Origin of the sequence: Pediococcus acidilactici DSM 20284 (genome assembly GCF_000146325.1) — a bacterium.
GTDB lineage: Bacteria > Bacillota > Bacilli > Lactobacillales > Lactobacillaceae > Pediococcus > Pediococcus acidilactici.
Genome location: NZ_GL397067.1, coordinates 981660 through 1039330 on the forward strand (window position 1 = coordinate 981660; position 57671 = coordinate 1039330).

Annotated in this window: 55 protein-coding genes and 1 riboswitch (1 of these 56 only partly in view); of the genes, 12 read left to right on the forward strand and 43 right to left on the reverse strand. The window is 43.5% G+C overall.

Annotated features, from left to right (window positions below):
• Nucleotides 1–398 precede the first annotated feature (398 nt).
• From lysS to pth, 12 genes are all read right to left on the reverse strand, one after another.
• A complete protein-coding gene (lysS, locus tag HMPREF0623_RS04935; RefSeq protein WP_002829757.1) occupies nt 399–1895 on the reverse strand; it encodes a lysine--tRNA ligase in 1497 nt (498 codons plus the stop codon).
• A 65-nt stretch (nt 1896–1960) separates the two neighbouring features.
• Nucleotides 1961–2959, reverse strand: a complete 999-nt coding sequence (dusB, locus tag HMPREF0623_RS04940; protein WP_002829756.1) for a tRNA dihydrouridine synthase DusB — start codon at nt 2957–2959, stop codon at nt 1961–1963.
• 101 nt (nt 2960–3060) lie between these two features.
• On the reverse strand, nt 3061–3939 hold the full coding sequence (hslO, locus tag HMPREF0623_RS04945) for an Hsp33 family molecular chaperone HslO (RefSeq protein ID WP_004166155.1): 879 nt from the start codon (nt 3937–3939) through the stop codon (nt 3061–3063).
• A gap of 62 nt (nt 3940–4001) precedes the next feature.
• A complete protein-coding gene (ftsH, locus tag HMPREF0623_RS04950; RefSeq protein ID WP_002829754.1) occupies nt 4002–6086 on the reverse strand; it encodes an ATP-dependent zinc metalloprotease FtsH in 2085 nt (694 codons plus the stop codon).
• A 93-nt stretch (nt 6087–6179) separates the two neighbouring features.
• The gene (gene hpt, locus HMPREF0623_RS04955; RefSeq protein ID WP_002832405.1) at nt 6180–6716 is read right to left on the reverse strand and encodes a hypoxanthine phosphoribosyltransferase; all 537 of its coding nucleotides are present in this window, start codon (nt 6714–6716) and stop codon (nt 6180–6182) included.
• Nucleotides 6706–8079, reverse strand: coding sequence for a tRNA lysidine(34) synthetase TilS (gene tilS / locus HMPREF0623_RS04960; protein ID WP_004166157.1), 1374 nt, complete (start codon nt 8077–8079; stop codon nt 6706–6708). The genes hpt and tilS overlap by 11 nt, the downstream gene beginning before the upstream one ends.
• Complete coding sequence (locus HMPREF0623_RS04965; RefSeq protein ID WP_004166158.1) at nt 8079–8528, reverse strand: S1 domain-containing RNA-binding protein; 450 nt, start codon at nt 8526–8528, stop codon at nt 8079–8081. Before HMPREF0623_RS04965 ends, tilS begins: the two co-directional genes overlap by 1 nt.
• A 266-nt stretch (nt 8529–8794) precedes the next feature.
• Complete coding sequence (locus tag HMPREF0623_RS04970) at nt 8795–9163, reverse strand: FtsB family cell division protein (protein ID WP_002832407.1); 369 nt, start codon at nt 9161–9163, stop codon at nt 8795–8797.
• Nucleotides 9164–9239: 76 nt separating this feature from the next.
• Nucleotides 9240–9509, reverse strand: coding sequence for an RNA-binding S4 domain-containing protein (locus HMPREF0623_RS04975; protein WP_002829750.1), 270 nt, complete (start codon nt 9507–9509; stop codon nt 9240–9242).
• Nucleotides 9506–11089: a putative polysaccharide biosynthesis protein gene (locus HMPREF0623_RS04980; RefSeq protein WP_004166159.1), complete on the reverse strand. Its 1584-nt coding sequence runs from the start codon at nt 11087–11089 to the stop codon at nt 9506–9508. The genes HMPREF0623_RS04975 and HMPREF0623_RS04980 overlap by 4 nt, the downstream gene beginning before the upstream one ends.
• A 9-nt stretch (nt 11090–11098) precedes the next feature.
• Nucleotides 11099–14596, reverse strand: a complete 3498-nt coding sequence (gene mfd / locus HMPREF0623_RS04985; RefSeq protein ID WP_004166160.1) for a transcription-repair coupling factor — start codon at nt 14594–14596, stop codon at nt 11099–11101.
• A 10-nt stretch (nt 14597–14606) separates the two neighbouring features.
• Complete coding sequence (pth, locus tag HMPREF0623_RS04990; protein ID WP_004166161.1) at nt 14607–15164, reverse strand: aminoacyl-tRNA hydrolase; 558 nt, start codon at nt 15162–15164, stop codon at nt 14607–14609.
• A 242-nt stretch (nt 15165–15406) separates the two neighbouring features.
• Between pth and HMPREF0623_RS04995 the strand changes: the two genes are divergently transcribed.
• The 3 genes from HMPREF0623_RS04995 to cbpA all read left to right on the forward strand — a co-directional run bounded on the left by HMPREF0623_RS04995 (nt 15407) and on the right by cbpA (nt 18687).
• On the forward strand, nt 15407–16378 hold the full coding sequence (locus HMPREF0623_RS04995; protein WP_002829746.1) for an L-lactate dehydrogenase: 972 nt from the start codon (nt 15407–15409) through the stop codon (nt 16376–16378).
• Nucleotides 16379–16610: 232 nt separating this feature from the next.
• On the forward strand, nt 16611–17984 hold the full coding sequence (locus tag HMPREF0623_RS05000) for a L,D-transpeptidase family protein (RefSeq protein ID WP_004166163.1): 1374 nt from the start codon (nt 16611–16613) through the stop codon (nt 17982–17984).
• Nucleotides 17985–18039: 55 nt separating this feature from the next.
• On the forward strand, nt 18040–18687 hold the full coding sequence (gene cbpA / locus HMPREF0623_RS05005) for a cyclic di-AMP binding protein CbpA (RefSeq protein ID WP_002829744.1): 648 nt from the start codon (nt 18040–18042) through the stop codon (nt 18685–18687).
• A gap of 145 nt (nt 18688–18832) precedes the next feature.
• Here the strand turns inward: cbpA and HMPREF0623_RS05010 are convergent, their stop codons facing one another.
• From HMPREF0623_RS05010 to HMPREF0623_RS05055, 10 genes are all read right to left on the reverse strand, one after another.
• A complete protein-coding gene (locus HMPREF0623_RS05010) occupies nt 18833–19195 on the reverse strand; it encodes a type II toxin-antitoxin system PemK/MazF family toxin (protein WP_002832413.1) in 363 nt (120 codons plus the stop codon).
• Between the two features lie 28 nt (nt 19196–19223).
• Nucleotides 19224–19472 carry a hypothetical protein gene (locus HMPREF0623_RS05015; RefSeq protein ID WP_002829742.1) on the reverse strand — a complete coding sequence of 83 codons (249 nt, stop codon included), beginning with the start codon at nt 19470–19472 and terminating at the stop codon, nt 19224–19226.
• 54 nt (nt 19473–19526) lie between these two features.
• Nucleotides 19527–20654, reverse strand: coding sequence for an alanine racemase (gene alr / locus HMPREF0623_RS05020; RefSeq protein ID WP_004166164.1), 1128 nt, complete (start codon nt 20652–20654; stop codon nt 19527–19529).
• 2 nt (nt 20655–20656) lie between these two features.
• Nucleotides 20657–21010 carry a holo-ACP synthase gene (gene acpS / locus HMPREF0623_RS05025; RefSeq protein WP_002829739.1) on the reverse strand — a complete coding sequence of 118 codons (354 nt, stop codon included), beginning with the start codon at nt 21008–21010 and terminating at the stop codon, nt 20657–20659.
• 214 nt (nt 21011–21224) lie between these two features.
• Complete coding sequence (locus HMPREF0623_RS05030) at nt 21225–22760, reverse strand: DEAD/DEAH box helicase (protein ID WP_002832415.1); 1536 nt, start codon at nt 22758–22760, stop codon at nt 21225–21227.
• Nucleotides 22761–23079: 319 nt separating this feature from the next.
• On the reverse strand, nt 23080–24459 hold the full coding sequence (locus HMPREF0623_RS05035; protein WP_004166166.1) for a UDP-N-acetylmuramoyl-tripeptide--D-alanyl-D-alanine ligase: 1380 nt from the start codon (nt 24457–24459) through the stop codon (nt 23080–23082).
• Nucleotides 24460–24679: 220 nt separating this feature from the next.
• Nucleotides 24680–25465 (reverse strand): hypothetical protein, encoded by a 786-nt coding sequence (locus HMPREF0623_RS05040; RefSeq protein ID WP_002829736.1) that lies wholly within the window; start codon nt 25463–25465, stop codon nt 24680–24682.
• Nucleotides 25466–25512: 47 nt separating this feature from the next.
• On the reverse strand, nt 25513–26409 hold the full coding sequence (htpX, locus tag HMPREF0623_RS05045; RefSeq protein ID WP_002829735.1) for a zinc metalloprotease HtpX: 897 nt from the start codon (nt 26407–26409) through the stop codon (nt 25513–25515).
• 22 nt (nt 26410–26431) lie between these two features.
• Nucleotides 26432–27013: a LemA family protein gene (locus HMPREF0623_RS05050; protein WP_004166168.1), complete on the reverse strand. Its 582-nt coding sequence runs from the start codon at nt 27011–27013 to the stop codon at nt 26432–26434.
• A gap of 71 nt (nt 27014–27084) precedes the next feature.
• Nucleotides 27085–27774, reverse strand: a complete 690-nt coding sequence (locus HMPREF0623_RS05055) for a class A sortase (protein ID WP_004166169.1) — start codon at nt 27772–27774, stop codon at nt 27085–27087.
• Between the two features lie 81 nt (nt 27775–27855).
• Between HMPREF0623_RS05055 and HMPREF0623_RS05060 the strand changes: the two genes are divergently transcribed.
• Nucleotides 27856–29082 (forward strand): multidrug efflux MFS transporter, encoded by a 1227-nt coding sequence (locus tag HMPREF0623_RS05060; RefSeq protein WP_004166170.1) that lies wholly within the window; start codon nt 27856–27858, stop codon nt 29080–29082.
• Between the two features lie 93 nt (nt 29083–29175).
• On the opposite strand, the gene HMPREF0623_RS05065 is transcribed toward HMPREF0623_RS05060, so the two are convergent.
• The 6 genes from HMPREF0623_RS05065 to HMPREF0623_RS05090 form a co-directional block, all read right to left on the reverse strand.
• Nucleotides 29176–29421, reverse strand: coding sequence for a type B 50S ribosomal protein L31 (locus HMPREF0623_RS05065; RefSeq protein WP_002829728.1), 246 nt, complete (start codon nt 29419–29421; stop codon nt 29176–29178).
• Between the two features lie 100 nt (nt 29422–29521).
• Nucleotides 29522–30796, reverse strand: a complete 1275-nt coding sequence (rho, locus tag HMPREF0623_RS05070; protein ID WP_002829726.1) for a transcription termination factor Rho — start codon at nt 30794–30796, stop codon at nt 29522–29524.
• 27 nt (nt 30797–30823) lie between these two features.
• Nucleotides 30824–32095 carry a UDP-N-acetylglucosamine 1-carboxyvinyltransferase gene (locus HMPREF0623_RS05075; RefSeq protein WP_002829724.1) on the reverse strand — a complete coding sequence of 424 codons (1272 nt, stop codon included), beginning with the start codon at nt 32093–32095 and terminating at the stop codon, nt 30824–30826.
• Between the two features lie 194 nt (nt 32096–32289).
• Nucleotides 32290–33894, reverse strand: coding sequence for a CTP synthase (locus HMPREF0623_RS05080; protein WP_004166172.1), 1605 nt, complete (start codon nt 33892–33894; stop codon nt 32290–32292).
• A 212-nt stretch (nt 33895–34106) separates the two neighbouring features.
• Nucleotides 34107–34646, reverse strand: a complete 540-nt coding sequence (gene rpoE, locus HMPREF0623_RS05085; protein WP_002832419.1) for a DNA-directed RNA polymerase subunit delta — start codon at nt 34644–34646, stop codon at nt 34107–34109.
• A 44-nt stretch (nt 34647–34690) separates the two neighbouring features.
• A complete protein-coding gene (locus tag HMPREF0623_RS05090) occupies nt 34691–35128 on the reverse strand; it encodes a YwiB family protein (RefSeq protein ID WP_002829721.1) in 438 nt (145 codons plus the stop codon).
• Between the two features lie 158 nt (nt 35129–35286).
• Here HMPREF0623_RS05090 and HMPREF0623_RS05095 point away from each other — a divergent pair, with 158 nt between their 5' ends.
• From HMPREF0623_RS05095 to HMPREF0623_RS05110, 4 genes are all read left to right on the forward strand, one after another.
• Nucleotides 35287–36627 carry an HD domain-containing protein gene (locus HMPREF0623_RS05095; RefSeq protein ID WP_002829719.1) on the forward strand — a complete coding sequence of 447 codons (1341 nt, stop codon included), beginning with the start codon at nt 35287–35289 and terminating at the stop codon, nt 36625–36627.
• Between the two features lie 10 nt (nt 36628–36637).
• Nucleotides 36638–37450, forward strand: a complete 813-nt coding sequence (gene yidA, locus HMPREF0623_RS05100; protein WP_002829718.1) for a sugar-phosphatase — start codon at nt 36638–36640, stop codon at nt 37448–37450.
• A gap of 399 nt (nt 37451–37849) precedes the next feature.
• Nucleotides 37850–38041, forward strand: coding sequence for a hypothetical protein (locus tag HMPREF0623_RS05105; RefSeq protein WP_005918970.1), 192 nt, complete (start codon nt 37850–37852; stop codon nt 38039–38041).
• A 108-nt stretch (nt 38042–38149) separates the two neighbouring features.
• Nucleotides 38150–39118: an ROK family protein gene (locus HMPREF0623_RS05110; RefSeq protein WP_182888602.1), complete on the forward strand. Its 969-nt coding sequence runs from the start codon at nt 38150–38152 to the stop codon at nt 39116–39118.
• Between the two features lie 188 nt (nt 39119–39306).
• Here the strand turns inward: HMPREF0623_RS05110 and HMPREF0623_RS05115 are convergent, their stop codons facing one another.
• The 4 genes from HMPREF0623_RS05115 to HMPREF0623_RS05130 all read right to left on the reverse strand — a co-directional run bounded on the left by HMPREF0623_RS05115 (nt 39307) and on the right by HMPREF0623_RS05130 (nt 42561).
• Entirely contained in the window at nt 39307–39834 is a 528-nt protein-coding gene (locus HMPREF0623_RS05115; RefSeq protein ID WP_002829714.1) for a hypothetical protein, read from the reverse strand.
• A gap of 144 nt (nt 39835–39978) precedes the next feature.
• Nucleotides 39979–40521 carry a hypothetical protein gene (locus tag HMPREF0623_RS05120; RefSeq protein WP_002829713.1) on the reverse strand — a complete coding sequence of 181 codons (543 nt, stop codon included), beginning with the start codon at nt 40519–40521 and terminating at the stop codon, nt 39979–39981.
• A 72-nt stretch (nt 40522–40593) separates the two neighbouring features.
• A complete protein-coding gene (locus HMPREF0623_RS05125) occupies nt 40594–41934 on the reverse strand; it encodes an MATE family efflux transporter (protein ID WP_002832423.1) in 1341 nt (446 codons plus the stop codon).
• Between the two features lie 18 nt (nt 41935–41952).
• The gene (locus HMPREF0623_RS05130; protein ID WP_004166178.1) at nt 41953–42561 is read right to left on the reverse strand and encodes a CPBP family intramembrane glutamic endopeptidase; all 609 of its coding nucleotides are present in this window, start codon (nt 42559–42561) and stop codon (nt 41953–41955) included.
• 259 nt (nt 42562–42820) lie between these two features.
• On the opposite strand from HMPREF0623_RS05130, the gene HMPREF0623_RS05135 reads away from it, so the two are divergent.
• Nucleotides 42821–43066: a hypothetical protein gene (locus HMPREF0623_RS05135; RefSeq protein WP_002832425.1), complete on the forward strand. Its 246-nt coding sequence runs from the start codon at nt 42821–42823 to the stop codon at nt 43064–43066.
• A 112-nt stretch (nt 43067–43178) separates the two neighbouring features.
• Here the strand turns inward: HMPREF0623_RS05135 and HMPREF0623_RS05140 are convergent, their stop codons facing one another.
• The gene (locus HMPREF0623_RS05140) at nt 43179–43817 is read right to left on the reverse strand and encodes an HAD family hydrolase (RefSeq protein WP_002832426.1); all 639 of its coding nucleotides are present in this window, start codon (nt 43815–43817) and stop codon (nt 43179–43181) included.
• Between the two features lie 258 nt (nt 43818–44075).
• On the opposite strand from HMPREF0623_RS05140, the gene HMPREF0623_RS05145 reads away from it, so the two are divergent.
• On the forward strand, nt 44076–45935 hold the full coding sequence (locus tag HMPREF0623_RS05145; RefSeq protein ID WP_002832427.1) for an FAD/NAD(P)-binding protein: 1860 nt from the start codon (nt 44076–44078) through the stop codon (nt 45933–45935).
• Between the two features lie 235 nt (nt 45936–46170).
• Here HMPREF0623_RS05145 and HMPREF0623_RS05150 read toward each other — a convergent pair whose 3' ends face one another.
• From HMPREF0623_RS05150 to HMPREF0623_RS05185, 9 genes are all read right to left on the reverse strand, one after another.
• Nucleotides 46171–47001 (reverse strand): YitT family protein, encoded by an 831-nt coding sequence (locus tag HMPREF0623_RS05150; RefSeq protein WP_002832429.1) that lies wholly within the window; start codon nt 46999–47001, stop codon nt 46171–46173.
• Between the two features lie 186 nt (nt 47002–47187).
• Nucleotides 47188–48474: a D-alanyl-lipoteichoic acid biosynthesis protein DltD gene (gene dltD, locus HMPREF0623_RS05155; RefSeq protein ID WP_002829701.1), complete on the reverse strand. Its 1287-nt coding sequence runs from the start codon at nt 48472–48474 to the stop codon at nt 47188–47190.
• A complete protein-coding gene (gene dltC, locus HMPREF0623_RS05160) occupies nt 48467–48709 on the reverse strand; it encodes a D-alanine--poly(phosphoribitol) ligase subunit DltC (protein ID WP_004166181.1) in 243 nt (80 codons plus the stop codon). The genes dltD and dltC overlap by 8 nt, the downstream gene beginning before the upstream one ends.
• 16 nt (nt 48710–48725) lie before the next feature.
• A complete protein-coding gene (gene dltB, locus HMPREF0623_RS05165; RefSeq protein WP_087115922.1) occupies nt 48726–49928 on the reverse strand; it encodes a D-alanyl-lipoteichoic acid biosynthesis protein DltB in 1203 nt (400 codons plus the stop codon).
• Nucleotides 49928–51454 (reverse strand): D-alanine--poly(phosphoribitol) ligase subunit DltA, encoded by a 1527-nt coding sequence (dltA, locus tag HMPREF0623_RS05170; protein WP_004166182.1) that lies wholly within the window; start codon nt 51452–51454, stop codon nt 49928–49930. The genes dltB and dltA overlap by 1 nt, the downstream gene beginning before the upstream one ends.
• Nucleotides 51455–51468: 14 nt before the next feature.
• Nucleotides 51469–51621 (reverse strand): teichoic acid D-Ala incorporation-associated protein DltX, encoded by a 153-nt coding sequence (locus HMPREF0623_RS09420; RefSeq protein WP_004166183.1) that lies wholly within the window; start codon nt 51619–51621, stop codon nt 51469–51471.
• 282 nt (nt 51622–51903) lie between these two features.
• Nucleotides 51904–52398: a biotin transporter BioY gene (locus tag HMPREF0623_RS05175; RefSeq protein WP_229785775.1), complete on the reverse strand. Its 495-nt coding sequence runs from the start codon at nt 52396–52398 to the stop codon at nt 51904–51906.
• Nucleotides 52399–52855: 457 nt separating this feature from the next.
• Complete coding sequence (locus HMPREF0623_RS05180) at nt 52856–53437, reverse strand: ECF transporter S component (RefSeq protein WP_002832436.1); 582 nt, start codon at nt 53435–53437, stop codon at nt 52856–52858.
• A gap of 125 nt (nt 53438–53562) precedes the next feature.
• Nucleotides 53563–53687, reverse strand: a riboswitch (FMN riboswitch).
• 52 nt (nt 53688–53739) lie between these two features.
• A complete protein-coding gene (locus HMPREF0623_RS05185; protein ID WP_002832437.1) occupies nt 53740–54192 on the reverse strand; it encodes a MerR family transcriptional regulator in 453 nt (150 codons plus the stop codon).
• 151 nt (nt 54193–54343) lie between these two features.
• Between HMPREF0623_RS05185 and HMPREF0623_RS05190 the strand changes: the two genes are divergently transcribed.
• On the forward strand, nt 54344–55822 hold the full coding sequence (locus HMPREF0623_RS05190) for an MDR family MFS transporter (RefSeq protein ID WP_004166185.1): 1479 nt from the start codon (nt 54344–54346) through the stop codon (nt 55820–55822).
• Nucleotides 55822–56586: a DUF4811 domain-containing protein gene (locus HMPREF0623_RS05195; protein WP_002829687.1), complete on the forward strand. Its 765-nt coding sequence runs from the start codon at nt 55822–55824 to the stop codon at nt 56584–56586. The genes HMPREF0623_RS05190 and HMPREF0623_RS05195 overlap by 1 nt, the downstream gene beginning before the upstream one ends.
• 189 nt (nt 56587–56775) lie before the next feature.
• On the opposite strand, the gene HMPREF0623_RS05200 is transcribed toward HMPREF0623_RS05195, so the two are convergent.
• Nucleotides 56776–57671 carry the 3' portion of a CDP-glycerol glycerophosphotransferase family protein gene (locus HMPREF0623_RS05200; RefSeq protein WP_004166186.1) on the reverse strand. Its footprint extends 310 nt past the window's final position, so 896 of the gene's 1206 nt are visible here — the last part of the coding sequence; the start codon falls outside the window, past its right edge; its stop codon occupies nt 56776–56778.

A 57671-nucleotide genomic window follows, 5' to 3' on the forward strand; every position in this document is an offset into this window, starting at 1 on the left:
CGTTGTCGTATCAACGTTTATAACGCTTTTGACAACTATTTAACTATATCATTGAGAAAAATGATTGTCAACACTTTTTTAATGAATATCTCATTATTTCTCGTTTCGAAATAGCGTATCATTGGCACTCAAATATAGTACCAAGTTTTACCATCCTTCGTCAATAGCATTTTTAAGAAAACCATTATAAAAAATGGCACTTTCACACCAAAAGGCCACACTGTGCGATTCGGTAACGCTTGCAACCGATCAACTTTTATAAAATCTTTTTACTCAGCCACCTTCGTTATCAAATTTTGCCCAGACTTTTTGTTTAGGGTGACTCATGAAAATAGTTTTACTTTAATAAGCAAACAAAAAAGACCACGCTAAATAGCGTGATCTTTGCTTATTATCTGTTAATCAATTGGACGCATCGTTGGGAATAGAAGCACGTCACGAATTGAAGGAGCATCGGTTAGCAACATTACTAAGCGGTCAATTCCGATTCCTAAACCGCCAGTTGGTGGCATACCGTATTCCAAAGCTTCAATGTAGTCTTCGTCAATTCCTTCTGCTTCTTCGTTACCAGCTTCCCGTTCTGCAACTTGAGCCTCAAAACGTTGCCGCTGGTCAATTGGGTCGTTTAATTCGGTAAAGGCGTTTCCGTATTCGTTACCTAAGATATATAATTCAAAACGATCCGTAAAGCGTGGGTCGTCAGCATTCTTCTTTGCTAACGGCGAGATTTCAACTGGATGACCATAGATGAAAACTGGTTGCTTCAATTGATCTTGCACCTTATCTTCGAAGAATTCGTTAATAATGTGACCAACTGTCCACCATGATTCGTATTTTACGCCATGTTCGTCAGCCAATTTGCGGGCTTCTTCAACAGACATTTCTGGCCAGAAATCAACTCCAGCATACTTCTTAATCGCATCAACCATGTGTAAACGTTCAAAGTCTTGGTTCAAGTCGAGCTCCGTACCTTGGTACGTAATCTTGCCGTCATCTGAAACGGCGTTAACCGCCGCCTTTAAAATGCCTTCCGTTTCGTCCATTACGTCGTGGAAGTCGTAGTAAGCTACGTAAGTTTCTAGCATGGTGAATTCTGGGTTATGACGAGTGTCGATTCCTTCATTACGGAAAACTCGACCAATTTCATAAACGCGTTCCATTCCACCAACAATTAATCGCTTCAAGTGGAGTTCCAAAGCAATTCGTAAGTATAAATCAATGTCTAACGCATTGTGATGGGTAATAAATGGCCGTGCGCTTGCTCCACCTGCTTGAGTGTGGAGAACTGGCGTTTCAACTTCAGCGAATCCATGGTCGTCTAGGTAACGCCGAATTGCCGATACGATCTTGGTCCGTTTACGGAAGCGTTCCATGCTTTCATCGTTTGCAATCAAATCTAAATAACGTTGCCGGTAAATTTGCTCAACGTTTTGTAAACCATGAAACTTATCTGGTAACGGACGCAGTGCCTTACTTAAGAAGGTCAATGACGTAACCTTGATAGTTAATTCACCCATATCCGTCTTCATTACGTCCCCAGTTACTCCTAGGAAATCACCTAAATCAGCACGTTTAAAGATTTTGTAGACGTCTTCGCCTAATTCATCCTTACGTACGTAAAGTTGAATCTTTCCAGAACGGTCCTTTAAGTCAGCAAAACCGACCTTTCCCTTACCGCGCTTTGAAACCATCCGACCAGCAACGGTTGCGACAACGCCCTGTTCTTCAATTTCTTCTTTTGACATGTCACCGTACTTTTCGTGTAATTGTGCGGCTAAATGTGTTCTTTCAAAACGATGGCCAAACGGGTCAATTCCCTTGTCGCGTAATTCTTGCATCTTTTCACGACGTACCCGTAGTTGGTCATTCATACTTGGTTGTTGCTTCTCGCCCACTATGTGATCCCCCTCTTTAATTTTTCAAATATAATTATTACTTATTAAAACGGTAAAATGCAACCTTATTTCGCAACTCGACTCATTCGAGAGTCTAGCTTTTCAATAAACCGGTCAAAAATATCGATCATTTCTTGCTCAGTTTCGGCAGCATTTAAGGCTACCTTGGTTCGCGCAGAGTGTGGCACCCCTTTAAGGTAATATGCCGCTTGACCCCGGAATTCACGCGGTCCGATATTTTCACCCTTCAACTCAACTAAGCCATGCAAATGTTCCTTAGCAATCTTAATTTTTTCTGCTGGGGTAGGTTCGTCAATGAGCGTTCCATCATTAAGGTAGGCTGCCACCTTTTGAAGCTCCCATGGATTACCTAAAACAGCCCGGCCAATCATTACCGCGTCGGCGCCCACTTCATCTAACATCCGTTTAGCGTCTTGGGGCGTCCTTACGTCTCCATTACCCATAAATGGAATGTGCAACTGACTGGCAACTTCTTTTAAGATGTCCCAATCGGCATGACCAGTGTACATTTGTTTCCGGGTCCGACCGTGCATTGCTAAGGCAGCTGCTCCAGCTCGTTGTGCAGCCAGGGCATTTTCCACCGCGTAAATGTGTTTATCATCCCAGCCAGTCCGCATTTTTACGGTTACAGGCTTTTTAACTGCGTCGGTAACGTAGGAAACCATTTCGTAAACCTTATTAGGATCTAACAACCAACGCGCCCCTGCATCCGTATTAACCACTTTGTTAACTGGGCAACCCATGTTGATGTCGATAATGTCTGCTTCAGTGTTTTGATCCACAAATTTAGCGGCTTCCACCAAAGTTTCCTTAGTACCGCCAAAAATCTGGATACTCATTGGATGTTCGTTGGGGTCAACTTGCATCATACTTAACGTTTTTTTGTTACCGTAAATGATGCCCCGGTCCGAAATCATTTCACAAACTACCAGCCCGGCACCAAACTGCTTGCAGATCACCCGAAAGGCCGTGTTAGTCACCCCAGCCATCGGTGCAACAACTAATTGATTTGGGATCGTTATATCCCCAATTTTCCATTCCATTTTTTCACCTCATCAAACTTTTTATGCATGCAGAATATGATAGCACACAAAATTGCGATTGTGGAGGAACCGCGGATCCTCATTACACAAATTTTGGCAAATTACTTTTCATCAATGATTTTTTGCAACTCAGCTTCGGAGAATTGATACTGGTTACCGCAGAACCGGCAAACTGCTTGTGCACCCTGATCTTTATCGATCATTTCTTGAAGCTCTTCCGTAGGGAGGGAAGCTAATGATTGTGCAAAGCGTTCTTTAGAACAATCGCATTCAAATTTAACGTCCATTTTATCTAAAATTTTAACCTGATCGTCCTTAAAAATGTCGTTTAAAATTTCTTCCGGGGTCTTGCCGTTACGAAGCATTTCTGAAATCAACGGAATTTCCTTTAACCGCGTTTGCAAGCGATCAATTGCATCATCCGTAGCGTCTGGCATTACTTGAATCAAGAAGCCCCCTGCTACGCCAACCGTTTCGTCCGGGTTCACAAAGACTGACACTCCTACCGCCGAAGGAATCTGTTCAGATTGCGCCAGGTAATAGGTAAAGTCGTCGCCAATTTCACCAGAAACTAACCCAACTTGTCCGGTAAACGGATCGCCAAGTCCCATATCCTTAGTAACTGCCATAACCCCTTGGTTACCAACTGCTTGGCCCACGTCAATATGGTGGTCTTCCTTCAGCGGCAAAGATACGTGCGGATGCTGAAGGTAACCCTTAACCGTTCCCTTGGCGTTACCATCCACCACGATGGTGCCCACCGGACCGCCACCATTAATTTTTACCGTAAGCTTTTCTTCACCCTTTAAAACGGATGAAGACAGTAACAAGGTCGCTGTTAATGAACGCCCTAATGCTGCCGTAGCCGCGCTCCACGAATCGTGGCGTTGTTGGGCTTCTTGAACCAAGTTAGTGGTATTAACTGCGTAAGCCCGAAACATCCCGTCATTAACAATACTTTTTATTAAATAATCACTCATTGAGTATGCTCCTTTCGCAAAAAAATCGTGAGTGCATTGGGCAACCCACGATTCTTTGGCTATTAATTTGTTGAACCGTCGTCATGATCCTCGTCATTAGGATAGTAAACGGTCGTGTCTTCATTATCTTTAGCGTTGGATTCCTTAACGGAGTTAGCCGCTTGTTCGTGGCGTTCAGCTTCCTTGCGTTCTAATTCACGCTTAGCTTCTTCGAACGTTGCAGCTTTTTCGCTTGGAAATTCAGTGTCCGATTTCTTTTCCGGCATCTTACCAGTCTTGAACAAACTGAGAATTTGCTTTTCATCCAAGGTTTCGTACTTAAGCAAAGCTTCCGCAATAATCTTGTGTTGTTCACGATGCTCTTGGATAATCTTGCGAGCTTGTTCGTAACCTTCGGTAGTAAAGCGCCGAATTTCTTCGTCAATGGTTGCGGCAGTCTTTTCAGAGTATGCCGGTCCGCTTTCGCCGTAGTAGGATTGTCCAGGTGCAGCCAATTCTACTTGACCGATTTTATCACTCATCCCGTACTGCATAACCATTGAGCGGGCAATTTGCGTAGCTTGTTCGAAGTCATTTGAAGCTCCCGAAGATTGTTGATTGAAAATAATTTCTTCAGCAGCACGACCACCCATCAAACCAGCAATCTGTTCCATCGCGTCTTTCTTAGACATCAGCATTTGGTCTTCACGCGGTAGCATAATCGCGTAACCACCAGCACGTCCCCGCGGAACGATGGTAACTTTATGCACGACCCGGGCATCGTTGAGAACTAACCCAACAATGGTATGTCCAGCTTCGTGGTAAGCCACCGTTTGCCGTTCCTTCTTGCTGACCACCGCGTTCTTCTTCGCTGGTCCAGCAATTACCCGGTCTTCAGCTTCGTCTAAGTCGGCTGCGTCGATAACCTTCTTATTACGCCGGGCAGCTAACAGCGCCGCCTCGTTAAGCAAGTTTTCCAAATCTGCCCCTACAAAACCAGGAGTTTGTTTAGCAATCTCAGCTAGGTCAACGTCGCTAGCAATTGGTTTGTTTTTTGCATGGACGTGTAAGATGGCTTCCCGACCATTAACGTCTGGCCGACCAACCAAGATCTTCCGGTCAAAACGACCTGGACGAAGCAACGCAGGATCCAATACGTCCGAACGGTTAGTAGCCGCCATGACGATTACCCCTTCGTTACCGGTAAATCCGTCCATTTCAACCAGCAATTGGTTCAAGGTTTGTTCACGTTCATCATGACCGCCGCCAGTGCCATTGCCCCGACGCCGTCCAACCGCATCAATTTCATCAATAAAGATGATCGATGGGGCGTTCTTCTTTGCTTGGTCAAACAAGTCCCGAACCCGGCTAGCACCGACCCCGACAAACATTTCTACGAAGTCTGAACCAGAAATTGAGTAGAACGGAACCCCGGCTTCACCAGCTACCGCTTTAGCCAGTAAGGTTTTACCTGTCCCGGGAGGTCCCTCAAGCAGAACCCCGGCTGGAATTCGAGCACCTAATTGCACGAACTTCCGTGGATCTTTTAAGAATTCAACTACTTCCACTAATTCTTGCTTTTCTTCTTCTTCTCCAGCTACGTCAGAGAAACGAACTTTATTGGCACTTTTATCTGCGGGTTTAACCTTCGATTTACCAAAGTTCATTACCCCCTTGCCAGCACCGCCTTGTCCGGCCTGACCCATCATCATGTAGAAAATGAAAATAAAGAAGATTAATGGCAATCCCGTTACGAGGAGTTGAACCCAGAAGCTACTCGATTCTTCTTCCTTAGTACTTACCTTTACCCCATCAGATGATGCAGTTTTGGTGATTTGGGAGACGGTCGAGTCATTCTGTAGTACCGAAGTTTGGAACCCGGTTACCTTACTAGATGAAACTGTTCCGGGGAATAACCCTGTGGCAGTATCATCCTCTTGCGCAGAACGATATTTACCAGTGATCTTATACACACCATTTGATGGCTGAATATCAAAACTTTTCACGTTGTCTTTTTTAAGCTGTGAAATAAACTCGCTTGACGAAATGGTGGAGGTTTGGTTGTTGCCACCCTTGCCCACTACCGCAGCGATAATTCCCATAATACTCAAAAAAACTACGATATAGAAAAGACTATTTTTAAACAGCCCATTTCTGTTATTTTTCATGTAGTTCCTCCTTGTAAGGCATCAAGACGCATTAATTTTAATCTTGACTGTTGTCGATATAATATCACATTTGACTAACTTTGACCAATGTTTTTACTTATAAATTTCCGGCTTTAAAACACCCACGTACGGTAAATTGCGGTAATAACCTTGGTAATCTAGCCCGTATCCGACCACAAATTCGTTTGGAACCGTAAAGCCCACGTAGTCTGCCGTAGCTTCCACATCGCGACCGGCAGGCTTATCCAAGAAGCTACAAATTTTAACACTCTTCGCGTTACGGGAATATAGTAAATCCATTACGTAGCGTAAAGTACGTCCAGTATCCACAATGTCTTCAATGATCAGCACGTCACGGCCACTAACATCTTCGGAGATATCGGTAATTAATTCAACTTTTCCGCTTGATTGAGTGCCGCCGTTATAACTAGACACGTCAATAAAATCGATCTGTGCATAACCATCAAATTCGCGGACCACGTCCGTTGTGAAAAACATGGCCCCCGTCAATACGCTTAAAATCAACGGGCGTTTGCCAGCATAATCCTTCGTCAATTGCTTACCTAAACGTTGGCAAGCTTCTTTTATATCTGCCTCACTGTATAAAACTTTGGCGATATCATTGTCCATGGGGACGTCCTCCAGTTCTATATTCCAAAATATATTGTGTTTGCGTTGCTAAGTAGGGTTCGGCTAACCATGCTTGTCTTAAACCGAGTACCCACAAAACCCTTTGGTCGCCGTCCACAACTGCCCAAAAATTCGCTCGCTGTTCACGAGGAACCTTTTGATCGATTAATTCCCGTCGAACGGTCTTATACTTGCCGTTTTTTAACCGTAACCGATCCTGGGGGGTTGCTTGACGAACAAAAAGCGGTTGCTTAAGCTGATTGTCACTCAACACCATTGCTCCGGCAACCGGTCCAGCAACGGAACGGTCGCTGATTCGAAATTGAGTACCCTCATCTAAAGTTAACCACTTGTTCAATGTTACCATATGCTTTTTAGCTTGTTCACTTTTTACGGTCTTTTTTTTGATTATTTGTAATAAATCGTACGTGATTTCCAGTACATAATCGTTACCTAAATCAATCGAGCCCTGCGCTAAATTAGTTTGATTAATAAATTCTAAAACTTCATCCAGCTTATTTTGTCCAATTGCCACTGCGGGACAAGACTCGCTGACCAACTGTTTTAACAGTTGTTTTTGCCATAATCGCGACTCCGCTTTGAACTTCGGTAACTGATATTGACTCCCCTGCCGGAGCTGCGCTAGTTTTTGTCGACTAATTTCTTTGATCAATTGGTCTTGTTCGGTAATCTCGGTTTGGTATTGTCCAATATGCTCCACCACGCGCGGATTTTCCGCTTGCAGGGCGGGCAGCAACTGATTACGCACCCGGTTACGCAAATAATCATCCTGTTGGTTAGTTTCATCTTCAAACCAAGTTAGGTGATTTTCCTGCGCAAGCGCTACTAAAGTCGGCTTGCTAATTTTTAAAAATGGCCGCACTAAACGCCCGGTCGCAAAAGACCGCTCCTCGGGAGTGCCGCGTAACTGGCTTAACCAACCTCCGCGCACCACTTGCATAAGAAAACTTTCAGCCTGTTCGGTAGCGTTATGAGCCGTCAAGAGGGTGTTTGCGTGATACCGTTGCATCACCTTGGCAAAAAAATCATACCTAAACCGTCGAGCAGCAGCTTCCACTCCCGTATCGGGATGCAGTTCTCTAGACCACTTAGTACTTACAAACGTCAGTCGTCGTTTTGCACACCATTGCCGCAAAAATTCCTCTTCTTGCACGCTTTGGGAACGCAACTGGTGGTTTACGTGGGCAATAATTAGCCGATTTTCAGCAAGATTAGTCGCTGCTAAAAGCGCGTTGATTAATACCGTGGAGTCCACTCCTGTCGAGACCGCTACGACCACCGGCGCTTGATTCAATTGATAATGGTCAACAATTTTTTCACCCAGCGCCCTTAAACTAATCATTAGTTGCGCCGTCCACCGCGTCCGCCGCGTTTACCATCCGTATTTTTCTTAAGCATGGAAAGACGGGATTCGCTGTCCTTTAAAAAGCCCGATAGCATTTGGTCAAACGATTCGTTTGCGTTTGAATGATGCTGTTTTGCTTGGTGATTAGATTGCCGGTTGTCTCGTGAATGGTGGAATTCATGAGACTTCTTCGGTGCTGCTTGCGCCGGCCGCTCTACCGCCTTGCGGATGGACAAAGCAATCTTACCGTCGTCAGCAATCGAAAGTACCTTCACCGTAACCGAATCGCCTACCTTAAGTACGCTGTGAATATCCTTAACAAAACTATCAGAAACTTCACTGATATGAACTAAGCCAGACCGATGCTCCCCTAAATCTACAAAAGCTCCAAAATTAGTGATTCCAGAAACTTTCCCATCTACCTTAGTTCCAACTTCAATTGACATAAATCCGTATGTTCCTCCTAAAAAATTTAATGTCTAATTATACCATTTCTTACTAGTGGCTTGCGAGCTGTCGACCCGGAAAAATTTATTTTCAACGGCCGTGAAAAAAATTGGACATTGTTGAAAAATTTCAAGAAATTATACATTCGAAAACGGGTCATTTAACAAAAAAGTGAAAAACAGGATTGGTTTTCAAAACCCTGCTTTTCACTTTTTAAAATGACTATTCAATTTCCAATATTCTTTAGTTTAATCGTGTTTTACCCTTACTTGGCATCGTTAGGTAAGTTATATACCGTTTCACCTTTTTTAGTGTAGAAGTACTTTGCCCGGATTAACTTTTCCAAATAATTTTCATCATTCATTTGCTTAACCTTGTCTTTTAACTGGGCATTTTCATCCTTCATTTTTGTGTAGCGTGCCGATTCCACCGCAAGTTTGGCATTCACACTATTCTGAGACACCTTTGCGTGGACTATTTGGAACAAAAAGACCGCTGCAACCGCCGCAAAAACTCCTAAAATAACTAGGGCCCGTTTTTTCCGTGCCCGTGCATAAGGATTCGGTGCTCCGGTTGCCGTCCGGTAACTCATTTTGCTGTGATTTTTTTTCTGATGATGTTGATTATTTGTCATTGTTATATCCCCTTAATCACTTCCGATTATAACAACGCTTACCTAGCCTGTCCACGCATATTTACCAAGTTTTAAATTATTTTCTAAAATCTTGTTGATAGTTTTCAGAAATAATCGTATACATTCGTTCCGCATCGTCTTTTTTGGTTGTATCCAACAGCTGTTCTACCCGGATCACCAACGTTTTATTTCCAAAACGGATTTCAACTTGATCGTTAGGAACCACGTTTGATGAAGACTTTGCTACCTTATCATTGATTAAAATTCGGCCCTGGTCAGCAACTTCCTTTGCCAACGCCCGCCGTTTAATAATTCGCGAAACTTTTAAAAATTTATCTAGTCTCATTTAACCATCCTCTGTATTGTTCTTATTATTTTTTTGCCAAAGGGGATCGTCAACCACTCTCGGAGGGTGAAGACCCGATTAATTAGCACGAAACTTAGCCAAGTTAACGCACCAATTAGCGCTGCCACTGCCGTAATTAGCAAAGCAGCTCCCCGACTATCACTTGAAACCAACACTCGTAAAAATCCGGTGATTAGTTGCACAACGCCAAACATCACCGCGTTTCCAATCAACAATTTTAGTAAAAAGTGGTTTTCTAGGTAAACCCTCTTTAACAGCCGCACTGGTAACGCCCAACTCATCGCGCCAGCAATGATTACCAAACTAAGGACGGTTATCCAGCTTGCGCCAATAATTGACCAGTGGCGGACCGCCCAACCGTTGCAAATCACCTTGACGCAAAGACCGGCCGCAATCGCCCAAAACGTCATCTTTAAGCGCCCCATGCTTTGTAAAACACTATTATTAACAAAAATCAACGCCGCCAAAATTACGCTGAGGTTATAAATTGCCAAAGCGCCCGAACCAGCGAAACTACCGAAGAGCAGCCGGTTGATAAACGGCATTAAAGCAATCATTCCCACGCTAGCTGCCGATGAAATTGCCACCGCCACTCGGATTAGCGAAGTTGCCGAGCGATAAAAGGCCTCGGAATCACGTTTTTGCAAAGCTTCGGTCAACGAAGGCAATAACGTGGTCGCAAACGCGGTCGCGATTACCGTTCCGACTTGTACTAATGGCTGGGCGCGGTCGTAAACCCCTTTTAGAGCTTTTGCGGCGTCAGGTAACATTCCCGCCGCCACTAAATTATTTTTAACGGTAAACGAATCCACTAACTGAAGCAGGATAATCATCGCCGAAAGCAGGCAAATTAGCCCGCCTTCCACCACGAACCGTTTTCCTAAATCTTTAAATACGGACCATTGAAAGTGAGCGGTACCTTCATGCATGATCTTACGGATTACTGGTATAAAAAACCAGCTTGCAGCTACCGCGGCTACGGTAGAACTAGCCATCGCGTAAGCGCCCATTTTGTAAACCGACCAGTCTTGCTGCACCGTGATTATCGCCACCAAAATGATGATGCTTACCCGGACCACTTGTTCAACAACTTGGGATTTTGCCGTTGGAATAACGTTATAAATTCCTTGGTAGTATCCCCGTCCCGTTGCTAAAAACGGCATCAGCAAAAACATGGTTGCTACGACCCGGAGCATCGGCGCAAGCTGACGGTCCCCCATTGCCTGAGCAATCGGCTGGGCGCCGCCAACCAGTATCAAAAACACCGTCGCGGAAAGCACCGTTAGGATCATTATGGAGTACTGGCCAAGTACTAATTTTCTTTTTTCATCAGGTTCTTCGGCAATGATTTTAGAAATAAAGTTGGGATACCCATTAAGCGCGAAGGTCATCCCAATTCCGTAAATCGGATAAATTTGTTGGTATACGTAAAAACCGGTGTTACCAACCAAATTTTGGAGAGGAATCCGGTAAACGGCGCTCAAAACCTTAGCGATAATCGCGGCAACCGATAGAATGAAGGCTCCCCGCATTGCTTTTTGCTCGGTTATTTTTTTCAAGTCGCTTCCTCACAGATATTCAGCTAATTTTTTAACGTAGCTCATTAGTTGCTCAAACCAATCTTGCTGCGTCATTTGCGGTTGAATAACTAACTTTATATGCATTTTATCATTTGATTCCGCCACTGTCGCTCGTAGTTTAGTAACCGATAGCGCGGCAAAGACGTTTTCACCGCTGATCTTCTGGCTTGCCGCCGGAGTTAAGGTGATGAACAAGTTGCCATTTTTCCGCTCGATTTTTTCTACCTGCGCAGCATCCGCGTGTAATTTAAGCTCGGTAATTTGAATCAAGTTGGCAACTTCGGTTGGGTATTCGCCAAACCGGTCAATCAAATCATCCACCACGTCCATCAAGCCATCAGTGGAATCAACTTGCCGAAGTCGTTTGTAAAATTCAATTTTTTGCTGTGAGTCTTCAATGTACGTACTTGGAAGAAAGGCTTCGATTTCCAAATCAATTTCACTATCAGAACGTTTGGGAACCTTCTTGCCCTGCTTTTGCTTAACTGCATCAGCCAGCATTTGCGAATACAAGTCGTATCCAACCGAATCAATGAACCCGTGTTGCTGTTTACCAAGTAAGTTACCCGCACCCCGAATCGAAAGGTCTCGCATGGCAATTTTAAAGCCGGATCCCAATTCGGTGAAGTCTTTAATGGCTTCCAAGCGTTTTTCACCCAACTCAGTCAAAACTCGGTCCTTTTGGTAAAGGAAGTACGCGTACGCAACTCGAGAGGAGCGCCCAATTCGTCCCCGCAGTTGATAGAGTTGGGAAAGGCCCATGTGATCGGCGTTTTCTACAAATAGGGTATTGGCATTGGGAATGTCGATGCCCGTTTCAATAATCGTGGTCGTTACCAGCACGTCGTATTCGCCCTCAATGAAATCAAACAAAATATCTTCTAATTGTTTTTCGGTCATTTGTCCGTGAATGTAGGCAACCCGTGCTTCGGGAACCAGTGCCTCAATTTGGGCAACCACCTTTTCAATGTCTTGCACCCGATTGTGCAAAAAGAATACCTGACCGTCCCGCCGGATTTCACGCATAATTCCTTCGCGGATAATCCCGGCATTTTCTTCAACCACGTAGGTTTGAATCGGGTAACGGTTGGTTGGCGGAGTTTCAATTACTGAAAGATCACGCACCCCAATCATTGACATGTTTAACGTGCGGGGAATTGGGGTAGCAGTGAGGGTGAGGACGTCCACTTGGGAACGCAAAGCTTTAATCCGTTCTTTATGTTTCACCCCGAAGCGTTGTTCCTCATCAATCACTAACAGGCCTAAGTCCTTAAAGTGAACGTCCTTTGATAGCAGTCGGTGAGTGCCCACTACGATGTCAATGGTGCCGTCTTCCAGACCTGCTAAGGCTTCCTTAATTTGCGCGTTAGTTTGAAAACGAGACAGCATCGCGGTCGTAATTGGATAATCTCCAAAACGGTCGTTCATCGTGTCGAAATGTTGTTGCGCTAAAATTGTCGTCGGCACGAGAATCGCCACCTGCTTGCCACCCTCAATTGCCTTAAAAGCAGCTCGCAAGGCAACTTCGGTCTTCCCATAACCTACGTCGCCAACTAGCAGTCGATCCATTGGCCGGGGCTTTTCCATGTCTTCCTTAACTTCCTTTATGGACCGCAATTGGTCAGGAGTTTCGGTGTAAGGAAAGTCATTTTCAAATTGTAATTGCAAATCGTCATCCGGCGGAAAGGCAAAACCCTTTTCGGCCTCCCGTTTGGCATATAGTTCAATTAAATCGTCCGCAATGTCTTCAATTTTAGAAGCAACGTGTTGCTTAGTCTTAGCCCAGTCGGATCCGCCCAGTCGGTTGATCTTCGGGCGCTTGCCTTCCGCCGCCACGTATTTTTGAACTAAATTAAGCTGGGTAACCGGAATGAAAAGCTGTCCGCTGCCCTGGTATTGGATGGTGAGATAATCTTGGTGAACTCCATCAACTTCCATGGTGGTCATTCCCAAGTATTTACCAATCCCGTGATTGACGTGCACCACAAAATCTCCGGGCTTTAACTCGGTATAACTTTTTAACCGTTCCGCATTTTCAATGTGCTGTTGGCGCGGCCGCTTTTTGCGAACTTTGGCAAACAGTTCCTTTTCAGTAAGCACCACCATTTTGGCGTCGGGCATTTCAAACCCTTGTGAAAAGGATTGCCCAATAATGTTGACTGCCCCGGTAACTATCCGATCTGCCTGCACGGTTCGTGATTCGATTTCAAAATCACGCAACGTGCTGGCAATTTTACTTTGCCGCTCTTTAGAATTGGCAAAAATCAAGACGGTGGCGTGCCGGCTCATCCACCGTTCCACTTCGCCCTTTAAAACGGGCATTTGGCCAAAGAATTCCTGAACCGCTCTGGTAGTAATTTCCGTTAGTTGGTCAAACTTAAGCCGGCCCATCCCCTTTTGAAACATCGATAAAAAGATTTGGGGCTGCTTTTTTTGCCGGATTAATTGGCGGATTTCTAAGCCTAACGGATCATTGTCTAACAAAACGTTGTTCTTTAACTGGTCGACAATCCAACTAGCCTCATTTTTTTGAATATCCAACTCCGCATCCAAAATCCGCGGGTAGTCGTCAACCACGAGCACCCCGTCAGCTAAATAATCGAGCAGCGAATTAGGCTTTGCGTAGAGTTGCTTAGTGTAGATAACGTCTTCTGGGATAATCTGGTGCTTTTGCCAGCGTTCCGTAACTTCCGCAATGTTTTGCTGTAAAAGTTCTTGGTTATCTTCATCCAGCCGTTTACGCGCTTGCTGAACTTGTTTTTGTAACTTAGCGATTCCTTGATGGAATTGTTCTTCAGTCACAATCAGATCCGTCGCCGGTAAAATTTTAGTCTGGGTAATATTTTCGATACTGCGTTGGTTATTTTGGTCGAAAGTTCGAAGTGAATCTACCTCAACGTCAAAAAAGTCTACGCGCACCGGGACGTCCTGGTTAAGCGGAAAAATATCCACGATTGAACCGCGAACGGCAAATTCCGATTTCTTTTCTACCTGTTCGACCCGTTGGTATCCCAGTTGGACTAGCTGTTGAATTAGCTGTTGCGGGTCGTATTCTTCCCCCACGCTAATTTCTAGCTGGGCCTGCTTAACGTCTGCGGCCGCCGGGACCATTCGTCGAAAACCAGAAGCAGAGGTAACGTAAATTCCCCGTTGCTGATTGGCGAGGGCGTTTAAAAATCGCACCCGTGCCGTCCGGTAGTTGGGCGAACTGGTCGCCACCTCTGCCGCGATAATCTCTTCTGCCGGAAACCAGTAGGCCTGTAAGTCCAGTTGCCCTTCTGCTAACTCGTTATACAGTCGTTCCGCGTGTGCCAAGCTATCCGTTACCACTAAAATTGGTTGATTTTGTTTCTGTAATAACGCATTCAAAAACAATTGTTTGGCCGGTTCTAATAAACCGGTCACTAATTGACGGGTTTGCGCTCCTAAATTGCTAGTAACCTCAACAACTGCCTTGGTGTCTGCAAAAATTTTTTCAATATTCATACTTGCCCCACTAATTATATTGATTCATCAACTGACTAAATTCCGCGCCCGCTAGCCAGTCGTCGAGCGCCGCAATTGCGTTTTGTACGCCAATTTCAAAATCCGCTTTTTGTTCTTTAGTAAATCTTCCAAGCACATAATCCACCACTTTTTGGTGTGCTGGGTGTTCGATTCCCACCCGGAGCCGGCGAAACTTTTCGGTACCTAAGTGGGCAATCAAACTCTTAATCCCGTTATGCCCGCCTGCCGAGCCCTTTTGCCGCAAACGAATTTTCCCCACCGGCATGTCCATGTCATCATAAACCACGATCAAATCCGTTAATGCTAAGTCATAGTAGTCCATTAACGGACGCACCGCTCGCCCAGAATCGTTCATGTAGGTAGTTGGTTTCACTAATAAAACCTTTTCACCGTTTGAGAAAAATTCGCCAACCATGGCCTCGTGATGAATCTTAAAATGATCCACCCCATACTTTTTAGCTAGTGCGTCTACCACCATAAAGCCGGTGTTGTGCCGCGTTTGATCATATTCTTTTCCAATGTTTCCTAAACCAACAATCATTTTCATTATTTATCATCCTCATACGCAAAAATAGCTGAAAGGAATCCGCCCCTTCAGCTTGAGCTCGTTTTAAATAATCTTATCATATATCGCCACAAAAGCTTAGATATTACTTCTGTTCGCTCGGTAATTATTTTTGGCAAACTTATTTGTTTTCTGAAAATTAGGTCTCAACTTTCCCCTGTTAAAATGCTATAATACTTTGGTGGACCAAATATATAATCTAATAAATGAAGGGAATGGATATTATGTCTAATATTCAAAATCATCAAAAAGTTGTCCTCGTCGGTGACGGTGCCGTAGGTTCTAGTTACGCATTCGCGATGGCACAACAAGGAATCGCTGAAGAATTCGTCATTGTCGACGTTGTTAAGGATCGTACAGTTGGGGACGCATTGGACCTTGAAGATGCTACTCCATTCACAGCTCCAAAGAACATCTACTCTGGTGAATACTCAGACTGCAAGGATGCTGACTTAGTTGTTATCACAGCTGGCGCACCACAAAAGCCAGGTGAAACACGTCTTGACCTTGTTAACAAGAACTTAAACATCCTTTCAACAATTGTTAAACCAGTTGTTGATTCTGGTTTTGATGGTATCTTCCTTGTTGCTGCTAACCCAGTTGATATCCTTACTTACGCAACATGGAAATTCTCTGGCTTCCCTAAGGAAAAAGTTATCGGTTCAGGTATCTCACTTGACACAGCTCGTTTGCGCGTAGCTCTTGGTAAGAAATTCAACGTTAGCCCAGAATCTGTAGATGCTTACATCTTAGGTGAACATGGTGACAGTGAATTTGCTGCTTTCTCATCAGCTACAATCGGTACAAAGCCATTGCTTGAAATCGCTAAAGAAGAAGGCGTTTCAACTGACGAATTGGCTGAAATCGAAGACAGCGTACGTAACAAAGCTTATGAAATCATCAACAAGAAGGGTGCTACATTCTACGGTGTTGGTACTGCATTGATGCGCATTTCTAAAGCAATTCTTCGCGACGAAAACGCCGTATTGCCTGTGGGCGCATACATGGACGGCGAATATGGTTTGAACGACATTTACATTGGTACTCCTGCAGTTATCAATGGTCAAGGTCTAAACCGCGTTATCGAAGCACCACTTAGCGATGACGAAAAGAAGAAGATGACTGACTCAGCAACTACTTTGAAGAAGGTTCTTACTGACGGTCTAAACGCTCTTGCTGAAAAACAAGACAAATAATCATTAAATTTATCAACGAAAGCACCGGTTGCAACCGGTGCTTTTTTGTACCCTCTTTTTACGTCCCTTCCCCAAACAGCTTGTACTAAAATCAGTTAATTGTGCAAATATTGGTGTCAAACCCAGATTTTTTTGTTAAGATTCGCATAGTAGACTTGATATATTCGAAATATTACAGTAATGTTACAGAAGAAAGCAAAAGTAAAGAATTAAATCATCTGGGGGAAGTACTATGCAACAACGCAAACATCAGCACCAGCAGCCACACCATTCTAAGATCGCCATCACAATCGGCGCGGTGGTTATCTTAGGGTTGGGCTACGCTGGAATGGCCTACCATTATAAATCTAGTAGCACCTTCATGCCAAATACAACGGTAGCAGGTATTAACGTGGGCGGAAAAAACGCCACCCAAGCACAGCAACTAATTGAAAAGCACTTAAGCAACCAAAAATTAAATTTAACTGCTAACGGCAAAGTTGTTAAAAAAGTTAGCCTAGCTGACGCCGGACTTAACTCAACCAGTCGGCAATCCATCACCAGCGCAATTAAGTCACAGAACCCTTGGACGTGGCCTCTTCAGTTAATGGACGTGGCTAACGCGGCTGACACTCCTAGTGTTAACCTTGATCAAGCGGGGACTAAAAAACTAAATGCTTACGCGCAGACTGCTGCCGACCAGCTGAACCAAAAGTTAAACTCCAGCACCAATTCAACTGGTCACGTAGTTAGCCCTGAAATTTTGGCACAACAAATCCAGGCTAGCACGGCTAAAGGTGCTCACGAGCTAGATTTAAAGAACACCTATTACTCTAAGAAAAACAACGCGGCCCAAGTCAAGTTGCAACGCATCCAGGCGGAAAACGAAAAAATCACTTACGATGTGAACGGCAACACCGTCGTAATTCCTCAAGCGACTCTGAAGAGTTGGCTTAAAGTTAAGACTGATGCTCAAGGTCAGCAAAAATTAAGCGTTGATCAATCTAAGGTGAAGGCTTATTTAGCAGATTTAAACCAAAAATACGCTACTTATGGTGCGGACGTGACCTTCAACAGTACTAAGCGCGGTACCCAAACCGTTAAAGATGGCATTTTTGGCTGGTCAATCAATACCACGGCCGATGCGGCCAACTTGAGTACCAACATTCTCAAGGGTGCAAGTTTCACCCAGAAAGCCACCATCGTTGGCTCCGGACAGTCTTTGAAAAAGGGCGAACTCGGAACCACGTACGTGGAAGTTGATAAAACTAACCAACACATGTGGTACTACAAAGATGGTAAACTACAAATTTCTACCGACGTGGTAACTGGAAAACCATCGGGTGGCAACACTACGCCTACGGGAGTCTTTTACGTTTGGAATAAACAGCGTAACGCAACGTTGCGTGGTAAAAATGACGATGGCTCCAACTATGCTTCACCCGTGAACTACTGGATGCCAATTGATTACACCGGAGTCGGTCTTCACGATGCTTCTTGGCAACCTAAATTTGGTGGCGATTGGTACAAGACCCATGGATCACATGGTTGTGTCAACACCCCACCCGCAACGATGAAAAAATTATTCGAAGCTGTCCCAGTTGGAACTCCGGTAGTGGTATTCTAACGTCTTAATCTATGCTATTATTAAAAACAGATTAAGATATGGAGGGTAATCCATAATGTTATTAAAATCAATGGTTAAACCCAAGCAACGCCTAACTACCGTTCAAGAAGATGCCACGCTCGAAGAGGCACTTAAAATTTTAGAAGACTCAGGTTTTCGTTGCGTCCCCATTTTAGATAAAACGGGACGCCTCTTCCGCGGGAACATTTACAAAATGCACATTTATCGGCACAAGTCGCGGGGCGGCTCAATGCAAGACCCGGTGACTAGTTTACTGAAAAACGCGACCAAGTACATTAACTTGAGTGCCGCGTTTTTCACCGTATTTTTTACCATCAAGGACTTGCCATACATTACCGTTTTAGACGATAATAACTATTTTTACGGAATCTTGACCCATGCCCGGCTATTAGACGCTCTTTCCCAATCTTGGAACACTAACGTAGGAAGTTACGTAATCACAGTGGTTTCTAGTGACGAACGTGGCGATTTAGCCACTAGTGCAAAGATCATTACGAAGTACACCTCCATTGCGAGCGTCATTACTTTGGATTCCAACGAAGACGAATTAATTCACCGGACGCTATTTACTTTACCAGCGGGAGTTCCACCTAAAAAGTTGCAGCGTATTATTAGTAATCTAGAACGGAAAGGCTTTAAAGTTCCGGAAGTCGAAGATTTGCAGTCGCACCGCCTTGCTTAAGTTTATAGGCATCAACTAAAAAAAGAGTGTGCCAAAATAAAAACGATTCATGAGGAAGTTTTACCTCATGAACCGTTTTTTGTTTAAAGACTTTTGTCACAGCCTCTTTTTAATTTACAACGACCATTGAATTTCCAATAGTCTTTTATGTATTCGCCACCAAGCCCAAACTAACTTTAAGGGCTTCGTTGACGAGTTTCATTTTTTGGCCGTCCAGACGGCCAATTCGATCATGTAGACGTTGTTTATCAATTGTTCGAATCTGTTCCATTAAGATTACCGAAGCCCGTGGATTACCGGCTTCGCCTGCACGAATGGCAACGTGGGTGGGCATCTTCGGTTTAGTAATTCTAGTCGTAATGGCTGCAATGATTACCGTCGGACTGTAGTGATTCCCAACGTTATTTTGAATCACTAAAACCGGACGCATTCCCCCTTGTTCAGAACCAACAACTGGTGACAAGTCTGCATAGAACAAATCGCCGCGTTTTACCTTGGATTCGTCCACAGTGCCACCCCATATTCAATCTATTAATTTAATCACTACTTAACACGTTAAATACGTGTTCTTCACAAGCCGCCTCGCAGGACGTAAAATCCTGGGTAATCTTGGCGTTAATGTCCGCCATTTGTTGGTAGCCCGCCTTTAAGAGCTCCAAATGTTCTGCAGCATGACGCTCAAAAAAAGCATGAATCAACTGGTCACTTACCCCAGTGGGTTCAACTTCAAACATTTCACAATAAATCTCTTTTTCAACAGATATATCCCTTAGTTGATTACTCATTAGGCTCGCTCTCCTGTATTCCTGATTATTACTTTCATTCTACCATCAATGAAATTATTTTACTATATCATTATTCTTATAGACCCGCGGGAGCCGCTCCGTAAAGCCACATGTGATTTCATAATTAATTGTTCCAACATAATCAGCAATGTCCGTCATGCTAATACTTTTCCCTTGCGATTGCCCCGCTAAAATTACCGGGGTCCCCGCCGGATATTCATGCGGAAGGCGAATCATTAACTGGTCCATGCAAACACGGCCCACGATTTCACAAAAATGCCCGTCAACTAACACATGGAACCCTTGTAAACAGCGTGGATACCCATCGGCATAGCCAATTGGAATCGTCCCAATCCATTCGTCTTGTTCAGCAGTGTAAGTTGCTCCATAGCTTACCGAACGCCCCTTTTTCAACAGCTTAGAAAATGAAAGCCGGGACTCTAACGTCATGGCTGGCTGCAAATCATAAGGAGGTTCCAAAACGGTTCCGGACGGATTCATTCCATAAATCCCGACCCCAAACCGAATCAAGTTACCGTTGCAAGCTGCGTGCCACAGACTAGTAGCCGTATTAGAAACGTGAACGTAGCGAGGCTTTTCTGGCAAAGTGTCCACTAATTTATGAAAACGGTCCACTTGGAGATTGAAATAAGTGGGATCCTTTTCATCCGCGGTTGCAAAGTGTGTAAATACACCTTCAAAAACAAAACGCGGATCTTTGATGAGCAATTTCGCCGCCTGGTTAAGACCGTCTGACTCTTGAAAACCAATCCGTCCCATTCCAGTGTCTAATGCTAAATGAACCTTTAACGGATGTTCTGCCGTTAACTGGGGAGCCGCCTTAGTCAACCACTCCACGTCTCCCACGGTCAAAGAAACGTTCTTTTCAGCAGCCAAGGCCGCCCACTTTACGTTAGTGATTCCTAAAACTAAGATTGGTTCGGCAAAGCCCGCCTCTCGTAGAGTCAGTGCCTCGTCTAAAATTGCCACGCAAAAACCAGTGGCGCCCGCTTGTTCAGTATACCGGGCCACCGGAATCAAACCATGACCGTACGCATCCGCCTTGATCACGGCAAATAACTCGCTTTGATGATCTAAACGTTCAATTTCCTTTTTTACATTTTGCCGAATTGCCGCCGCATCGACTACTAGTCGACTTGCGCGATGCCATCCTTCAACCATTGTTAATCCCCCTCTAAGATTACCTGTGTTACGACATGGTGTTTTGAATGCGAAATCGACACGTGCGCAACTCCTGCAAACGGGTGGTTGCTAATTACTGGTCGACCGTTGTCGTCATACTCAACTTCAATATCTTGAAAATTAAGCTTTTTCCCTAATCCCGTACCGTATGCTTTACTATAGGATTCTTTAACTGAAAAATGGCCAGCTAAAAATTCGTACGCTCGCTGACCGCTCTTACCTGCCAATTCGGCTTGTTCTTTATCTGTTAACACTTTCTTGATAAAAGACGTTGGATTGTGTAACGCTTTAAATCGATCAATGTTGGTAATGTCGATGCCAATTCCGTAAATCATGTGTATCCTCCCATTGTCGTCATTTATTGTATCAAACTTACCTTTGAAAAAACATCCCATCTTAAGCCCATCATGGCAAGCTTTACATACTAACCGGCTTTTTCAACTACCCCCACTAGCCCTAAGCTAAATTGGTAAAGTTTTTCTAAAACTGTGAAAACAAAAAATGAGGCCTGAAATCAAAGCTCCAGTAACCTCACTAAATGTTTAAACTTTATTTTTCTTTAATTACAAAGTGGCGCTTATTGCCGCCCTTGTTGTTATCTTGCCGGTGATTTGAACCTGCGTGGCGATCATCCCGGTCCCGACGATGACCGTTCTTACGGTCGTTCCATTTACCACCGTTACCGTTGCGTCGGTAGCCGTTGCCACCACCATGGCGCCGACCGCCGCGGTAGCCGCCACTCTTATGATTACCGCTCTTCTTGCGTGGTAATGGGCGTTCAGGGGTAATTTTAACCTTAATCTCACTCGCGTCTGCCTTAGTTTCATCGTTCAATAAGGCAGCTACTAATGTACGCGCGTCATATTGTTCTAATAAACGGTCTGCTTGTTCGCCAAACTTATCAACATCGGTCTTTTTAACCAATTCTTGCACGTTTTGTTCAGCCATTGCTGCCCGACCAATGAAGGCTTCTTCTTCTGTTGGTGGCTTTAATGGAAGCAAGCGTTTCTTAGTTAAACGTTCTACGTCTCGGAGGTAATCCATTTCCCAGTTAGTTACAAAGGTCACGGAAGTCCCGTGAGCACCGGCCCGACCAGTCCGACCAATCCGGTGAACGTAGCTTTCAGGATCTTGCGGAATGTCGTAATTATAAACGTGAGTCACCCCAGAAATATCTAATCCCCGAGCCGCAACGTCAGTAGCAACCAAGATGTCTAACTGTCCATCGCGGAATTGGTGTAAGATGTTCATCCGACGTTGTTGGGTTAGGTCACCATGGATTCCCGCTGCGTTATAACCGCGAGCAACCAAGCCCTTAGCCACTTCGTCAACTCGGCGCTTTGTCCGACCGAAGACTACTGCCAACTTAGGTGACTGTACGTCAATAATCCGGGTTAACATATCAAATTTTTCAAATTCTTTAGAACGAATGTAGTACTGATCAACTAAATCAGCGGTTAGTTCTTTTGACTTAACCGTCACCTGTTTAGGATCAGTCATAAACTTAACCCCAATCTTTTTGATTGGTGCGGGCATCGTTGCTGAGAATAGTAACGTTTGTCGTTCGCTTGGGGTTTGTTCAATAATTTTTTCAATATCTGGTAAGAATCCCATGTCCAACATGTCATCTGCTTCGTCAAGGACCAGGGTTTTAACGTGGTCTAAGCGAATAGTGTGTCGGCCAATGTGATCTAAAAGTCGGCCGGGAGTTCCCACAACAATTTGTGGGTGGCTCTTCAACGCATTGATTTGCCGGCGAATGTCTGCTCCACCATACACAACTTGAACTTTAGCTCGCTTGTACTTACCCAATTTAAAGATTTCTGCTTGGGTTTGGGCAGCTAATTCACGCGTTGGTGAAACGATAATTGCTTGAATATTAGGATTATCTAGGTCAACATTTTGTAAGATTGGCAATCCAAACGCAGCCGTTTTTCCGGTTCCGGTTTGTGCCTGTCCAATAATATCTTTCCCCGCTAAGACATCGGGAATTGTTTCAGCTTGGATTGGAGTGGGTTCATCGTATCCATTGTCTAAAACAGCTTTCAAAATGTCTTCTTCCAACCCTAGTTCGGTAAATTTCAAATATAATTCCTCCTAAATTTCTGCTACTGCATCAAAGAAAATCCGTCTTTTAGGGCAAAGCCCACAGTAACAATCATGTAAACATAACTTTATAATCATACACCCGCGAAGTGGGATTAGCAAATAAAATAGAGAGCGGAAGCCCTTGGTCAGGGTTTGAGGACTAACTTAATTTAGGGCTTAATCGCGGGTTAGGCGATTGAAGCCTAAATTAGATTAGCCGCAGAAAGCTGGGGCCTGGAGCTCATTTTCTTTCTCTACCATCGCGTGCTTTTTACCCCACAAAAAAAGACCGGGTTTCTCCCCGGCCTATGCTTCGTTATTTAAGCTGTTCAACCACTTTTTCCAAATGAATCCCGTGGCTGGCCTTTAATAGTACACAGTCATCAGCTTTAATCATTTGTTGTAAATCAGTAGTTAATTGCGGAAGTTCGTTTGCGTCGTATAAATGAACGGCTTCTGCTGGATAAATTTCTTCGTCAACCAGCCGTTTTCCTAACGCACGCATATGCTGGCCCACGAGAAATACTTCTTCGAATTGAGCCGGATTTAAACTGTCCGCTAATTGGGCATGCATTTGGTCGGCATTTTCTCCCAGTTCTAACATATCTCCCAGAACCACAAACCGGCGCCCAGTCTTCTTAGTATGTGCAAAGGAGTTTAACACTGCTTTAGCTGCCGTAGGATTAGAATTATATACGTCACTTAAAATTCGTTCTCCCTGCCGGCCTTTTAGCCATTCGGTCCGGTTCTTGGTTAAGTTAAAATCTGCCAATGCACGGGCACTATCCGCAACTCCGACGTGGTATCGATCACCTACCGTAATGGCTGCCAACGCATTTTTTACGTTATATTCGCCAATAATCGGTAATTTAACCTCCACTTCAGGGTCCAAATTAATCTTAAATGATGTTTCAGTATCGGTACCTGCTACATCGGATGCGAATACGTCGTTTTCATTTTTCATCCCAAACGTACGTTGCTCAACATCCACCGCCTTGGCCCGCTCCGCTAGTAACGGTTCGTCACCATCGTAAATAAAGCAACCGTCTTCCTTTAAACCGTCCGTAATTTCCATTTTGGCATCCGCAATCCGGTCTCGCGTCTTAAAGAATTCAATGTGGGCTTCGCCAATCATGGTAATTACCGCGATGTCCGGTTGGACTAATTCACTTAAGAAATGTAATTGTCCGGGGCGGTCCATCCCTAATTCAACCACTAGAACCTCAGTATTCGCGTTCATTCCCAAAATGGTGATTGGAACCCCAATTTCGTTATTGAAGTTGGCTTCCGTCTTTACCACATTAAATTCGGTCGCTAAAACGGCGGCAGTCATGTCCTTCGTCGTAGTTTTTCCGTTACTTCCCGTAATTGCCACAACTTTGGGATTGATTTTATCTAAGTAGTATTTCGCTAATTTTTGCAACGCAGCCAGCGGATCTTCCACTTCAATACTTGGCAAATCTGCCGGGCGGGTATCTTCATGATCCTTCGCCCATAACGTTGCAACCGCGCCAGCCTGAATAGCCTGCTCAATAAATTGGTGACCGTCGCGTTGTCCCTTGATTGGAACAAACAAAGAACCCGGCGTTAATTGACGACTATCAAACTGGACACTGGTGACACTAACCTCATTCCATTGGTCCGGATACTCGTCTACTCCTAGAGCACGGGCAATTTCACTTAGTTGCATTTTCATATTTTTAAAGCTCCCCCTATTCAAACCTACCCTCAATTATACCATAGCCACCTTTTTGGTTACTAAGGCAACGGGTTCAAAAAAGCCCAGTAAATTTTACCAACCAATTCAATCTAGAAACATGCCGTCAAAATTAGCTTTGGTTAACAAAAACTGGACTTTCATCTCATTAGCTACTATATAAGTCGTTAACATTTCATTTACAGATAAATAACCTGCATTAGTACAAGGCTTCGGCATCAAATGCCTTGGGATTGGTGATAATAAAATGCCAATCCTGATTCCTTAAATTATATTTTAACACCGCGATTTGTTGCGCTTGGTTGTATAGTGATTCTTTACTACGCAACGTGGGGGCTAAATTACTTTCACTAGCAATTAAAATTGGCACCCGCAGTTCGTGGTCTTGTTCAATGGCTTGATCAAAAGCAAAAATGACGCCTTCGCCAAGCACTGGAATTAGTTGCCTCACCATGCTGGCTGGTAATTCCGAGAAATGATTGACGCGCCGAAAAACCAAGCGGTGTTCGTTATACGTCTGTTCGGCATGGCGAATTACCGACCGGTTTAAAACTGCGTAAAAATTCTTTAGCCGCCGGTAGTAAGTTTTGACTTGGTTAGTCCCCACCTCTAAGTAAACGTAATCGTTTTGCAGTTTGTACGAAAAAGGGGTGTCCAAATGACTCTTCATATGTCCCATGTACAGTAAATTAGCGATGTCATTGGGCGTTAATTCACTAAGCGCCTCTGCTTGGGAAAAATCGATCCAATTTTTACTGCTGTGCGGATCAAGCAAATACTGACTAATCGTCTTGGCATCGTTAATCTCGTTTAAAAAAGTATGGTTATCAATTGGAACGTCGTCACTAACTTCCCGGTTTAAAAGTAAAATATTGGTCGGCACCTGCAAAATTCCACTTAGGAAATCCTTGGCAGTAATTCCGCGCGAATAAATTAAGTTAACAATTGATTCTAAATGTACAAAAATATAGTCGTCACGCAACATGGACCCTTATCTCACTTTCAATTAAATGATTTCTTTGATTGATCAACTCACATTTTCTCCAGTCGAGCAATGCGATCTTCAATTGGCGGATGGGTATCAAACAAATGGGCTAACGAGCGCTTCTTTTTAAAAGGATCCGCAATGTACAGTGCTGCGCTGCTCGGATCCGCTTCCTGCATCGGTTCGCTAGCTGAAATCTTTTTTAACGCGTTAATTAATCCCAATGGATTCCGCGTCAGTTCTACACTTGATGCATCAGCGAGATATTCGCGATTTCGGGAAAGAGCCAACTGAGCAATCGACGTGGCAATTGGTCCTAAAATTACGAGTACCAACGCCAGCAACATTAAGATTGCCCTTAAACTGCTATCCTCATCATCGTCGCTGTCTCGGCGGCGGCCGCCACCCCACCAGAATGCGTGCATCCCCCAGTTAACTAGCAATGAAACTGCTGCTGAAAGTGCCAACGCAATCGTAGAAAGGCGAATATCGTAATTACGGATATGTGAAATCTCGTGGCCAATCACACCTTCCATTTCTTCGCGATTTAAACGCGCCAAAATTCCGGTGGTTACCGCTACCGCTGCATTTTGCGGGTTATTCCCGGTAGCAAAGGCATTCGGGCTAGGATCGTCTACAATGTACACCTTAGGCATCGGAACCTTTCCTACTAGTGCCATATCTTCTACGATATGCCATAGCTCGGGATGGTCAGCTTCGCTAATTTCGGTCGCGTGGTTCATTCGCATTACCACGTTTGTCGAATTACTAATCATTAATCCCATGTAAACCGCAGCAATAATCGCCGCCATTACAACTCCCGCACTAGCGCTATTGTAAAACACGTAACCGACCGATGCTCCAATTAGGAGAACCAAAATCGCAAAACCAACCATTACGTATACGGTCTTGCGTTTGTTACTTGCAATTTGTTGATATAGCATTTATTTTCCCTCTTAAATAGCCTTATTTATCGAAAGAAACTTTAGGAGCAGCGGTTTCTTCTTCTGGAACTTGGAGGTAGTCCACCGCTTTAAAGCCCCCGATTCCCGCTACTAAATTGCTCGGGAAAGACTGTAGCTTAATGTTATAACTAGCTACGCTTGAATTATACAATTGCCGTGAATACGCAATCTTATTTTCGGTATTGGTCAATTCTTCCATTAACTTGTTAAATTCCTGGTTAGCTTTCAAATCTGGATAATTTTCTGAAAGCGCAAAAATACTTTTTAAAGTATCACTCAACTGGTTAGAAGTTTGCATTGCCGCTTGCCGTTGGACAGTTGACGGTTCCGCCACCTTCGTTTGGTCAACCAACTGGTTACGTAATTCCACTACCTTACTTAAGGTTTCCTTTTCGTGGGTTGCGTATCCTTTAACCGTATTTACTAAATTAGGAATTAAGTCGTTCCGCCGTTTTAGCTGAACGTTAATTTGACTCCAAGATTCTTGCGTGTAAGTCCGCGCCTTTACTAAACCGTTATACATCAACACAATTGCCACAACCAAGATTGCAACAATGATAATCCCAATGACCATTCCACTCATTATTTATCCATTCCTTTCAAAGTTACCTGATTACCTTAATAGTAGCAGACTGCCGCCAAAAAGCCACTAAATTAGCGGTTAAACTGTCGCGAAAACAGTTTTTGGACACTAGCCGGAGCTTCTTGGTGTTTCATTTCTTTAACTAACTTTCCCCGAATCATTAGTCGTCCCGCTCCGGTTGCATCACAAGTAACTAACGTAAGTAACTTTTGGTCCTTAACGTCGTCAATCACCTGTACATCCGTTGCTTTAATAAACTTCCGGGTTGTTACTTGATATTCGTAAATATTCTTTTCATCCGTCAAATATACTTTTTGTCCCACCTTGGCCTTCCAATATAACGGTCCAAAGAGAACCTTCTTGTCGATCATGTGGTGACCAGCCAGGGCGTAGTTACCCTTGCCCATCTTTTCATTTTCCTTAAGCGTTCCGGCTGCTAACGCTAACGTCAAATTGTCGACTCCTTTACCAATTGGCAAATGAATCCCCACTCCCGGGTAGGCAATCTCACCAATTACCTTAATTCGCTTTTCCGACGCCCGGGCTTTAACCACCGTCTTCCAGTCTAGTGACTTGACCTTTGAAAAATTAAAATCAGCCTTCTTCTTTTCATTTTTAGTGACCACCTGTTCACTAACGGTGGGATTGTACTGCGATACCATCCACGTTTTGATCTGTCGATTGAAAATTAATGCTAAACTAAAAATAACCACTAACGTTAACGCAATTGAACTAAGCCATTTTTTTAACTTACTATTCATCTTTTAGATCTCCAATATATATATTTTATTTTTGTGGTATTGTATATAGGTATACCTTTATTTTAGAAAGAAGGCTTTTAGATGTTTTCTCATCGAGAAGGACGAGCTAGAAAAAAACGCGAACCATGGCAGCAAAACCTCTTTGTACTATGGTTCGGAACGTTTATTGCCGGTATCGCATTTAGTGAGATTATGCCTTTTTTGTCCCTTTATGTCAATACACTCGGCAATTTCTCGAAATCTCAATTATCACTATACAGTGGACTAACTTATTCCTCAACCTTTTTAGTGCTAGCCATCATTTCACCAATCTGGGGAAAGATTGCTGATAAACGAGGGCGTAAGCTGATGATCTTACGAGCTTCCCTCGGAATGGCGTTTGTTTTAGGCGCGATGGGATTAGTCCAAAATGTCTACCAACTAATCGGCCTCCGTTTGTTACAAGGGGTCTTTGCTGGTTACATTAGTAACGCAAACGCCTTAATTGCTACGGAAACTCCGAAAGAAAAAAGCGGGTACGCCCTCGGTTTCCTATCAACTGGTCCCGTATCCGGCTCCCTTTTAGGTCCCCTCGTCGGTGGAGCCCTAGCTTCCATCTTCTCTTATCGTATCACCTTTTTCATCACTGGAGCACTATTATTAATCGTGTTCTTCCTTAGTTTATTCTTAGTTCACGAACACTTTGTTCCAATCGAAAGCACGGAAGGTTCGTTAACTGCTAAAGACGTGGTACATAAGTTGAACCGGCCGCAAGCAGTCTTTGGGATGTTTATCACCACCATGATTATTCAAGCTTCGAATAATTCCATCGCCCCAATTATTAGTTTGTACGTTAAGGAGCTGATGCATAACGGTGCCGGAGTTACCATGGTTGCCGGTTTAATCGCCGCCATCCCCGGGATTGCCAATATGCTTGCCGCTCCCCGGCTGGGTGAACTCGGCGATCGCATTGGAACCGAGAAAATTTTATCGGTCGCCTTCCTATTTGCAATGGTCCTTTACGTACCGATGGCGTTCGTGCCTTCAGTATTCTGGTTAGGCGTTTTCCGTTTCTTTATCGGCATCTCGGATGGTGCCATGTTACCAGCGGTGCAAAGTATTTTATCTAAGCGAACCCCTCCGGAAGTCACCGGACGAATTTTCAGTTGGAACCAATCTTTTCAGGCGTTAGGCAATATGATTGGTCCGTTATTAGGTTCGGCAGTTTCGGGACTGTTTGATTACAACGCGGTTTTCATTGCCACTTCCATATTGGTATTAATCAACTTCCTCCTCTTCCGTTGGTTAAACGGCCGGTCCGTTGCTTAACCGTTCCAAGACTTTAAAGACTTTACCATGACAAAATAAAAAGAGCTAATCCATGCTGGATTAGCTCTTTTTTGATTACCATTTGACTTAATATTAAGCCAAACCGTATTTCTTGTTGAACTTCGCAACCGTACCGTCGGCTTGTTGGAACTTTTGACGGCCAGTGTAGAATGGGTGAGAATCTGAAGTAATTTCAACCCGGATTAATGGGTATTCGTTACCATCTTCCCACTTGATTGTTTCAGAAGATGATGCAGTTGAACCTGATAAAAATTTGAACCCAGTTGCTGAATCTTGGAATACAACTGGATGGTAATCTGGATGAATTCCTTTTTTCATGATATTACGCTCCTTTGCCATGAATCATTTGCTGAATCATAGTTATTATAAAACCAACGACCACAATCATAGCATAAATTATTATTTCAAACAACCTCATTTAGGACTTTTTGCCGAAATTAAGGTTCTTCAGATTAGCGATAAACTCATCGTTATTCTTAGTATTTTTCATTAATTGTAGAATTTGTTCGGTGTATTCTAACGCGTCGCCACGCATGGACCGCCGGATGTTCCACAGCTGTTCTAAAACATCCCGTGAAATCATCAACTCTTCTTTACGAGTGCCGGATTGCCGAATATCTAATGCTGGGAAAACCCGCCGTTCTGCTAAGTTGCGGGATAATACCAATTCCGAATTTCCAGTCCCCTTGAATTCCTCGTAAATTACATCGTCCATGCGACTACCAGTATCGACCAGGGCGGTACCAATGATGGTTAACGAACCCCCTTCTTCAATATTGCGTGCCGCTCCAAAGAATTTCTTTGGCTTATAAAATGAAGCCGGATCGACCCCACCGGAAAGGGTGCGTCCGCTCGGCGCCGTAACTAAATTATACGCCCGGGTTAAACGAGTAATTGAATCTAGTAAAATGACCACGTCTTGTTTGTCTTCAACGAGGCGCATCGCCCGTTGTAAAACCAGTTCAGAAACCCGCGTATGGTTCCGGGGTTCTTGGTCAAAAGTTGAATAGACTACTTCACCATCAATCGAGCGTTCCAAGTCAGTCACTTCTTCGGGTCGCTCATCAATCAGCAGAACGATTAACTTCGCGTTAGGATGGTTCTTACTAATTCCGTTGGCAATGGCCTTCAACAACGTCGTTTTTCCAGCTTTAGGCGGTGCGACTACTAATCCCCGTTGACCAAATCCAATCGGCGCAAACAAGTCCACCAACCGTGTTGATAACACGTCTGGCGTAGTCGCTAACGTCAGTTGTTGGTTTGGGTAAATTGGCGTTAACGCTGGGAAATGCGGCCGTTGTTTAGCTTCCTCGGGATCCTTATTATTCACCGAAGTTACCCGCATCAATCCGTAATAACGTTCGCCTGGCCGCGGATGCCGCGCTTCACCGCCCACTAAATCTCCGTTTCGCAAACCAAACCGGGTGATCTGGGAAGCTGAAATATAAATATCTTCTTGGGAAGAGCCGTAATTAATCGGACGCAGAAAACCGTAGCCTTCGTTGCCGATTATGTCGAGGACTCCTTCCATTTCAACAAATGACTGCTTTTTGGCCTGAGCACGCAAAACAGCCAGTGACAATTCCTTCTTGTTCATCTGGCTGTAGTATGAAATCTTGTATTCACGCGCAAGGTTGTAAATTTCTTTGAGAGTCATTTCTTGTAAATCATTCATCGTTAAAAATTTATCCATGAATATTAACTCTCCTAATTGTTAATTCTAAAGCGATTGATCCGCAGTAATTTCCACTTCCGCACCTAGTTTAGTCAATTTCTTCACTAAACTATCGTAACCCCGTAAGATATTATCTGCTTTGGTGATCGTGGTGGTACCGTCCGCCATGAAAGCAGCAATCATCAAACAGGCCCCGGCCCGGATTTCGCCCGCTTCCACGTTTGCACCATACAATTGGTCGGTGTAGTCGACGTAAATTACTCCGTCGGCGTGCTGGATGTTAGCCCCCATCTTTTGCAATTCCGAAACGTGTTTTACCCGTTCTGGATAAATGTGGTCGTTAACCACACTGCGCCCTTGAGCCTTTAGCAGCGAGGCGGTTAGTGGCTGTTGCAAATCGGTTGCAAACCCAGGGAATGGATTAGTATTGACCTCAATCCCCCGCATCTTTTCCACCTTTGGTACGTAGATCTTGTCCCCGTCAATTTTTAAATCAACTCCCAATTCAATCATCTTGGAAGTGAACGATTCGAGATGTTCGGGAATGATGTTATTAACTAAAATCCCATCACCCACGGCAGCTGCTAAGGATAGGTATGTACCCGCTTCAATCCGATCTGGAATAATGGTGTGGGTCGCCGTGGAAACAAGCTTGTCGACCCCTTCGATCCGGATCACGTCCGTCCCGGCTCCTCGAATCTTAGCCCCCATGTTGTTTAAGAACATGGCTAGGTCAATAATTTCAGGTTCCCGAGCGGCATTTTCAATGGTGGTAACTCCTTGAGCTTTTACCGCTGCTAAAATTACGTTAATGGTGGCTCCAACAGAAACCACGTCTAAAAAGATGTGGGCCCCGTGCAATCCCCGCTCGTAAGCAGAAATGTAAACCGTGTCCTCATCTTCAGTAACGTTAGCTCCCAGAGCCTTGAACCCCTTAATGTGCTGATCAATTGGTCGCGGACCAATATTATCACCACCGGGGAAAGTAACGGTGGAACGCTTGAAGCGTCCTAAAAGCGAGCCCATAAAGTAGTATGAAGCTCGTAAACTCTTAATCGCTTTACTTGGTAGTGGGTTTTCGACAATTTCCGTCGGGTCGATTTCCATCACGCCATCTTTAAAGGTTGAATGAACATTCATTGATTCAAGAATAATCATTAAGTTATGGACGTCAAGTATATCGGGTACCGAATCAAACCGCACTGGGGTGTCCGCTAAAATGGCCGCCGGTATTAGAGCAACCGTACTATTTTTTGCTCCGCCAATGGACACTTCTCCAGTCAGTCGCTGTCCACCCTTGATTATCATTTTTTTCATGGTTTTTCCTCACATAATGAACTTAAAGTACTTAAAACTAAGGAATGTATTTTACAGTCAACTTCAATCATAAATAATTTGTTGCAAAAATACAACCACAAGCCTTCACCTATTAAAAAAACTCAAACATCCTTATGTAAAAACGAGGCCGGAAAACTAGTCCGACCTCGTTGAAGTAGTAGTTAGCAAACTAATTATTTACTTTGGTTAGCGGCCGCAATAAATGCCTTGAATAATCCTTCCGGACGTTGTGGCCGTGAAAGGAATTCGGGATGGTACTGTGAAGCAACGAAGAAGCGCTTGTCCGGAATTTCAATTACTTCTACAAGGTGGTTATCTGGTGAAGTACCTGAGAATACCAATCCCTTAGCTTCCATTTCAGCACGGTATTGGTTGTTAAATTCAAAGCGGTGACGGTGACGTTCTTGAATCAATTCTTGATTATCGTACGCCCGGGCCGCTACGGTACCTTCCTTCAACTTGCATGGGTATAAACCTAATCGTTGAGTTCCCCCAAGGTCTTCGACATCCTCTTGGTCCGCCATCAAGTCAATGATGTTGTGCGGCGTATTAGGATTCATTTCTGCAGAGTTGGCATCTTGGTAACCCAACACGTTACGCGCGAATTCCACGCTGGCCATTTGCATTCCCAGGCAGATTCCTAAGAACGGCACGTCGTTTTCCCGAGCGTATTGAATTGCGTCGATCATTCCTTCAATTCCCCGGTCTCCGAAGCCACCTGGCACGATGATTCCGTCTTGACCAGCCATTAATTCAGCAACGTTTTCCTTAGTAATTTTTTCTGAATCAAACTTCGTGATCTTAATGTCCGCATTCACAACGTAGCCCGCGTGTTTCAAGGCTTCGTTAACTGAAATGTAGGCATCTTGCAAAGCAACGTACTTACCAACCAACGCAATGTTAATCGTGTGGTCAAGGCGGTTGTTTACGTGGTCAACGAGGTCCGCCCACTTAGCCATGTCCGCTTCTGAAACGTCTAAACCAAAGTGCTTAACGACAATTTCATCCATTTTTTGGCGTTTTAGATTTAACGGAATTTCATACAAACTTGCCACGTCTTTAGATTCAATTACCGCTTCCGGTTCAACATCACAGAAAGCAGCGATTTTCGAACGCATGCTGTCCGTAATATCTTCTTCAGTACGGACTACCAGCATGTTTGGCTGAATTCCTAAACCACGTAATTCCTTAACACTATGTTGGGTTGGCTTAGTCTTCATTTCACCAGCCGCCTTAAGGTAAGGTACCAACGTAGTGTGGATATAAAATACGTTTTGGGCACCCGCTTGGCTCCGCATTTGCCGAATTGCTTCTAAGAATGGCAAGGATTCAATATCCCCAACCGTTCCACCGATTTCGGTAATGACGATATCTGAATCCGTAACGGTTCCAGCACGCATGATCTTTTCTTTGATTGCGTCAGTGATGTGCGGAATTACTTGGACAGTTGCGCCAAGATAATCTCCGTGCCGTTCCTTACGCAATACTTCCGAATAAATTTTTCCAGTGGTAACGTTAGAATACTTATTTAAGTTAATATCAATAAAACGTTCATAATGTCCTAAATCCAAGTCCGTTTCTGTACCATCATCGGTAACAAAAACTTCCCCATGTTGGTACGGACTCATCGTTCCTGGATCAACGTTAATGTACGGATCAAACTTTTGAATTGTCACCTTCAAACCGCGATTTTTCAACAACCGTGCTAAAGAAGCTGCAACAATCCCCTTTCCTAAAGATGAAACCACTCCACCTGTAACGAAAATATATTTGGTCATCAAAACTCTCCTTTTCTAACATTTCTAACTGGTTAACTATTGGAAACCTGAAAGCGGATTTTATCATCGGGTAACCCTCACCCAACAATAAAAATACCCCCTATTCCATGAATAGGGGGTATTAACCGTTCATTGTCCGCTAAACCCAATCAGGTTTACCGGAGCCCAAAAAATATAATACCGAGTAATCAACCATAAGTCAAGCTGATAATTTACTCTTCTTCATCATCATTTAATTCTGTTAATTGACCTTCAATACCGTCAGGAAGCGTGTCGTTATCATCATCGCTAGATAAATCCTCGTAAGTTGGATCATCGGCATCCGCGTCATCAGCGGCGGTAACGTCTTCGTCTTCTGGGTCATCTGCATCGTAATCAATTACGTCGTCATCATCGGCGGCGTCAGCCAGAAAGGCGTTGACCCGTTTACGTTTTTTACGTACCGGACGATCTTCGTCTTCGTCTTCTTCAGTGTGAATTAGGGCTTCATCAATTGATTCAAATGGGTACCATGTCCGAAGTCCCCAGGTGTTTTCACCAAGGGAAATAAAACTGCCGTCAATATTTAAATCAGTGTAAAATTGCGATAACCGATTCCGAAACTCTTCGTCCGTCTTTTCCAAGTAATTTTGAACTGCATTAGCTAAATCAACGAATGCCATCGGTTCACCATTCTTAGCTAAGATAGCGTGAGCAACTTCGATCATCGAGAGTTCGTCTTTGTTTTGACCCTTAAAAATTTCTAATTCCAACTGGTGCACGTCCTTTCCACAGTCTGTCCTTAATGATACTACACTCAGGCCGTAAATTGCAATCGGATTTTATAGTTACCAATCAGCTGTTTACCCGCTAAAAGTTGGTAATCAATGTTCACTTGTCCTGCCAACGGTTCGTTTTGGAGTTGCACATCTAACAAAGGGGTGACCGTTTCAATTGGGAACAGTCCGTATGGGGTGCGGTAACGCGCTTCAATCCGTTTCCCACTTGCAAACCGAAGCCGCATTTCATTTTCAGCAGCTCGCGTTAGTAAAACCGTTCCTTCGCCGTCAATTTTCATGGTAACCGGAATTTTCTGTCCGCTTTTTTCGTCTACTTCTTGGTACCGTAAGTAAATTGAATTGCCCATTTGAAATACTTGTCCTGGTTCATCGAAAACTAGGTGGTTTTTTTCACCTTCTTGTTCAATAAACGTCTCTAAATGGATCGCAATTGGAATTCCATTATCTAGTGCCATTTGAATGCTCCTCTTCCTTTCACTTTATTACCATGCCAATTATAATTCATTTTACATATAATTGTACTATTCTACCGTTCAACTTTTACAAGCTTTAGCGAAAACTAGTATAATTCTAAGTAAAGGATTTATTTAATAAAAATCAGGAAGGTGGCATCATGGCCCTTAAAAATCAGCGCCTGCCGATGGAAAAAGTTTTTCGTGATCCCATCCATGATTACGTTTATGTCCAAGACCAAGTAATTTTGGATCTGATTAACACGAAAGAATTCCAACGGCTTCGCCGCATTCATCAGTTAGGAACTACTTCATTCGTTTTTCACGGCGCGGAACACACCCGTTTTTCACATTCTTTGGGTTGTTACGAAGTGGCCCGGCGCATTGTTGAAAACTTTGAACGGAATTACCTTTCCAAAAACCCTAACGATGGATTATGGCGTAAAGAGGAACGTTTGGTAACCCTTTGCGCAGCGTTATTACACGACATTGGTCACGGTGCTTATTCACACACGTTTGAGCACATTTTTCACACCAATCACGAACAAATTACTACCCAAATCATTACGGACCCGACTACGGAAGTTAACCAGGTTTTACGACAAATCAGTCCAGATTTTCCGACCCAAGTTGCTGCCGTTATCAGTCACGATTACCCGAATCCCCAAGTGGTGCAGTTGATTTCTAGCCAAATTGACGCCGATCGGATGGACTACTTGCTTCGGGATTCGTATTACACCGGGACAAACTACGGTACCTTTGATTTAACCCGTATTTTACGGGTGATGCGTCCCTACTCGAAAGGGATTGCCTTTCAAATTAGCGGAATTCACGCGGTTGAAGACTTTATCGTCAGCCGTTTTCAAATGTACGTCCAGGTTTACTTTCATTCCGTTTCACGGTCCATGGAGGTCATTCTCGGTCACTTGCTTGCCCGGGCACACCAGCTGTACTTAGATTCAGCAACCCCGTGGCAGCAGGCTCCACAATTTTTAATGCCCTTTTTCAACAAGCAATTTACTTTAAACGACTACTTGAAATTAGACGACGGGGTACTTAACACCTACTTCTTGCAATGGGAAGATTCAGAGGACCCCATTTTAAACGACCTAGCTAACCGCTTTTTAAACCGGACCCCGTTTAAATCGGCCCGTATCAGTAACCAAACTCGCGCGCTTTTACCTGAATTAAAACAGTTAGTGGCCGCAGCAGGGTTTGACGCGGAATACTACACTGCCGAAAACGATAGCTACGATCTGCCGTACGACGCTTATGACCCTACGTCGCAAAAGCCCCGAACCCAAATTGAATTGATGCAGGCCGACGGTTCCCTAGTGGAACTTTCCACGGCTAGCGATTTAGTTCGGGCCATCTCGGGCAAAGTTTCAAGCGACGAACGGTTCTATTTTCCAAAGGAAATGCTCACTAGCAACACTGAAAACTTATTTTCAGCTACCTTTGAGGCATTTCAATCACACATCAAAAACGGCATCATCAATTAGGAGGATGATCATGAGTATTAAATTAGTGGCCATTGATTTAGATGGCACCCTATTAAACGATAATAAACAACTGACCGAAGAAAACATCGCTGCCATCAATGCAGCTTCTAAGATGGGTGTTAACATTGTTTTGTGTACCGGACGCCCCATCACCGGGATTCAACGCTACTTGGCCCAACTTGAGCTCCAAAACGAAAGGGAATACGCCATTACTTATAACGGCGGGCTTGCTCAGACCATTAACGGGGAAATTTTAATTAAACACACCTTAAGTTTCCAAGACTACCTGGCTGCCGAAGCCTTCAGTCGCCAAGTGGGCGTTCATTTCCATGTGGATGGCAAGAACCATATTTACACCGCCAACAAAAATATTAGCCAGTACACGGTTGGAGAAAGTTTCTTAGTAGAAATGGGCTTACGTTACCGGAGCGTTGAAGAAATGAACCCTGACCTAGAAATGCCTAAGGTAATGTTTATCGACGATCCGAAGGTTTTAAGTAAGGCCCGTGACCAAATCTTCAATCGTTTCCAAGACGAATTTAGCGTGGTCCAAAGTGAACCTTACTTTATTGAATTAATGCCTAAAAACGTCAGCAAGGGCAACGCGGTTAAGGAGTTGGCGGAACGTTTGCACCTTAGCCTTGACCAAGTAATGGCAATCGGTGACCAAGGAAACGACTTGTCAATGATTAAGACGGCCGGAATAGGGGTCGCGATGGAAAATGGAATTGACGAGGTGAAGGAAAATGCCCAGTTCATCACGGCTAACAATAATGAAAGCGGTGTGGCAAAGGCGATTAGGAAGTTTGTGATTAATAAATAAGAGCGCTCCGCACCCCCGGGTAGCCCTTGAGGACTAACGGAATTAGGGAATTAATCGCGGGTTGGGCGATTGGTTCCCTAATTTGGTTAGCCGCAGAGGGCTGGGGGCTGAGCGCGTTTCGACTACGCTGCAGGTAAGCACCTGGATTAACTTTATTTTGGCCTTAATCGCGGATTGCGATTGAGGCCAAAATTTGGTTAACCGGAGAAGATTGGTGGCTGGAACACGTTTCGACTACGCTGCAGGAGAACCAAGGAATTAGGGAATTAATCGCGGGTTGGTCAATCGGTCCAATATCCTCCTCCCAGAAATTACCCAACTACGTTATTATATAATCAACTTTTATCATTGGTCGCGCACAAAAACTTAAGTCGATCGTACATGAAGGAGGTTCGCTTAATGGGACATGGCTCACAATTTTTAAAAAAAATCTTAATCATCTATATAGTTGCTAACCTAATCGTAATGGCACTTAAAGCCTTCACTCCGTTAGGTCAAAACAGCATTTTCAACCTGCTTGCTTTCGTGATCTTGTCCATTTTCACCGTTTATTTACTTTATTTATTAATAAAAATGGGCAAGAAACTATAACTTTAAAATCAACGACATCTTCATTCGCTAGCGGGGGGCCTCCCCCGTTTTTTGATTACTGACGTTGAAATCGTTCTCAAACTATGTATAATTAATGTACACGAAGGAATGATTATGATGAATAACACGGAACAATTAAGCATCGCCGTTAATGAATCAGCAATTCGGTACGCACTTTTTAGCGACCAGGGTGAATTGAAGGTACGTAAAAGCGTCCCTACTCCTACTGATAACATTGATAATTTTTTAAAAGCCATTTATCACATTGTTGAAGAAAACCAAAAAAATATCTACGGGATTGGAATTAGCGTTCCTGGTCAAGTGGATCAAGCGGATGGAATCATCTACCAAGGTGGCTCCCTACCGCTTCTTCATGGACTAAGTTTGGGCAAAATTATCGCTGCGCGTTACGACCTTCCCGTTGCCATGCAAAGCGTTGGAATCTGTGCAGCGACCGCCGCTCACTGGAATGGAAACTTACGTAACATTCACAACGGCGCAGCCCTAATCCTCGATGATGGCGTAGGCGCTGGGATCATTTTAAACGACCGGATTTTTACCGGCAATCACCTAGAAGCTGGGGCTTTAGGGATGATTTTAGCTAATCCGCAAACTGATAATCCTTCACCATCCCAAATTATGTTTAACGCATGTTCTGCCACTAAAATGGTGCAAAAAATCGGGAACGTTTTGCAGCTTTCCGACCCTAACGACGATACCAAGGTCTTTAAAGCCATTGAAAATGGCGAAGCCAACGCTCGCGAACTTTTTAATGAGTATTGCCGTAACGTTGCTTACATGATTGCCAATACTCAGGCAGTGTTGGACTTGAACAAATACGTAATTTGCGGACGGATCAGTACCCAGAGTATTTTGGTTCCCGAAATTAACCATCAGCTTCAGGTAATTCGGGACAGCTTTTCACTTTTAAAAGAGACTCTGCACATGCCAAATGTTGAAACTTCAGTTTTTAAACAGGATACCGACCTTTACGGTGCTTATTACTTTGCATTATCCCAATTCGATTTTAAAAAGTTACAGGAAGATGCAGCTCAAGACACGTCATTGCCAAATTAATAGTAATTACGCGTACAGCTAAATTTCCCTTAAATATTATTAAACCACCTTAAGCATGCAAAGAAGTTAGCTTGCTTAAGGTGGTTTTTATCTCAGACATCCAACCAAAAATACCCCAAGTCCACTAACAGCAATTTTGCCATCATTAAACTTGGGGTATTTAAAATTTTGTACAACCATTATGCTAACTAAGCCACCGCGTGTTGCCGTTGACTATGTGCCAAAAAGGCAAGCCGCATAATTACTAAGTTCAACTTCTCTTCTAACTTTGCATCCACCCGTAAATATTTGCTTACACAATTATCCACTTGTTGATACAATTTGGTTTCCTTCAACGCTTGATCACTTGCACCATAACAATGATTATAGTTTTGGTCCAGCTCTTCTTGTTCAAGCACGTCAGGAAAGTCGGTCTGGGTTCCCGGACCATCGTAGTAATCCACTAGATTAATATTGGTGTTTATACTCAAGAAAAATTCTTTCTTAGGAGTTCTTAACAGCTCAAATCCCAGCTCGGTATGGTTATCAGTGCTGATAACTAAGCCTTCATCATCATTTAGCGGTAAAAAGACGAAGTAATCGTGCCGGTTGCTGCTCCGAACGTCGTATTCCACTCCGTTTAATCCCGCGATTTTTTTGATGCAGCTGTCTTTATTAATTTCAATCGTTTTATCTTCTTGCATTACTTTAGATAAAACATCATATTTAAAAATCATTTTTCTTCCTCCAAAAAATAACCATAAATACTGGAACAGAAGAAATTATACTCCGCGCATTTAAAAAATCAACCGTTGTAATCTGAATGTAAAATATGTTTTTCATCCGCCGGCTTTTTCTTAAACTAGCGCCAATCTATCTAGTTATTTAACCGGCTTACTTGCGGGGTTTTGGTCAAAGTATACCGCCATCAAAAAACGCAGCAACGTCAAGTTAAGTTTTTGGGCATCTTCGCCTTCAAAACCTAAATAATCCCCTAGATAACGATCGGTCATTTCATACGTGTTCCCGTGCATGATTTCTTCGTCACTAGCATGGTGGTACTTCCGACTGAATTCGCCAATTGACGGACCCGTGAATAAATCTAAAAAGTCGGTTTCGTTACCCACACCGTCTTCAATTCCAATTATGCCTTTATCAACATCAACGTCAAAATAAAACTCACTTAATGGAATTTGAAAAACGCTAAAACCATCAAAAGTGTTGCCATCGGAAGAAAATACAATTCCCTTCCCCGGATTTAACTCCAAGAAACAATAGTATTCATGCTCATTTTTAATTTTCGAGACGAACTTAATTGCGGCGATTTTATCCGCCATTAATTTTTGTATTTGACTTTGTTCATTAATGATAATTGGTTTTCCCGTACTAATTACGTCCTTTAATACGTCATACGTAAAAATCATTAACCAAACCCCCTTCTCTACACTCACAACCTACTAACTTTATTATAGTGCCCTAGCACTTTAAAAAACACTTTATGCTTCAGGTTCCCGTCTTAATTGGCGAACAACTTGGACATAGGACCAAATCAACACTAAATTTGATCCTAGCCAAGCTAACGGGTTTGCCGTGCAGGCTCCGATAAAGCCAAAGGCAGGTACTACCCAAATCCCCACTAACATCCGGGAAAGCAATTCTGCGACCCCTGCTAACGTAGGTGCCATACTCTTCCCAAATCCTTGTAGGGTGTATCGCACAATAAACAGGATTGCCAACAGGAAGTAACTCATGCTGACAATTACAAAATATTGATGTGCCAAATTAGTAATGTGTTGTTCTGAATTTCCGATAAACAGGTTAACTAACGTCCGACTATTTAAAATAATCAAAATTCCCATCACGAAACCATAACTAATCGACGTAGTTAACGCTTGGCGAATCCCCTTCAATATCCGTTTGTATTGCTTAGCACCGAAGTTTTGCGCGGTAAAAGTTGCCATCGTAATTCCTAACGACATCATTGGCTGAGTCGCCAATTGGTCCACTTTTCCAGCAGCGGTGTACGCTGCAATTGCTGATGAACCCAAATGGTTTAACGAAATTTGTAAAATAATCGAGCCAATTGCGATGATTGAAGCTTGGAATCCCATTGGTAAACCAATCCGAATTTGTTCTTTAATTAACGTCCAATTCGTAGTGATTTCCCGCCATTCGAGGGACAACGCCGGAACCCGAGCCTTGATATAAAACCAACATAGAAAACAAGAAATCAACTGGGCCGTAACCGTAGCAATCCCTGCACCAGCAATTCCAACGTGCATGAAAACAATCAAGATGATGTCCAAAACTACGTTAATAATGCAGGCAATCACCAAGAAAATCAGTGGCAAACGACTATTTCCTAACGCCCGAAGCATATTGGAAAATAGGTTAAAAAACATGGTTGCCACTAGTCCGCCAAAGATAATGGATAAGAAAATTGCGGCCCCATCAATAATGTTAGCCGGCGTCTGCATTAACCGTAGTAACGGTCGGGTTGCCCAAACGCTAAGCGGGGTGAGCAACAGTACCAATCCGCCACAAATCCAAATGCTAGTTGCAAAACTTTGTTTGACCGCTCGTAAATCCCCCGCGCCATAGTGCTGGGCAGTGATAATCGATAACCCGGTCGTCATCCCTTGGGCAAACCCAATGATCAAAAAGGTCAGCCCACTGGTAGCCCCTACCGCAGCTAGGGCTTGTACCCCGACCACCCGGCCAACAATCAAGGTGTCGGAGAGGGTGTAAATTTGTTGGAAAATATTACCTAAAAGCAGCGGAATACTGAATAAGATAATTCCCTTAATTGGGCTTCCTTTAGTTAAAATACTATCCATATTAATCCTCCGTAGCCGTTATAAAAATGAAATAAAATTATTTATGATGTGGAGCGTGATGCTATATTTGATATCCTTGGTCCATAAATAGGTGATCGCTAGCAGCATTCCCATGATTGCGTAAATTGGGAAACTAGCGCCTAGGTCGTGCAATCCGCCAAAAAGAGCGCCGTTAACTACCACGCCAATTATGCGTACCAGCCGACTATCTTTGGTAAAGAAGAACTCAAAAAAGAGGCCCCGGAAAATCAGTTCTTCAATAACCGGAGCGACTAGTACTGCGTCAACCCACGTCCAAATTGGCGTGTCCCGTAGTAGTTGTTCAATAGCCGATTGGTTTTCCGAAGTACCAATATTAAAGTAGGTTACGTACCAAGTCTGCAGAAGCATAAAAATGAACCATAACCCAACCATTAATAACATAATCCGAAAGCGCTTACTGTTCAACGGGTAATTAGCGAAATCACTATGATTTTTGCGCACTTTATAACGGTAAAATTGAACCAAAAAAATCACCACTGCTAGAGTGGTCAAAGTGTACACTACCACCAATAGGACGTGTACAACTGGATGGGTGTCGTGAATATGCATTGCCGCTATTTGCGGTAATGAAATTACTTGGTCCATCGCAAAAAGTAAAACTAAAAACAGACAATTTTTAATAACGTTAAGACCTTTCAGAAGAAACTCCTCCTTAGCCTTAGTTGAATTATTCAGCTTGAAAGATGATAGTCGCTTTATCTTTAAAATGCAATTAATAACTCCACTAAGTTTGATATATTTAAGAAAATATTTTTTTATTTAAGATGTGCTAAATTCTGAGCAAATTTTGCCCCTCTTTGGCCTCCACATGGTAGCCTTATAGAAGTGAGGGAGGATGATGCGAATGATTATCAACGATCCGAATATGCGCGAGTATTTGGAAGTCCAACTTATCGGACACGAAAATAATAAAATCAAAGCCCGGACGCGGACTGGTGAATACATATTTGTTTACCCCACCGCCCGCCAAGCACGCGACCCATTATTTTGGCAGTGCTTAAAGGACATCATCAACAACAAATTGTGGCTACCGATCACAAAACAATTTCACCACTTGTTAGAAAACGACTGGTTGGTACCTTCAATGTAAAACTAGATAAACAACAGAGGTTGAGAAAATTGCTTAATTTTCTCAACCTCTTTTTTAGGGCTGTTTCGCAGCTAATATGGCTTCCTGCTCCACCGCCCATTTAATTTCACATCTATTTCCTTGACCGTTGCACGATGTCCAAAAGCTGTTCAGGCTTTTGCAACACATATTCTGCCTCTGAGAAATCATTAGTTGGGATGGCGCCCCAGCCGGCGTTAGCAAAATCTACTCCCGCTGCGTGGGCTGCCTGCATATCAAATAACGAATCTCCTACGTACAAGACATCCTTTAAGTCCATTTCTGCAAAGTATTTTTTGATCCCAAATAAAATCGGATCAGGATTTGGCTTATGTTTTTGTGTATCGTCAGAAAAGACCACCCGTTTAATCTGTTGAATCTTAGGGAAATGCTTCATCTCGTCATCAAAGACTCGTTTTAATTTGGAAGTAACAATCCCATACTCCACACCAAGTTCATGCAAACCGGTAAACATTGCCCCAATTCCGTCGTATGGTTTAATCAAATCGACTTCTTTACCAATTTGTTCATTAAAGATTGCGATGGTCTTTTCCGGATTAGGAGCACCCAATTGTTTAGCCATCTCTAAACCAGGGATTCCCATTAGACTAATAATTGCCTCCGGGGTAACCGTCACGCCGTCTTGTTTCAGAGCGTAGCTTAATGCGGCCACCGAAGCGTCTTCAGTTTTTAATAAGGTGTTGTCTAAGTCAAACAATACTACTTTATACATCATCGTTATCCTTCCACTCATTGTGATTTTACATTTATACTACGCCGTTTGCCCGTAGATAAAAAGGGAAAATCGCTTTCAAATCCACTTTTTTTACTTTTATTTACCTAGTTGAGCAAAAAAGATGTATTCGATTTCATTTTTTTATACAATTACCTTATTTTTGTAGTCTTTCTCACCTAGTAGTCCCGGAAAGCCTCGCCGCAAGCTTTCGTTATTATGCTATGATAAAGGTGAAAAACAAACGGGGTGGACAATATGAAAATTGCTTTAATCGGCGCGGGTCCGCGCAACTTAATGGCCCTCGAACGTTTAGTTTGTTGGGGCATCAGTACCAATTACTCAGCCAATGTCGAAATATCACTATTTGATCCCTTCGGAATTGGTGGTCGAGTTTGGAATCCTGACCAAAACCACGAACTGAAAATGAATTCGTTAGCCGAAAAAATCACTTTATTCACGGATCAATCTATTGAAATGGCTGGCCCGGTTCATGAAGGTCCGAGTTTACTTGACTGGGCCCTAGCAAACGGACGCAGCTTTATCGAAGAACACCAATATCATCATCAAAAGCTGCTCTTAAACGAATTAGCGAACTTAAACAAGCACTCTTACAGTTCTCGAGCCCTTTTTGGCATCTACCAACAGTGGTTTTACGAACAAATTATTAATCATTTACCGGATAACTTTAGCGTGATCCCTCGTTCAGAGTGGGTGACTAACGTTAAAAAAGATGCACAGCAATACACAGTCATCACCCAAGATGCTGCTTACAACGTGGACGTTGTATCCGCTGCTTTAGGGGAAGGCAACAACCCGTTAAGCAAAGAAGAACGGCAGTTGCAAGATTTTGCCGCTGCTCATCAACTAAAGTACGTTCCGATTGCGTATCCGGCCGAGATGGACGTTGACGACGTTGCTGCTAGCGATCACGTAATTATTCGTGGGTTAGGGCTAAGTTTCATCGACTACCTCGCCGAACTTACCGAACGGCGTGGCGGAACCTTCCACCGCGACGAACATGGGAACTTAACTTACACGCGTTCTGGTGATGAGCCTACAATTTACGCTAGCTCCCGGAGGGGATTGCCTTATCATGCTCGGGGACTAGACCAAAAGGCAGTGGGCGAGACTTTTCCGCGCTATTTCCTAAGTGACCAATACGTTGACGACCTTGTTCGCCAACACCAAGCCATTAGCGGCGAAGAATTTATTAACCGCATTCAATGGGACGTTGAGTTAACCTACTACGTTACCCTCGCGCAAAATAGTTATCCAGAAATTGATCTATCTGCTTTTGAAGCCGACCTAGCTGCTAGCACAAAGGGATTCAAGAAAATCTTGGATAACTACGGCATTGCTGCTAAAGATCGTCTCAACTGGGAAGAATGGAAGAATCCGATTCCTAAAGACGTTAACGACGCTGCCAGCTTTACCCAGTTTATTAAGACTTACTTGCAGCAAGACGTGGACTTGGCAAACGAAGGTAACTTAACCGCCCCATTTACAAGCGCTATTGAAAAGCTACGCGAATTACGTACCAACATTCGGAAAGTGGTTACCTACCGTTTAATCAGTGCTGACGACTACGTAGAGCAGGTTCTCAAACATTTTAATTCCTTAAATAGCTTCTTAGCGGTCGGACCGCCGGCATTTCGGATTGAGCAGATTTTAGCCCTTATCAAGTCGGGCATTTTAACTCTGATTGGCCCGGATATGAGGGTTGAAACGAGTGATGATCAATTTATGACTTATTCAAACCGGCTTGCGGATCATCAACAGTACTTTGGTAACGTCTTGATTGAAGGTCGTTTACCCCAGCCTAACGCTGCCAACAACACTAACCCGTTGGTAAATAACTTGCTGCAACAGGGGCTGGCCCGGATCTTTACCCTCCAGCTTCGCGATGGTTCTAGTTACCAAACCGGAGCATTGGACGTTACGGACGACACTGCTGAATTGATCGATCAAAACGGCAACGTGGTACCCCACTTCTTTGTTTGGGGACTTCCCACCGAAAAGCGGCATTGGCTAACTAACGGGGCTCCAATTCCTGGAGTTAACGATGTGCGACTCCGAATTGCCGATCGAATTGCGGCCCAAATATTTGCTAAATAAACTGGACATTTTAATATTGAAAAGGGACCTCGGATTTCTGCTTGAAATCTGAGGCCCCTTTTTTAGTTCATTGGTCGTTAAATACTAATACTTTTCTGCCGCGTAGTCGAAACGGGTTTTGTAACCCAGCTCTCTCCGGCTAACCAAATTGGGGACCAATTGCCAAATCCGCAATTAGTCCCCAATTCCGCGCTTTTCTGCCGCGTAGTCGAAACGGGTTTTGTAACCCTCTATATTAATATTGTCCCCCATGAATCTCCGCCACATTGGTCGTTAAAATGAACGCCTTGGGGTCAATTTCCCTAATTCTTTCAATAATTCGGTGATATTCGGCATTTTCCACCACTAGCATTAGCATCCGGCGGTTATCTCCCGAAAATCCTCCCTGCACGTTCAAACTCGTGTAACTTTGATCCAGCGACTCCGAGATAATTTCCTCGACTTCACTAAGTCGACTACTCATAATGTAAACACTCTTCTTCCGGTCAATTCCGGTCTCAATATAATTCATCACTAACAGCGTGATCACCGATGAAAATAGTGCTAGGATGAAAGCTTCCATTCCCGAACTAAAGATATTCATCAGACAAACAATCGTATCAAGCACCAGCAGACTCACAGAAGTTTTAAAGTTAAAGTACTTTTTTAAAATCAACGGCGGTACCGTAGTGCCCCCGCTGGAAGCATCAATTTGGTATAACAGCGCCACTCCAATTGCGTACAGCGCTCCGCCGACAATCACTGCTAACGTGCGGTCCGATACCAAACTTAAACTCGGCGTCACCGCCATACAGACTGGTAACAACAAACTGCCCACCGTAATTCGGGCCGTAGTCTGTTTTCCCAATGTAAAGTACGACGCTATCAGCATTGCCACGTTAATGATAAAGACAATCAGCGCCCGGTTCCAGCCAAAGGCGTCCTCTAACAAAATTGAAATCCCCGTTGCGCCTCCCGCAGCCACGTTATGTGGTGCGTAAAACATGTTAATACTAATCGCTAAAACTTCTAGCGCGACTAACATGATGGCAAACTGGCTGACCAACCGAAAACTTTTCTCGCGCATCTATTTATCCCCCGTTCCCTTAAACTAGTTATCTAAAAAGAGTGGGTAAACGCTCGACTAGCTTTCAATTCCGCTCTCACAATTTTGCAAAAGCAATCGTCAGTCACAAAATTCCAAAATCAATTTTCAAAGTCGCGACGTTCGGCTCCCCAGCTCCGATTCTCTTTCTATTATACCTAAAAGTTATTAATTATTCTTGATATAAGTTTTCAAATCAGATGGTTTTAACTGTTGCCAATCTTCATCAAAGAATTGATGCTTAATTTGGTAATGCGTTGATTGGCTAGGTTGGTCAACAAAATTCTTGACGTTTTGATCAACCACGTACCAACCGTACCAGCCTAAATGGATGGTATCTTGCATGAAGTATTTCTTACCACCATCACGTGATAAATCGAGAATCTGGTTGAATCCTTGACTTTGCAGCTGGTAATTTATTTTTTTGTCAAAACCACGGAGCATTTCTTGTGATAAGCCCACGTAATCCGCCCACTTCTGGTTAACCGGCGGGATGATAAAGAGCACTTGGGTATGATTTTTCGCAAATTGATCCAAAATTAGCTGGAAGTCAGCAAATTCAGGCGAACGCGTATAATCGTAATGCTTTTGCATCCCTTCAAAAGCAGCAATCCGTTTCTTCAAACGTTTATTATAAAACTGGTTTTGAATCCCAAACTGGTTGTTTGACGTTTGCCGTTTAGCTTGGCGGGTCAAAGCTTGTTGAATCATCCCATCCGACGGGCTATTAGGTAATGCTTCGACCTGCCGGTTAATATGGTCTTGATTAGTTCCTTGCAAGCTAAGCGGCGAAAAGAGTTGGTCTTCGTGAGCCAACAACCGCTTATAGTACTTCAAGTAAGTCCGTTGTCCCGAAGTTACCTGTTGCCCGTTAGCTACCCGATCTAACGCGTTAATTACTTGACGGTTAGTGCTGTTACTCCGGTCGTCTAACATGGTTAGCAACCGTTTAGCAGCGTATCGTTCACTTGGCTTCCCAGTTTGGTTTTCCAAGAAGTTAACGGCTTGCAATTGCGAGAAGTAAAATGCAAAGGCATGCGGGTCCGCTCCTTTTCTTACAAACCACTGTGGTGAAATCACAAAGACTGCCTTTTTATTTTTCAATTGGGGATTAATTCCCTGCATTTCAAAATAATGGGTCAACGATTGGGTCCCCGGTGCTCCTAGTAAAAATGGACGGAAGTCCCAATCATACTTTTCCGCCATTACGGATGGATGGGCTAAATCAAACCGGGAAAGTTCTGAGGACCCAAAAAAGGGAACGTAATTCCCATTTTCTAAGGCGGCCCGTTTTACGGCATCTCCTTTGAGCGTGTCTGGGGACAATGCCGTAGCTGCTTTTTGCTCAACGGCTGAGTTAATCTTATTTATTTTGAATGGGGAAAATAAAAGTCCGATTAAAATCAGTGCTGCCGCTAAAACGGGACCAAAAATCATCCATAACCTTTTAGCCACGAGCTTGAAGTTCCTTTACTTTAGCAATGATTTTATTTGGGGTGTCCCATTCGCTACGTTCAAATTCAGATACGGGAACTTCAATTCCTAGTTCAGTTTGTAATTGCAACAATAATTGAACCGTGCCCATTGAATCCAATAGACCTGCATCAAAAAGGTTATCATCCATACTGTTGCTAACGTCCGTACCAATTAAATCTGACAAAATATTTAAAACTGTTTCTTTTACGTCCATAATTAATTAATCTCCTTTAGTATTTAACAAAAAATAGTTTATCTAGGAATCCTGAGAAAACTAGGAAAGTGAAGCACACGAAATTAAAGGTAATGAAGATCGAAAGTGCTTCCGTCCACCGGTTATGCGGTAAGCGTCCCGGATTCTTTTTCTTAAATCCAAGCCACCAGTCGTTGATTACGAGGGCAACCCCATGAATCAAACCGTAGAGGATGTAATACCAGGTTTCCCCATGCCAAAATCCCATTAACAACATGTTTAAAACGTAAGTTACGTTTGCCGTCGTTTTAGGACTCTTAAAGGTCTTGTGCTTCATGAAGAAAAACACGAGCCGCATGTAAACATAATCGCGGAACCAGAATGACAAGGTAATGTGCCAACGATTCCAGAATTCTTTGATGTTGTGCGATTTGAACGGTTGCTTGAAGTTCATCGGAGTTTCGACCCCCATGAAGTAGCTAATGGCTACCGCGAACAAACTATAACCCGCAAAATCAAAGAATAGGTAAAAACTGTAAACGTACATTACGCCCAGCAGGCCCCAAGAGAGACCGTCCGTTTGTAAAGCAATGTGTTGGACCCTTGGCAAAAGTAAGGAACCAAATACGTAAGACAGCATAAATTTATACACAAACCCTAAGAAAAGGTAGTGCACTCCCTTTTCCAACAGGTCCAAGTAGTGTCCCCGTTCAGGGACGTTTAAATAATCCTTCTTAAAGCGCCGGTACCGGTCAATTGGCCCAGAAGAAATTGTCGGGAAGAAGGCCAAAAACTGCAGGAAGAACCACGGATCGTAATCCTTCAAGACCCCGTCGCGAATTTCCATGATGGTCTGAACCGCCTTGAAAGTTAGGTAACTAATTCCGAGGAATCCGATTAACGAAGAGTTACCTGATTGCAATAACGGCGTCATTTTGACCACTGCTAGGGGCAAAATTGCCAGTATTACGGCCCCTACGAAAACTCCGGTCGCGTTATGCTGCTTGCGATAGCGGTTATATAGTGAAACCAATATCACCTGGAAGATTAAATAACCAATTAAGGCAATTCCCTGTTGCCACTTTGGTCCCCCAAAGGTTAGCAACAAGAAGAAAAACGATACTAACAGTTCGTACCAGTGAAAACGGCGTCCCCGTAGCATCCCAATCACAATGGGCACTAGGGCAATGGCTAACATGAAAAAGTAAGTCGGGTTTTCGTAAGGTGTCGCTGTCCACATCATGAGTTAACCCGCGCGATCATACTTTTTATGTCAATCTTGCCGTTCGCCGTTTGTGGCAATTCTTCAACAAAAATAAACCGGTTCGGGACCATGTATTCCATCATGTTAGCCTTCAAACTGTCCTTAATGGCCACCGTGAGTTTAATTTGTGAATCATATTCATCCGTTGCCGGAATTACGTACGCGACTAGTTGCGCAACTTTTTGGTCTTTACCGTACTTAGGCACGGCAATTCCCGCCTTGATGAGCGGGTCGTTGTTCAAGTAATGGTTAACCTCTTCAAGTTCAATCCGGTAACCGTGTAATTTAATTTGGAAATCAGTTCGACCGCGGTAGTAGAGGACCCCATCTTGATCCATTACCACCAAATCACCGGTCTTGTATGCCGGATGCCCTTCATACTTGAAGAAGACTTCGTTAGTTTTGGTTGGATTATTAATGTAACCCTTTGAAACCGCTGGGCCATAAATTACCAATTCACCTTCGTTACCAGCCTTAACAACGTTGTTATCCATGTCGATGATGTAACCGCCCATGTCCGGTTTCAACCGGCCGATTGGTAACCGATCGTTTTGTTCCAGCACGGCGTCCGTAATTTCGATTGCCGAAACCGCAACTGTTGATTCCGTCGGGCCGTACGTGTTAAAAATCCGCGCTTCTGGAAAACGTTGTTTTAAAGCTTGGGCCGTCGCATGTGACAACTCTTCACCACAGAACAAGAACCGGGATAGTGCCGGATAGTGATCCGCATCAAAAGTTGGTTGCAATAGGCATACGTCCATGAAAGATGGCGTTGAAACCCAGACGTTTAACCCTAACGTTGGTAAAATTTCGAAAAGTTCCTTGAAATTATCGGTAACCGTCTTAGGAACCGCCTTTAAAGTTCCTCCTAACACCAAAGTAGCGTATAGGTCCATTACCGATAAATCAAACGAATATGGCGGTTGCGACAAGGTTACCGGACGGTCAGGTAAATCGAACTGGTCCATTTGCCAGTTAACAAAGCTCAATAGATTGTTATGACTGATTTGAACTCCCTTTGGTTTACCCGTGGTTCCCGAAGTGAAAATAATGTAGTAGTTTTCATCTCCGGTGACCGCCTGATCTAGCTCTACGCTTTGCGAATCTGCAAACACGTCTGAAAGCTCCTGGCCTTCCAAAATCGGCAAGTCATCTAAAGAAACTGGTAAGTCTTCAATGGCAATACACATCCCAGGATGCGCAATCTCATTGATCATGGTTAACCGTTCTGGATTAGAATGTCGGTCAATTGGAACGTAAGCGTGACCGCTTTTAACTGCTCCTAAAAAGGCCGCCACCATTTCAAATGTTTGTCCCCCATAAATCATAATGGGAGCTTGTTCCATAATATTTTGTTCTAAAATGTAAGCCGCTAAATTATCTGAGAAAGCTTTTAATTCACCATATGTGTGCGTATTTCCCAAATAATCATAAGCAATCCAGTCCGGATGCTCTTGGGCAATTGAATCAATCTTTTCAATTACGTTTGTAACTTTTTGCAAATCAAAACCTCCTGCTAAAATTCATTGTAAATGAAAGTCCCGCCAGACATTCCACTATACCCGTATAAATAAAGTAAAATCACAAAAACTAAAAAGTAAAATACTGTCCTTGTGATGAATTTAACCGAATCGTGTTGCCACAGATTCTTAAGAAAACCGATCACCACAATCCCCCCTGTTTTTTGCTATTGGTTTAGTTTGCAAAGGTTGCGTTAGGTCGCTAACCCTGCTAAACGTTACGCAAAATTATGGCATGATTTGAATTTTTTGTAAAGTAACCGTAACATTACGGGCTTAAAAAGTTCACATTTGTCACATTCTATTCATAAATTATCTGCCGATTATTTCCGTCGTTACGGCGTTTATCAAATTTATCTCATAAAAGTTTAAAAAAAGCTAAAATTTAGCCTCCGGGAGCTGGTCTTGACTAAATTTTAGCTTTGTAGCGTCTATTTTATTTTTAAACGTCGGCCCACCAAAGCCACTAACGCAGACTTAATGACGTCTCCAGGGATGAAAAAGGCGTTTGCAAGCACTGCCTTAGAAAATGCCATCCGCATATTAATTGCAAATCCAACAATTCCCAATAAATCAATTACTAGAACCGCAATGATGGCAACTTTTGCAAAGAGGCCAAACCAATCTTGTCGACCATGTGACGTCCACCATGCCAATAACACTGCTCCTACAAGATACCCCAATAGGTAACCGCCCGTCGGTCCCATAAATACGGCTACTCCGCCCCGCATTCCGGTTAAGACTGGTATGCCTACCAAGGCCAGTAGCAGAAACGCGCCGATGGTGATTGCGGCTTCTCCTGGAGTAAGGATTAACCCCACTAATAAAATTCCAATATTTTGCACCGTGATGGGAACCGGAATCAATCCTATTGGAAGATTAGGAACCAATCCCAACCCAATGATAATTGCCAGTAATAATGCCATTTTTGTTATATTTCGTGCGTCAAGCCGCATAAACTTCACCTCTAAATTTGGCCTTCCAACCGAACAGTTGAATTACCTTATTCCAAAAATGTTGTTTATCAACCATTTTTGATGAAGCTTTATTATAGCATGTTGCGCATCAGCTGCTATTTTCGGTTACCGTTAACCGATATTATATATGTAGTAATTTTTAAAATTAGGACTGTCGCGAGCCTAATCTCCGTGGTTTAGCGAACTGGCTAACCCGCGTTCTAGAACCCAGCTCTCTCCGGTTAACCAAATTTTGGCCTCAATCGCCAAAATCAAGTTAATCCCTCGCGTCCTACTGCTGCATGGTCGAAACGCGTTCTGGAACCCAGCTCTCTCCGGTTAACCAAAACAGGGACCAATCGCCAAAAACGCGATTAGTCCCTGTTTCTGTTAATCCTCAAGAGCTACCCGGGTTCCAGAACGCTCTTTATTTTTCTCCCCTTCTCACTATCGGCATCAGCCTAAAGTACAGTAATCCAATTACTGCTCCTACTATGATTCCCTTTAAAATGTTGAACGGCAAGATTCCGTACAATACCATATTTAACGTCGAGATATTTATTTGGAAACTTGCCAATTTCATATACAGTGGTAACAAAACAAACAGATTTGCCACACTCATCACCACGGTCATCAAGGCCGTTCCTAATAGCACTCCCTTAACTAGCGCCATCACAGCTTGGTGATGCGGCTGATCTTCTGCACGCTTCAAAAACGAATAGATTGGTAGAACGTACGCTACCGCCGCCATCCAATTTGCTACCGCTCCAAGGGCTCCCGCCGGGTTGCTATCCCGAACAATAATGTCCAATAGCCCAGCTAATCCAGCCGTCGCCATTCCCCACACGGGCCCAAACAAAACGGTTCCGATCAAGACCGGTACGTCCGCAAAGTCAATCTTTAAGAACGAAAACCCCGGTAAAATCGGAAAATCAATGAAAATCAACACAAACGAAATGGCTGCCAGCATTGCGACAATCACCATCTTATTAACTTTAGAAACACTCATGTTACTGCCTCCTTTAGAATCGGAGCACCTTCTTGGTAACTTATTTCCACAAAAAAACGCCGTTGCTCGAGTTCGGGGCAACAGCGTTAAAAACCGAATTAAAAAATTCAGTGCGCGTCAATAAATTCAATCTCCCTTTATCTAGACTTTAACTATCGGTTTCGGAATTTCACCGAATCAGCTGTCAAAAATGACAGGTCATGGACTGTACCACCGGTCGGGAATTACACCCTGCCCCTTGAAGATGAACCTTATTTTTTATAAGTATTTCACTATAAATATAGCCTACTAATTAATCTTCGTCAATCATTTGTTTTTTTGATTTTGAAATAGCTTTCACCGTCTTGCATCACGTCTATCAGCAGGTGTTCTTCCGCAGGTAAGTTCTTCACTTCACCCAAGTCGATTTCATAGCCGTTTTCAATTTCGTAGCCCTTGTTTACCCGGGACTGCAAAAAAATTCGGAGCATTTTCATTAATTTACGATTATTCTCGGCTTTTTTAGCTGCCATCGCTAACGTATACCCCTTATTAAGGTAATGGGCAATGTTTCCGGCTTGAATAAGTGCAGGGTACGTATATTTACGCTGGCCCGACTCTGATACATTGGTCTTTACGTAGCCTTTCTTTTCCCAGTAACGTAATTGACGAGGTGACACATCAATTGCCTTTGCCACATCGCCAATACTTAGTAACAAAGACTCGCTCGCAATGATTCTTTTTAACATATCGACCCGATCTGACGGATTTCCCATGATTCTCCTCCTGAAGTTAACCTGATTGACTTTGTCCGTTTATTTAATTTAATTATAACTTCTCTAACATCTTTGTCAAATAAGTTGACAAAGATGGTATACCGGACTATAGTATCTAAGAATAGTTTTTATGAAAAGAGGTTGTAAGCTTATGACACAAGCATTTGATGCACATGGAAAACCCTATAAGCGGTCTTTATTGATCCTTGTGCTTTTAATTGGTTCATTTTGTACCGTTTTGAACCAAACCATTTTAACCACGGCCTTTCCTACTTTAATGAAGGCCTTCGATATCAGTACCTCGACTGTGCAATGGCTCACGACTGGTTTCTTGATGGTCAACGGAATCATGATTCCCATTAGCGCCTGGTTGACTAGCCGGATTCCTTCCAAGCGGCTATACCTTTCAGCCATGACGATATTTTTAATTGGGACCACGTTCTGTTACGTAGCCCCGTCATTTTCAGTACTCCTTGCTGGACGACTAATCCAAGCGCTAGGGGTCGGAATTACGATGCCCCTTTTGCAAACCATGATGCTAACCATTTTCCCCGCTAACCAACGTGGTTCAGCGATGGGACTTGCCGGCCTAGTTGTCGGGGTGGCTCCAGCAATTGGGCCGACCCTTTCTGGATGGGTCATTGATAACTACCACTGGCGGACTTTATTTGGGATGATTATTCCAATCGTCATTGTAGTTTTAATTGCTGGTTTCTTCTTTATGAAAGACGTTTTGAAAACGGAGCACACCCAACTCGATTGGATTTCAGCTGCACTTTCAACCATTGGTTTTGGTAGCTTGCTCTTTGGCTTCTCTGAAGTTGGTGACAAGGGCTGGACTGATTCCTTAGTTGTAGCTACCTTAATTATCGGGGCAATCTTCGTAATCCTATTTGGGGCGCGTCAATTACGGAGTAAAAATCCGTTCCTTGACCTACGGGTATTGAAGATTCCTGAATTTTCAATTTCAGCAACCCTTAGTTCGGTTTCTATGATTGCCATGGTCGGTGCAGAAATGGTTCTTCCTCTTTACATCCAAACTGTACGTGGCGAATCTGCCTTTCATTCTGGATTAACGTTATTGCCTGGGGCATTAATGATGGGAGTTCTTAGCCCGATTACCGGACGTCTCTTCGATAGAATTGGGGCACGCCGGTTAGCGACTACCGGGATGTTCTTGTTAACAATCGGAACGTTACCATTTGCTTTCATCACCCGGACTACTCCAATGCTTTACATCATCGTGTTATACGCAATTCGGATGGCTGGAATCTCAATGGCGATGATGCCGGTTACTACTGCCGGAATGAACTCGTTGCCATTTGACAAGATGGGGCACGGAACCGCGGTTAACAATACCCTTCGGCAAGTTGCTAGTTCGATGGGAACTGCCATTTTAGTCAGTGTGCTAACCAACGTTACTAATAACCAAATGCCTGCTAAACACTTATTAAAAGCTGAACCACTTGCTTACAAAGACCAAGCCTTTAATGCCACTATCAGTGGTTACCACGCATCGTTTTGGATCGCGGTTGCCTTCAGTGCTTTAGGTCTAATCATTGCCTTCTTTGTTAGCAACCGTTCTGGTAGTTCAGCCGAAGTACAACCTCAAGCTGGAGGTGAAAAATAATGATTATTTTTCTACTAATACTTGCTGTGATCGCAACCTTTGTTTCAATGACCCTAATTCCCAAACCCGTGGTTCGTTACATCTGTACCGCAATTTCTGCCATCGTAGTCGTTGGCTCAGTAGCGCTATTGGTAATGAACGACCGGGAACATTTCGGAATGAAGAAGATCACTGAAACAACCACCCAAACCGTTTACTCAGTTTCACCTTCAAAACAAATGCCCATGTTACTTTATAAGAATATTGGGACCGATGGTAAGGAACGAGTTTACGTTTATAAAAAGGATGCGGACAAAAAGAAAACTTCCCACACCGAATTGGAAAAAACTACTAACCGGGTTAAGACCACTAACGACGATCAAGCCCGTTTAGAGAAGAAAACCACCCGTTGGGTATACAAAAATGATACCTACCGCCTTTGGTTTGGAATCGCCGGGAACGACCGGGAAGTTTCCCACCGGGTTAACACCTTCTACGTGCCTAAGAATTGGCCAACCTTGTCAACTACCGAAGCCGCTAAATTGCAAAAATTGGTTAAACAAAACCAAGCTTCTATGAAAAAGGATGCTACTAAGTACGTAAAAGCTAAGGTAACCGCAACGGTTAAGAACACCTTAAAAGCTGCTTTGCAGAAAAATCCCCGGATGAGTCCTGCCGAGCAGAAGAAGTTAACCGATCAAACAACTGCTGAAGCTACCAAGAAGTTTAGTGCCGAGTATCAAGCACAAATGATGCAAAAACTAATTGAACAAGCTAAGAAGTAGTTTAGCTACCAATCAAAAAAACTTCGCAAGAATTCCGATTCTTGCGAAGTTTTTTCATTTATTGATTAATTCCAAAGACCATCGTGGTTAATTATTGGTTTTACAAGTCCATTAGGCCCCTTTAAAAGCCGCTGGCGTCGTTTTAGCGCAACTACTGGGCAAGAACACCGCTCATAAAATTTACCTTGCTTATTTAGCCTCGTAAGCTTGCAACTGTTGACTTACCCAATTTGTCGCCTGGGCCGCTGCATTACCCGCGTGAATGGCGCAGAACCTTGCGTAAAATTGTTCGAATTGGAAACTTGGCTGTTGCTGAGTCTGCTTAGTGAGTTGAGCTAATTCATGAGTCAGTTCGCCTTCGTTGTAAACAATCTTGCCCGGTAAATCTTTTTGATAGTCCAGATAAAATCCACGAAGTTCGTCGCGATAAGTTTCATAATCATATGGAAAGAACACAATGGGCCGTTTTAAGTATGCATAATCAAAGAAAACGCTGGAGTAATCCGTAACCAACACGTCCGCAGCTAAGTACAAATCCGCAACGTCCGGGTAATTCGATACATCAATTGCGAAGTCTTCTACACCAGTAAGATCCACCGCGTTAGCAATCAAATAGTGCATCCGTAAAAGCAAAACTGTATCCTCTCCAAGCGTATCCCGTAATTTTGCCAAATCAAACGGTAGGCTAAAAGCATACTTTCCCTTGGTGAAAAATTGGTTATCCCGATAAGTTGGTGCGTATAAGACCACCTTTTTATCCAGGGGAATCCCTAACTTTTCTTTAAGCTGCCGAATTTTAGCTGCGTTGGGCTGCGCCAATTCGTCATTGCGGGGGTAACCAATTTCCAAAATTTCGTTTTGGTAACCGAAAGCTTGCCGAAAAATTTTCGTAGAATAGGCGTTAGGACTGATTAATGCATCCCACCGGTTTGCTTCATGAACAAAATTTTCGTGATATTTTTCCGTAGTGGTCCCGGGCATGGTTACTTGTGCAATATCCAAGCCCAACTTTTTCAGCGGCGTGCCGTGCCAAGTTTGCAAGATTTTAACGTGAGCCGGCTTTTTTACCCAACGAGGCAGCCGGG

What these genes read in the sequence shown, in the direction of transcription:
- HMPREF0623_RS05095 (WP_002829719.1), top strand. Translation starts at nt 35,287, where the DNA reads ATGGCCCTTAAAAATCAGCGCCTGCCGATGGAAAAAGTTTTTCGTGAT.
- HMPREF0623_RS05190 (WP_004166185.1), top strand. Translation starts at nt 54,344, where the DNA reads ATGACACAAGCATTTGATGCACATGGAAAACCCTATAAGCGGTCTTTA.
- ftsH (WP_002829754.1), bottom strand. Translation starts at nt 6,086, where the DNA reads ATGAAAAATAACAGAAATGGGCTGTTTAAAAATAGTCTTTTCTATATC.
- HMPREF0623_RS05110 (WP_182888602.1), top strand. Translation starts at nt 38,150, where the DNA reads ATGATTATGATGAATAACACGGAACAATTAAGCATCGCCGTTAATGAA.
- HMPREF0623_RS05060 (WP_004166170.1), top strand. Translation starts at nt 27,856, where the DNA reads ATGTTTTCTCATCGAGAAGGACGAGCTAGAAAAAAACGCGAACCATGG.
- alr (WP_004166164.1), bottom strand. Translation starts at nt 20,654, where the DNA reads ATGGTTGAAGGATGGCATCGCGCAAGTCGACTAGTAGTCGATGCGGCG.
- HMPREF0623_RS05150 (WP_002832429.1), bottom strand. Translation starts at nt 47,001, where the DNA reads ATGCGCGAGAAAAGTTTTCGGTTGGTCAGCCAGTTTGCCATCATGTTA.
- dltC (WP_004166181.1), bottom strand. Translation starts at nt 48,709, where the DNA reads ATGGACGTAAAAGAAACAGTTTTAAATATTTTGTCAGATTTAATTGGT.
- HMPREF0623_RS05145 (WP_002832427.1), top strand. Translation starts at nt 44,076, where the DNA reads ATGAAAATTGCTTTAATCGGCGCGGGTCCGCGCAACTTAATGGCCCTC.
- hpt (WP_002832405.1), bottom strand. Translation starts at nt 6,716, where the DNA reads ATGGACAATGATATCGCCAAAGTTTTATACAGTGAGGCAGATATAAAA.
- HMPREF0623_RS05065 (WP_002829728.1), bottom strand. Translation starts at nt 29,421, where the DNA reads ATGAAAAAAGGAATTCATCCAGATTACCATCCAGTTGTATTCCAAGAT.
- HMPREF0623_RS05015 (WP_002829742.1), bottom strand. Translation starts at nt 19,472, where the DNA reads ATGAGTAATCAACTAAGGGATATATCTGTTGAAAAAGAGATTTATTGT.
- HMPREF0623_RS05120 (WP_002829713.1), bottom strand. Translation starts at nt 40,521, where the DNA reads ATGATTTTTACGTATGACGTATTAAAGGACGTAATTAGTACGGGAAAA.
- pth (WP_004166161.1), bottom strand. Translation starts at nt 15,164, where the DNA reads ATGAAAATGATTGTTGGTTTAGGAAACATTGGAAAAGAATATGATCAA.
- HMPREF0623_RS05000 (WP_004166163.1), top strand. Translation starts at nt 16,611, where the DNA reads ATGCAACAACGCAAACATCAGCACCAGCAGCCACACCATTCTAAGATC.
- cbpA (WP_002829744.1), top strand. Translation starts at nt 18,040, where the DNA reads ATGTTATTAAAATCAATGGTTAAACCCAAGCAACGCCTAACTACCGTT.
- HMPREF0623_RS05180 (WP_002832436.1), bottom strand. Translation starts at nt 53,437, where the DNA reads ATGAGTGTTTCTAAAGTTAATAAGATGGTGATTGTCGCAATGCTGGCA.
- htpX (WP_002829735.1), bottom strand. Translation starts at nt 26,409, where the DNA reads ATGCTATATCAACAAATTGCAAGTAACAAACGCAAGACCGTATACGTA.
- HMPREF0623_RS05195 (WP_002829687.1), top strand. Translation starts at nt 55,822, where the DNA reads ATGATTATTTTTCTACTAATACTTGCTGTGATCGCAACCTTTGTTTCA.
- HMPREF0623_RS04995 (WP_002829746.1), top strand. Translation starts at nt 15,407, where the DNA reads ATGTCTAATATTCAAAATCATCAAAAAGTTGTCCTCGTCGGTGACGGT.
- dusB (WP_002829756.1), bottom strand. Translation starts at nt 2,959, where the DNA reads ATGGAATGGAAAATTGGGGATATAACGATCCCAAATCAATTAGTTGTT.
- HMPREF0623_RS05090 (WP_002829721.1), bottom strand. Translation starts at nt 35,128, where the DNA reads ATGGCACTAGATAATGGAATTCCAATTGCGATCCATTTAGAGACGTTT.
- yidA (WP_002829718.1), top strand. Translation starts at nt 36,638, where the DNA reads ATGAGTATTAAATTAGTGGCCATTGATTTAGATGGCACCCTATTAAAC.
- HMPREF0623_RS04970 (WP_002832407.1), bottom strand. Translation starts at nt 9,163, where the DNA reads ATGACAAATAATCAACATCATCAGAAAAAAAATCACAGCAAAATGAGT.
- HMPREF0623_RS05040 (WP_002829736.1), bottom strand. Translation starts at nt 25,465, where the DNA reads ATGTTGCGTGACGACTATATTTTTGTACATTTAGAATCAATTGTTAAC.
- HMPREF0623_RS05135 (WP_002832425.1), top strand. Translation starts at nt 42,821, where the DNA reads ATGATTATCAACGATCCGAATATGCGCGAGTATTTGGAAGTCCAACTT.
- acpS (WP_002829739.1), bottom strand. Translation starts at nt 21,010, where the DNA reads ATGATTTACGGAATTGGCATCGACATTACCAACATTGATCGATTTAAA.
- HMPREF0623_RS05175 (WP_229785775.1), bottom strand. Translation starts at nt 52,398, where the DNA reads ATGGCATTATTACTGGCAATTATCATTGGGTTGGGATTGGTTCCTAAT.
- mfd (WP_004166160.1), bottom strand. Translation starts at nt 14,596, where the DNA reads ATGAATATTGAAAAAATTTTTGCAGACACCAAGGCAGTTGTTGAGGTT.
- HMPREF0623_RS05050 (WP_004166168.1), bottom strand. Translation starts at nt 27,013, where the DNA reads ATGAGTGGAATGGTCATTGGGATTATCATTGTTGCAATCTTGGTTGTG.
- tilS (WP_004166157.1), bottom strand. Translation starts at nt 8,079, where the DNA reads ATGATTAGTTTAAGGGCGCTGGGTGAAAAAATTGTTGACCATTATCAA.
- HMPREF0623_RS04975 (WP_002829750.1), bottom strand. Translation starts at nt 9,509, where the DNA reads ATGAGACTAGATAAATTTTTAAAAGTTTCGCGAATTATTAAACGGCGG.
- HMPREF0623_RS04965 (WP_004166158.1), bottom strand. Translation starts at nt 8,528, where the DNA reads ATGTCAATTGAAGTTGGAACTAAGGTAGATGGGAAAGTTTCTGGAATC.
- dltB (WP_087115922.1), bottom strand. Translation starts at nt 49,928, where the DNA reads ATGTGGACAGCGACACCTTACGAAAACCCGACTTACTTTTTCATGTTA.
- HMPREF0623_RS05105 (WP_005918970.1), top strand. Translation starts at nt 37,850, where the DNA reads ATGGGACATGGCTCACAATTTTTAAAAAAAATCTTAATCATCTATATA.
- HMPREF0623_RS05115 (WP_002829714.1), bottom strand. Translation starts at nt 39,834, where the DNA reads ATGATTTTTAAATATGATGTTTTATCTAAAGTAATGCAAGAAGATAAA.
- HMPREF0623_RS05055 (WP_004166169.1), bottom strand. Translation starts at nt 27,774, where the DNA reads ATGAATAGTAAGTTAAAAAAATGGCTTAGTTCAATTGCGTTAACGTTA.
- HMPREF0623_RS05035 (WP_004166166.1), bottom strand. Translation starts at nt 24,459, where the DNA reads ATGAAAATGCAACTAAGTGAAATTGCCCGTGCTCTAGGAGTAGACGAG.
- HMPREF0623_RS05125 (WP_002832423.1), bottom strand. Translation starts at nt 41,934, where the DNA reads ATGGATAGTATTTTAACTAAAGGAAGCCCAATTAAGGGAATTATCTTA.
- HMPREF0623_RS05080 (WP_004166172.1), bottom strand. Translation starts at nt 33,894, where the DNA reads ATGACCAAATATATTTTCGTTACAGGTGGAGTGGTTTCATCTTTAGGA.
- hslO (WP_004166155.1), bottom strand. Translation starts at nt 3,939, where the DNA reads ATGAGTGATTATTTAATAAAAAGTATTGTTAATGACGGGATGTTTCGG.
- HMPREF0623_RS05075 (WP_002829724.1), bottom strand. Translation starts at nt 32,095, where the DNA reads ATGAAAAAAATGATAATCAAGGGTGGACAGCGACTGACTGGAGAAGTG.
- HMPREF0623_RS05140 (WP_002832426.1), bottom strand. Translation starts at nt 43,817, where the DNA reads ATGTATAAAGTAGTATTGTTTGACTTAGACAACACCTTATTAAAAACT.
- HMPREF0623_RS05185 (WP_002832437.1), bottom strand. Translation starts at nt 54,192, where the DNA reads ATGGGAAATCCGTCAGATCGGGTCGATATGTTAAAAAGAATCATTGCG.
- HMPREF0623_RS05130 (WP_004166178.1), bottom strand. Translation starts at nt 42,561, where the DNA reads ATGGACCAAGTAATTTCATTACCGCAAATAGCGGCAATGCATATTCAC.
- rho (WP_002829726.1), bottom strand. Translation starts at nt 30,796, where the DNA reads ATGGATAAATTTTTAACGATGAATGATTTACAAGAAATGACTCTCAAA.